40 protein-coding genes and 2 pseudogenes (1 of these 42 running past the window's edge) are annotated in these 46,384 nt (G+C 72.7%); 25 read left to right on the top strand and 17 right to left on the bottom strand.

From position 1 onward, the window contains the following. Together AB0N63_RS28915 and AB0N63_RS28910 are read left to right on the top strand one after the other, a co-directional pair. A pseudogene (locus tag AB0N63_RS28915) lies at positions 1-225 on the top strand (carbohydrate ABC transporter permease); the annotation flags it as partial. 29 nt (positions 226-254) lie between these two features. Beyond that, the gene (locus AB0N63_RS28910) at positions 255-1,613 is read left to right on the top strand and encodes a GH1 family beta-glucosidase (RefSeq protein WP_365533294.1); all 1,359 of its coding nucleotides are present in this window, start codon (positions 255-257) and stop codon (positions 1,611-1,613) included. Positions 1,614-1,737: 124 nt separating this feature from the next. On the opposite strand, the gene AB0N63_RS28905 is transcribed toward AB0N63_RS28910, so the two are convergent. Continuing rightward, positions 1,738-2,562 (bottom strand): SAM-dependent methyltransferase, encoded by an 825-nt coding sequence (locus AB0N63_RS28905; RefSeq protein WP_365533293.1) that lies wholly within the window; start codon positions 2,560-2,562, stop codon positions 1,738-1,740. Between the two features lie 264 nt (positions 2,563-2,826). Between AB0N63_RS28905 and AB0N63_RS28900 the strand changes: the two genes are divergently transcribed. Continuing rightward, positions 2,827-3,369 (top strand): hypothetical protein, encoded by a 543-nt coding sequence (locus tag AB0N63_RS28900; RefSeq protein ID WP_365533291.1) that lies wholly within the window; start codon positions 2,827-2,829, stop codon positions 3,367-3,369. Positions 3,370-3,484: 115 nt separating this feature from the next. On the opposite strand, the gene AB0N63_RS28895 is transcribed toward AB0N63_RS28900, so the two are convergent. Further along, positions 3,485-4,384, bottom strand: a complete 900-nt coding sequence (locus tag AB0N63_RS28895; protein ID WP_365533289.1) for a CDP-alcohol phosphatidyltransferase family protein — start codon at positions 4,382-4,384, stop codon at positions 3,485-3,487. 108 nt (positions 4,385-4,492) lie between these two features. Between AB0N63_RS28895 and AB0N63_RS28890 the strand changes: the two genes are divergently transcribed. From AB0N63_RS28890 to AB0N63_RS28870, 5 genes and pseudogenes are all read left to right on the top strand, one after another. After that, the gene (locus AB0N63_RS28890) at positions 4,493-5,476 is read left to right on the top strand and encodes a zinc-binding alcohol dehydrogenase (RefSeq protein WP_365533287.1); all 984 of its coding nucleotides are present in this window, start codon (positions 4,493-4,495) and stop codon (positions 5,474-5,476) included. 138 nt (positions 5,477-5,614) lie between these two features. After that, complete coding sequence (locus AB0N63_RS28885; protein ID WP_019985263.1) at positions 5,615-6,013, top strand: 6-carboxytetrahydropterin synthase; 399 nt, start codon at positions 5,615-5,617, stop codon at positions 6,011-6,013. A gap of 83 nt (positions 6,014-6,096) precedes the next feature. Continuing rightward, positions 6,097-7,239 carry a glycosyltransferase family 4 protein gene (locus tag AB0N63_RS28880; RefSeq protein WP_365533302.1) on the top strand — a complete coding sequence of 381 codons (1,143 nt, stop codon included), beginning with the start codon at positions 6,097-6,099 and terminating at the stop codon, positions 7,237-7,239. After that, positions 7,236-8,189 carry a methyltransferase domain-containing protein gene (locus tag AB0N63_RS28875; protein ID WP_365533285.1) on the top strand — a complete coding sequence of 318 codons (954 nt, stop codon included), beginning with the start codon at positions 7,236-7,238 and terminating at the stop codon, positions 8,187-8,189. The genes AB0N63_RS28880 and AB0N63_RS28875 overlap by 4 nt, the downstream gene beginning before the upstream one ends. Next, positions 8,186-9,220: pseudogene (locus AB0N63_RS28870) on the top strand (lysylphosphatidylglycerol synthase domain-containing protein); the annotation flags it as partial. The gene AB0N63_RS28875 and the pseudogene AB0N63_RS28870, both read left to right, overlap by 4 nt. Positions 9,221-9,396: 176 nt before the next feature. Here AB0N63_RS28870 and AB0N63_RS28865 read toward each other — a convergent pair. After that, positions 9,397-10,170, bottom strand: coding sequence for a creatininase family protein (locus tag AB0N63_RS28865; RefSeq protein WP_365533283.1), 774 nt, complete (start codon positions 10,168-10,170; stop codon positions 9,397-9,399). Between the two features lie 38 nt (positions 10,171-10,208). On the opposite strand from AB0N63_RS28865, the gene ribA reads away from it, so the two are divergent. Further along, positions 10,209-10,868, top strand: coding sequence for a GTP cyclohydrolase II (gene ribA / locus AB0N63_RS28860; RefSeq protein WP_365533281.1), 660 nt, complete (start codon positions 10,209-10,211; stop codon positions 10,866-10,868). Here ribA and AB0N63_RS28855 read toward each other — a convergent pair. Together AB0N63_RS28855 and AB0N63_RS28850 are read right to left on the bottom strand one after the other, a co-directional pair. Next, a complete protein-coding gene (locus tag AB0N63_RS28855; RefSeq protein WP_365533279.1) occupies positions 10,856-12,451 on the bottom strand; it encodes an MFS transporter in 1,596 nt (531 codons plus the stop codon). The genes ribA and AB0N63_RS28855 overlap by 13 nt on opposite strands. Further along, positions 12,448-13,047: a TetR/AcrR family transcriptional regulator gene (locus AB0N63_RS28850; protein WP_365533277.1), complete on the bottom strand. Its 600-nt coding sequence runs from the start codon at positions 13,045-13,047 to the stop codon at positions 12,448-12,450. The genes AB0N63_RS28855 and AB0N63_RS28850 overlap by 4 nt, the downstream gene beginning before the upstream one ends. A 122-nt stretch (positions 13,048-13,169) precedes the next feature. Here AB0N63_RS28850 and AB0N63_RS28845 point away from each other — a divergent pair, with 122 nt between their 5' ends. After that, positions 13,170-13,631, top strand: a complete 462-nt coding sequence (locus tag AB0N63_RS28845) for a PPOX class F420-dependent oxidoreductase (protein ID WP_365533275.1) — start codon at positions 13,170-13,172, stop codon at positions 13,629-13,631. 142 nt (positions 13,632-13,773) lie between these two features. Here the strand turns inward: AB0N63_RS28845 and AB0N63_RS28840 are convergent, their stop codons facing one another. After that, the gene (locus AB0N63_RS28840) at positions 13,774-14,658 is read right to left on the bottom strand and encodes an NAD(P)-dependent oxidoreductase (protein WP_365533300.1); all 885 of its coding nucleotides are present in this window, start codon (positions 14,656-14,658) and stop codon (positions 13,774-13,776) included. Positions 14,659-14,788: 130 nt separating this feature from the next. Between AB0N63_RS28840 and AB0N63_RS28835 the strand changes: the two genes are divergently transcribed. Continuing rightward, positions 14,789-15,424 carry a TetR/AcrR family transcriptional regulator gene (locus tag AB0N63_RS28835; RefSeq protein ID WP_365533273.1) on the top strand — a complete coding sequence of 212 codons (636 nt, stop codon included), beginning with the start codon at positions 14,789-14,791 and terminating at the stop codon, positions 15,422-15,424. 118 nt (positions 15,425-15,542) lie between these two features. Here the strand turns inward: AB0N63_RS28835 and gnd are convergent, their stop codons facing one another. From gnd to tkt, 6 genes are read right to left on the bottom strand one after another with little or no spacing between them, the layout of a single operon-like run. Continuing rightward, positions 15,543-16,427: a phosphogluconate dehydrogenase (NAD(+)-dependent, decarboxylating) gene (gene gnd / locus AB0N63_RS28830; protein ID WP_365533271.1), complete on the bottom strand. Its 885-nt coding sequence runs from the start codon at positions 16,425-16,427 to the stop codon at positions 15,543-15,545. 6 nt (positions 16,428-16,433) lie between these two features. Next, a complete protein-coding gene (gene pgi / locus AB0N63_RS28825) occupies positions 16,434-18,074 on the bottom strand; it encodes a glucose-6-phosphate isomerase (protein ID WP_365533270.1) in 1,641 nt (546 codons plus the stop codon). A 1-nt stretch (position 18,075) separates the two neighbouring features. Further along, positions 18,076-19,002 (bottom strand): glucose-6-phosphate dehydrogenase assembly protein OpcA, encoded by a 927-nt coding sequence (opcA, locus tag AB0N63_RS28820; protein WP_365533269.1) that lies wholly within the window; start codon positions 19,000-19,002, stop codon positions 18,076-18,078. Beyond that, positions 18,999-20,768, bottom strand: coding sequence for a glucose-6-phosphate dehydrogenase (zwf, locus tag AB0N63_RS28815; protein ID WP_365533266.1), 1,770 nt, complete (start codon positions 20,766-20,768; stop codon positions 18,999-19,001). Before zwf ends, opcA begins: the two co-directional genes overlap by 4 nt. Further along, complete coding sequence (gene tal / locus AB0N63_RS28810) at positions 20,765-21,934, bottom strand: transaldolase (RefSeq protein WP_365533264.1); 1,170 nt, start codon at positions 21,932-21,934, stop codon at positions 20,765-20,767. Before tal ends, zwf begins: the two co-directional genes overlap by 4 nt. Before the next feature lie 19 nt (positions 21,935-21,953). Further along, entirely contained in the window at positions 21,954-24,029 is a 2,076-nt protein-coding gene (gene tkt, locus AB0N63_RS28805; RefSeq protein WP_365533263.1) for a transketolase, read from the bottom strand. Between the two features lie 164 nt (positions 24,030-24,193). Here tkt and AB0N63_RS28800 point away from each other — a divergent pair, with 164 nt between their 5' ends. Continuing rightward, positions 24,194-25,219 (top strand): AraC family transcriptional regulator, encoded by a 1,026-nt coding sequence (locus AB0N63_RS28800; RefSeq protein ID WP_365533261.1) that lies wholly within the window; start codon positions 24,194-24,196, stop codon positions 25,217-25,219. 71 nt (positions 25,220-25,290) lie between these two features. Here the strand turns inward: AB0N63_RS28800 and AB0N63_RS28795 are convergent, their stop codons facing one another. Continuing rightward, positions 25,291-26,133 carry a hypothetical protein gene (locus AB0N63_RS28795; protein WP_365533259.1) on the bottom strand — a complete coding sequence of 281 codons (843 nt, stop codon included), beginning with the start codon at positions 26,131-26,133 and terminating at the stop codon, positions 25,291-25,293. 220 nt (positions 26,134-26,353) lie between these two features. Between AB0N63_RS28795 and AB0N63_RS28790 the strand changes: the two genes are divergently transcribed. The 3 genes from AB0N63_RS28790 (at position 26,354) to AB0N63_RS28780 (ending at position 29,397) form a co-directional block, all read left to right on the top strand. Continuing rightward, complete coding sequence (locus AB0N63_RS28790) at positions 26,354-27,691, top strand: 6-phospho-beta-glucosidase (RefSeq protein WP_365533257.1); 1,338 nt, start codon at positions 26,354-26,356, stop codon at positions 27,689-27,691. 169 nt (positions 27,692-27,860) lie between these two features. After that, the gene (locus tag AB0N63_RS28785) at positions 27,861-28,712 is read left to right on the top strand and encodes a metallophosphoesterase (RefSeq protein ID WP_365533255.1); all 852 of its coding nucleotides are present in this window, start codon (positions 27,861-27,863) and stop codon (positions 28,710-28,712) included. A 4-nt stretch (positions 28,713-28,716) separates the two neighbouring features. Then, positions 28,717-29,397 carry a 4'-phosphopantetheinyl transferase superfamily protein gene (locus tag AB0N63_RS28780; RefSeq protein WP_365533253.1) on the top strand — a complete coding sequence of 227 codons (681 nt, stop codon included), beginning with the start codon at positions 28,717-28,719 and terminating at the stop codon, positions 29,395-29,397. 167 nt (positions 29,398-29,564) lie between these two features. Here AB0N63_RS28780 and AB0N63_RS28775 read toward each other — a convergent pair whose 3' ends face one another. Both AB0N63_RS28775 and AB0N63_RS28770 read right to left on the bottom strand, forming a co-directional pair. Further along, the gene (locus AB0N63_RS28775; RefSeq protein WP_365533251.1) at positions 29,565-29,795 is read right to left on the bottom strand and encodes a hypothetical protein; all 231 of its coding nucleotides are present in this window, start codon (positions 29,793-29,795) and stop codon (positions 29,565-29,567) included. Positions 29,796-29,952: 157 nt separating this feature from the next. Then, positions 29,953-30,609, bottom strand: a complete 657-nt coding sequence (locus AB0N63_RS28770; protein ID WP_365533249.1) for a helix-turn-helix transcriptional regulator — start codon at positions 30,607-30,609, stop codon at positions 29,953-29,955. Between the two features lie 225 nt (positions 30,610-30,834). Here AB0N63_RS28770 and AB0N63_RS28765 point away from each other — a divergent pair, with 225 nt between their 5' ends. The 9 genes from AB0N63_RS28765 (at position 30,835) to AB0N63_RS28725 (ending at position 43,775) form a co-directional block, all read left to right on the top strand. After that, the gene (locus tag AB0N63_RS28765; protein ID WP_365533247.1) at positions 30,835-31,506 is read left to right on the top strand and encodes a hypothetical protein; all 672 of its coding nucleotides are present in this window, start codon (positions 30,835-30,837) and stop codon (positions 31,504-31,506) included. Between the two features lie 293 nt (positions 31,507-31,799). Further along, positions 31,800-32,798, top strand: coding sequence for a LacI family DNA-binding transcriptional regulator (locus AB0N63_RS28760; RefSeq protein ID WP_365533244.1), 999 nt, complete (start codon positions 31,800-31,802; stop codon positions 32,796-32,798). Positions 32,799-33,458: 660 nt separating this feature from the next. Beyond that, a complete protein-coding gene (locus AB0N63_RS28755) occupies positions 33,459-34,808 on the top strand; it encodes an extracellular solute-binding protein (RefSeq protein ID WP_365533241.1) in 1,350 nt (449 codons plus the stop codon). 6 nt (positions 34,809-34,814) lie between these two features. Beyond that, entirely contained in the window at positions 34,815-35,777 is a 963-nt protein-coding gene (locus AB0N63_RS28750; RefSeq protein WP_365533238.1) for a sugar ABC transporter permease, read from the top strand. Beyond that, a complete protein-coding gene (locus AB0N63_RS28745) occupies positions 35,774-36,655 on the top strand; it encodes a carbohydrate ABC transporter permease (protein ID WP_365533237.1) in 882 nt (293 codons plus the stop codon). The genes AB0N63_RS28750 and AB0N63_RS28745 overlap by 4 nt, the downstream gene beginning before the upstream one ends. Positions 36,656-36,692: 37 nt before the next feature. Beyond that, positions 36,693-38,300 carry a glycoside hydrolase family 13 protein gene (locus AB0N63_RS28740; RefSeq protein ID WP_365533235.1) on the top strand — a complete coding sequence of 536 codons (1,608 nt, stop codon included), beginning with the start codon at positions 36,693-36,695 and terminating at the stop codon, positions 38,298-38,300. A gap of 69 nt (positions 38,301-38,369) precedes the next feature. Beyond that, entirely contained in the window at positions 38,370-40,553 is a 2,184-nt protein-coding gene (locus AB0N63_RS28735) for a discoidin domain-containing protein (protein ID WP_365533233.1), read from the top strand. A gap of 248 nt (positions 40,554-40,801) precedes the next feature. Beyond that, on the top strand, positions 40,802-42,868 hold the full coding sequence (locus tag AB0N63_RS28730) for a phosphocholine-specific phospholipase C (protein ID WP_365533232.1): 2,067 nt from the start codon (positions 40,802-40,804) through the stop codon (positions 42,866-42,868). Positions 42,869-42,944: 76 nt separating this feature from the next. After that, complete coding sequence (locus AB0N63_RS28725; RefSeq protein WP_365533230.1) at positions 42,945-43,775, top strand: phospholipid scramblase-related protein; 831 nt, start codon at positions 42,945-42,947, stop codon at positions 43,773-43,775. Positions 43,776-43,837: 62 nt separating this feature from the next. Here AB0N63_RS28725 and AB0N63_RS28720 read toward each other — a convergent pair whose 3' ends face one another. Continuing rightward, the gene (locus AB0N63_RS28720; protein ID WP_365533229.1) at positions 43,838-44,830 is read right to left on the bottom strand and encodes a hypothetical protein; all 993 of its coding nucleotides are present in this window, start codon (positions 44,828-44,830) and stop codon (positions 43,838-43,840) included. Further along, positions 44,827-45,624 (bottom strand): phosphatase PAP2 family protein, encoded by a 798-nt coding sequence (locus AB0N63_RS28715; protein ID WP_365533226.1) that lies wholly within the window; start codon positions 45,622-45,624, stop codon positions 44,827-44,829. Before AB0N63_RS28715 ends, AB0N63_RS28720 begins: the two co-directional genes overlap by 4 nt. Before the next feature lie 238 nt (positions 45,625-45,862). Here AB0N63_RS28715 and AB0N63_RS28710 point away from each other — a divergent pair, with 238 nt between their 5' ends. Next, positions 45,863-46,384, top strand: the 5' portion of a protein-coding gene (locus tag AB0N63_RS28710; RefSeq protein WP_365533224.1) for a TetR/AcrR family transcriptional regulator. It continues 93 nt past the right edge of the window; only the first 522 of its 615 coding nucleotides appear in the window; the start codon lies at positions 45,863-45,865; the stop codon falls past the right edge of the window.

The raw sequence follows: 46,384 nt of genomic DNA, 5'->3' as shown, positions 1-46,384 counted from the left end.
TACGCGTTCATGACCGCGTGGGGCGAGGTGCTGTTCGCCTCCGTGATGACCAACGACACCACCCGCACCCTCGCCGTCGGTCTCCAGGGCTACTCGACGCTCAACGACGTGTACTGGAACCAGATCATGGCCGCCTCCCTCGTCGTCAGCGTCCCGGTGGTCGCCGGCTTCCTCCTCCTCCAGCGCTACCTCGTCGCCGGACTCACCGCGGGCGCCGTCAAGTGACCGAGCGCCCCGATCCCGAAGGGACTTCCGTGACCATCGACCTCGCCGCGCTCCCGCACGACTTCCTGTGGGGAACGGCCACTTCGGCGTACCAGATCGAGGGGGCCGCCACCGAGGACGGCCGTGGGCCGTCCATCTGGGACACCTTCTCCCACACCCCGGGGAACATCGACAACGACGACCACGGCGACATCGCCTGCGACCACTACCACCGCTGGCGCGGGGACATCGCCCTGATGCGGCAACTGGGGCTGAACGCCTACCGGCTGTCCATCGCCTGGCCCCGGGTGGTGCCGGACGGCGACGGCCCCGTCAACGCCAAGGGTCTCGCCTTCTACGACCGGCTGATCGACGGCCTGCTCGAAGCCGGCATCACCCCGTCCGTCACCCTCTACCACTGGGACCTCCCGCAGGCGCTCCAGGACCGGGGCGGCTGGCCCGAGCGGGACACCGCCGAGCACTTCGCCGACTACGCCTCGGTCGTCGCCGACCGCCTGGGCGACCGGGTCACCCACTGGACCACCCTCAACGAGCCGTCCTGCTCGGCCTGGATCGGCCACCTGGAGGGCCGGATGGCCCCCGGACTGACCGATCTCACCGCCGCCGTCCGCGCCTCCTACCACCTGCTCCTCGGCCACGGCCTGGCCACCCGGGCGATCCGCGCGGCGGCCCCGAACGCCAGGATCGGCATCGTCAACAACCTCTCCACCGTCTTCCCCGCCACCGACCGCCCGGAGGACGTCGCCGCGGCCCACCGCCACGACGGCCACGTCAACCGCTGGTGGCTGGACCCGGTCCACGGCCGCGGCTTCCCCGCCGACATGCGCGAGGTCTACGGCGTCGAACTCCCCGAGCAGCACGGCGACACGGAGACCATCGCCACCCCGCTGGACTGGCTGGGCCTGAACTACTACTTCCCGGCCCACATCGCCGACGACCCCACCGGTCCCGCCCCGCACGTGCGTTCCGTACGCCGCCCCGACGTGCCGCGCACCGGCATGGACTGGGAGATCGACCCGAGCGGCGTCGAGACCCTGCTGCTGCGCCTCACCGACGAGTACCGCGCCCGCAGGCTCTACGTCACCGAGAACGGCTCGGCCTTCCCGGACGTGGTCCGCCCCGACGGCACGATCGACGACTCCGAGCGCCAGGACTACCTGGTCCGGCACCTCGCCGCCTGCGCCTCCGCCACCCGTCAGGGCGCACCGCTCGCGGGCTACTTCGCCTGGTCGCTGCTGGACAACTTCGAGTGGGCGTACGGCTACGACAAGCGCTTCGGCCTCGTCCACGTCGACTACGCCACCCAGAAGCGCACCGTCAAGGGCAGCGGACACCGGTACGCGGGGATCGTGCGCGCCCACCGGGACGGGGAGCGGAAGGCGGCGTAGCGCCGCCGTCATGGATTCCGGTGGGCGCGAGCGCGGGAGGCCCGCGCCCACCGGTCAGTCGTCCGCCCGTCGTGCTCCCGGTCAGTCGTCCGCCGTTCCGCGGTCCCGGCGGCGGGAGGAGCCGTCAGCCGTCCTTGCGGGCCACCCCGCCGTAGATGCCGATGGGCGGGGCGTCGTCCCGCGCGGGCTCGTCGGGGCGCCAGTCGGTGACCTTGACCAGACCCGGGTCGAGCAGGGTGAAGTCGCCGAAGAACTCGAGGACCTGGTCGTGCGAGCGGAGGTTCAGGCTGGCGGTGGCCTGGTCGTAGACGGCCGCCGCGTCCTCGCGCCGGTCGGCGTGGACATCGCCCGTGGCATGCGAGAGGACGAGGTAGGAACCCGTGGGCAGCGCCTCGCGGAGGGTGGCGACGACGCCCGCCGGGTCGTCCGCCCCGGCGAGGAAGTGCACGACGGCCACCAGCAGCAGTGCCACCGGCCGGTCGAAGTCGATGACCCGCAGCACCTCCGGGTGTTCGAGGATCGCGCGCGGGTCGCGCAGATCGGCCAGGACGACGGAGGTGCCGCCGGCGCCGTCCAGCAGGGCCATCGAGTGGGTGCTGACGATCGGGTCGTTGTCGACGTAGGCGATACGGGTGTCGGGAGCGATGCCCTGCGCGATCTGGTGCACATTGGGCTGGGTGGGCAGGCCCGTGCCGACGTCCAGGATCTGCCGGACGCCGCCCTCGGCGACGACGTGCCGGACGGCGCGGTGCATGAACCGGCGGTTGGCGAGGACTCCGTCGCGCACCTCGGGGGCCGCCTTCATGAACCGTTCGGCGGCCTGCTGGTCGATCTCGTAGTTGTCCTTGCCGCCGAGGAAGTAGTCGTACATCCGGGCCGGGTGCGGCTTGCTGGTGTCGATCTCGTACCGGGGAGCGGCACCGCTGTCGCCGCTGCTGAGGGAGGTCATGGATACCTGGCTCCGTCCTGGACTCGCACCCCGGTGACTGCCGTCCCGGTGATCACCTGTCAGAACCTCATCCTGGCACGGCTCGGGCAGGGGCGGCACGGGAATCCGGGGTGGTGCGGGGAAGGGACCGCCGCCGGTGCGTCCAGGCACGTGTGTCACTCGATCGGGTGGGGTTCGGCGTGGCGGGCACGGGCGGCGGGAGCGGCTCGTTCGACGGGGTGACGGGATCGTCCCGGCATCGTCCGGTTTCGAGGGAGACACGACATGGGGCTGTACGTCCACCACAACGAGGACGGCACGACCACCGGCCGGAACGAGGACACGGGCTTCACCGTGACCCTCGCCGACGAGGAGGAGGTCAAGCGGCAGTTGTACGAGGACGCGGGCTGGGAGTACACGCCACCGCCTCCTCCCGCACCGCGCGGCGTGCACCGGTTCTGCCTGATGGACGAGTGGTCCGGGACCGGCGGCATCGACGACGAGCGGTACGCGCGGCTGAGGGCGCGGCCGCCGGAGGGGTGCGTCCCGGCCGACTGGGGCGGCTTCGCCCTGGAGTGCGAGCGCCCGGGAAAGTCGCTGCTGGACGCCGTCGCCGGGACCGTCGCCGAGATCCGCCGCGAGCACGGGGTGGTGATGAACAGCCTCGGCGTCGAGAAACCGCAGGAATGGCTCGGCGCCGACGACAAGGACGGGCATGCGGCGCGCATCGTGGCCCACCTGCTGCTGACGACGGCCCACCGCGCCTCGCTGCTGGGGTACGGCCGCAAGGACCTGGTCCGGCTGCTGGACGCCACGGGGGTGCGGTAGCGGGGGCGGGGTTGGGGGCGGACCCGGCAGGGGTGCTGCGTTCCGGCGCGTTCTGCCGGTGGGGGCGGCTCGGCCCCCGCACCGGGGCGGCCCTCGCATCGGGCGTGGCGTGGCCTCACACCGTCGGCGAGGACTCCAGCAGCTCCTCGACGAGGGTGCGGTGCCGGACGGTCGTCGCTGCGGCGGAGGTGTGCGCCGAAGCCGCTGTCCCCGCGAGGGTGTGTCGCGCGGTCTCCCCGGCAGGGGTGTGCAGCGGGGGTGCGGCCTCGGCGCCGGCCGGTCGCCGCAGGGCCGCCCGCTGTCGCAGCCACAGCACGTCCCGTCCGAAGGACCACACCAGCAGGGCCAGCGCCAGCAGGACGACGCCCAGATCGGCCGGGTACGGAAGGAGGTGGGCGCCCGCCAGCAGCAGGAGGACGCCTTGCAGGGCGGCCACGGTCTTGCGGGCGGTGCTCGGCGGCAGCGGCGCGGTCAGCCAGGGCATGACGCGGGCCGCGACGACGAAGGCGTAACGCATGCCGCCGATCAGGAGCACCCAGGGGCCGAGGTCCATGGACACGTACACGCTGAGCACCAGGATCAGGAACGCGTCGACCTCCATGTCGAAGCGTGCGCCCAGCGGCGTGGACGTGCCGGTCCGGCGCGCCACCTTGCCGTCCACGCCGTCCAGGAGCAGCGCCACAGCCGTCAGACCGACCAGCAGCGACACCGGAGGTGAGCTTTCGAACGAATCGGCGACCAGCGCCGTCACCCCGCCGACGAGGGTGGCCCGCCCCAGCGTCACCCGGTTGGCCGGGCCGAAGGAGGCGAGCCGGGAGCGGAACACCGCCCTGGAGAGCACCGCCCAGGTGCCGACCGCGAAGACCAGGCCGGTCACCCAGCCCGCAGGTCCCATGCCGATCGCCGTGCCGAGCAGGGCCAGCAGCAGGATCTGCACCCCCGCTCCCACCGCGGTCTCCTGTTGGACGGGCATGTGACGACAGGGCCTCGCCTCGTACGTGTTGTTCAGGGCCACCGCACACCCTCCGACGGAGTGACAGAGTCGATCAACGCCGCGTACTGTGCGCGGCCTGTGCACACCTCGGTACGTGGACCACCTGCCGATCGTTCAGGAGGACGTTCGATGAACAGTTCCGCCCGTGCCTTCTGGCTCGGTTCGCCCGGCCGGGGCGAGATACGCGACGAGAGCCTTCCGGAGCCCGGCGCCGGCGAGGTCGTCGTGCGCACGCTGTACTCCGGGGTCAGCCGGGGCACCGAGACCCTGGTGTTCCGCGGCGGGGTGCCCGTCAGCCAGCACGGGGCGATGCGGGCGCCGTTCCAGGAGGGCGACTTCCCGGGGCCGGTGAAGTACGGCTACCTCAACGTGGGCGTGGTGGAGGCGGGGCCGCCGGAGCTGGCCGGGCGCACGGTCTTCTGCCTCTACCCGCACCAGACCCGCTACGTCGTGCCGGCGAGCGCCGTGACCGTGGTGCCCGAGCGGGTCCCCGCGGGGCGGGCCGTCCTGGCGGGCACCGTGGAGACCGCGGTGAACGCGCTGTGGGACGCCGCGCCACTGGTCGGCGACCGGATCGCCGTGGTGGGCGGCGGGATGGTCGGCTGCTCGGTGGCCGCCCTGCTGGCCCGGTTCCCCGGGGTGCGGGTCCAGCTGGTGGACGCCGATCCCGCGCGTGCCACCGTCGCCGAGGCGCTGGGCGTCGGCTTCGCCACGCCCGGGGACGCCCTGGACGGCTGCGACCTCGTCGTGCACGCCAGCGCCACCGAACAGGGTCTCGCCCGCTCGCTCGAACTGCTGACCGCCGAGGGCACCGTCCTGGAACTGAGCTGGTACGGCGACCGCACCGTCTCGCTCCCGCTCGGCGAGGCCTTCCACTCCCGCCGTCTGGTCATCCGCAGCAGCCAGGTCGGCACCGTCTCCCCGGCCCGCCGTGGCAACCGCGGCTACGCCGACCGGCTCGCCCTCGCCCTGGACCTGCTCGCCGATCCGGCGCTGGACGCGCTGATCACGGGTGAGTGCGCGTTCGAGGAACTGCCGGAGGTCATGCCCCGGCTGGCGTCCGGTGAGATATCGGCCCTGTGCCACCGGGTGCGGTACGGCACGGACGCATGAGCTGAGAAACACGCGCCGCTGACCTGACAAAAAGGGTGCGGGCGGGCTGAACAAGGGGAAGCGTGGAGCCGTACTACACGGCATCCCCCGGCAGGTACGGGCGGGGGACCAGACGCGCCGCACCTGGAGGGTCGTCCGTTGTTCAGCATCACCGTCCGCGATCACATCATGATCGCCCACAGCTTCCGCGGCGAGGTGTTCGGGCCCGCGCAGCGGCTGCACGGAGCCACGTTCCTCGTGGACGCCACCTTCCGGCGCGAGCAGCTGGACGACGACAACATCGTCGTCGACATAGGCCTGGCCACCCAGGAGCTGGGCGCGGTGGTCAGCGAGCTGAACTACCGCAACCTAGACAACGAGCCCGACTTCGCCGGGATCAACACCTCCACCGAGTTCCTCGCCAAGGTGATCGCCGACCGGCTCGCCGAGCGGATCCACAAGGGCGCGCTGGGCGAAGGCGCCAAGGGCCTGGCCGGCCTCACCGTCACCCTGCACGAGTCGCATGTCGCCTGGGCGAGTTACGAGCGTGCGCTGTGACCGACACGACCACCCACCACGCCCCGGCCCCCGCAGCCCCGTCCCCGACGGCCCCGGCCCTCGCGGCCCCGTCCCTCGGCTACGTGCCCGCGCAGCGCGCGGGCCTGGAGAACGTCGGGATCATCCCCATGTCCCTGCGCACCGCGCACTTCGTCGTGCCGGGCGGCGTCGACGACCCGGCCACCCCGAGCGGCGGCAACGCCTACGACCGCCGCGTCAGCCTCGACCTGCCCGGCTTCGGCTGGCACGTCCGGCCGCACCCCGTGCCGGGCGACTGGCCCCGGCCCGGCGACCGGGCCCGCGCGGAACTCGCCCGGACGCTGCGGGAGCTGCCGGACGGCGCCGTCGTCCTCCTCGACGGGCTCGTCGCCTGCGGCGTTCCCGAGATCGTCGTACCGGAGAGCGAACGGCTGCGCCTTGCGGTCCTCGTGCACCTCCCGCTCGGCGACGAGACGGGGCTCGACGCGGCCGTCGCCGCCGACCTGGACGCCAGGGAACGCCAGGTGCTGCGAGCCGTGCCCGCCGTCGTCGCCACCAGCGACTGGGCGGTCCGCCGGCTCGTCGCCCACCACGGCCTCGCCCCCGAACGGGTGCACCTCGCCACCCCGGGCGCCGACATCGCGCCGCTCGCCCCCGGCACCGACGGCGTCTCACGCCTGCTGTGCGTCGCCGCGGTCACCCCGCGCAAGGGCCAGCACCGGCTGGTGGAGGCCCTGGCCACGGTCACCGACCTGCCCTGGGAGTGTGTGTGCGTCGGCGCCCTGACCCAGGACCCGGCCTATGTCGCCCGGCTGCGCGACCTGATCGCCGGGCACGGCCTCCAGGACCGCTTCCACCTGGCCGGACCGCGCACCGGCGCCGAGCTCGACGCCTCCTACGCCGCCGCCGACCTGATGGTCCTCGCCTCCTACGCGGAGACCTACGGCATGGCGGTCACCGAGGCGCTGGCGCGCGGCGTGCCCGTGCTGGCCACGGATGTCGGGGGCGTGCCCGAGGCGGTCGGCCGCGCACCCGACGGCGGGGTCCCCGGCATCCTCGTCCCGCCGGAGGACCCCGCCGCCCTCGCCGCCGAACTGCGCGGCTGGTTCGGCGAGGCCGACGTACGCCGCCGGCTCAAGGCGGCAGCCCGTGGCCGGCGCGCCGCCCTCGGCGGGTGGGCCGCCACCGCCCGCAGCCTGGCCGGCGTCCTGGCCCTCCTCCCGCGCGAACCCCGGAGGGCGGCATGAGGGACACGACGGCCGCGGCCCGGACCGGCGGACCCGACGCGGTGATCGCGGGCGCGGGTCCCGTGGGGAGTCCCGGCGAGCGGGCCACCGTACGGCTCCGGGCGGAGGAAGCGGCTGAGCCGCCCCGGTACGCGCCCGAGTGGCTGCGGTTGCGGGAACCCGCCGACGCGGTGGCCCGGGCCACGGACCTGCTCGCTCCGCTACGCGCCCGCCTCGCCGAACAAACGCCCGCGCAGGGCGGGTTCGTCGTGCACGACCTGGGCTGCGGCACCGGTTCGATGGGCCGCTGGCTCGCCCCCCGGCTGGCCGGCGCACAGCACTGGGTCCTGCACGACCGCGACCCCTATCTGCTGCACTTCGCCGCCGCGGGCGCCGCGCGCGCCGCGGCGGACGGCAGCCGGATCACTGTGGAGACCCGGCGCGGCGACCTGGCCCGGCTGACCCCCGACGCCCTGGCCGGGGCCGGCCTGGTGACGGCGTCCGCCCTGCTCGACGTGCTCACCCGCGACGAGGTCGCCGCCCTCGCCGCCGCCTGCGCCGGAGCCGGCTGCCCCGCCCTGCTCACCCTGTCCGTGGCCGGCCGGGTCGCACTCACCCCGGCCGACCCGCTGGACGCCGACCTCGCCGAAGCCTTCAACGCCCACCAGCGCCGCACCGGACTGCTCGGCCCGGACGCGGTGGCGGCCACCCGCGAGGCGTTCGCCGTGCACGGCGCGGACATCGCCGTGCACCCGAGCCCCTGGCGGCTCGGACCCGGCGAACGCGGCCTGGCCGCCCAGTGGCTGCGCGGGTGGGTCGGCGCGGCCGTCGAACAGCACCCCGAACTGGGGCAGCGAGCCGGCCGTTACCTCGCCGAGCGTCTGGAGGCCTGTGCGGCGGGGCAGCTGGAGGTCGTCGTGCACCATGACGACCTGCTGGCCCTGCCCGCGCGGACGGGCGGTGCCGCATGAGGATCCAGACGGTGGACCCGTCGGCGGCCGGCACGGACGCCGTCCCGGCTGCCCCCGCCCCCTCGCTCCGTGCCGCCCGGACCGGCCCCTCCCCGGCTCCCCGGGCGGCAACCGCTTCCGGCCGGGCCACCCGCGTCCGTCCCCTCCTCGCCCGTGCCGTCGGCATCGACACACGTGTGCTGCGGGCACACCTCGGCACCGTCACGGGTGTGCTGATCCTGGCCGTGCTGCTGTGGCGGTTGGGCAGCGGGGTCTTCCTGGACGGACTGCGCCGTATCGACGCGCCCGCGCTTCTCGGCACGGTCGCCGTCGGCGTCGTCACCACCGTGTTCAGCGCCTGGCGCTGGCAGTTGGTCGCCCGTGGGCTGCGCGTCCGGTTGCCGCTCGGCGCGGCCGTCGCCGACTACTACCGCGCGCTGTTCCTGAACGCGGCGCTGCCCGGCGGCGTCCTCGGCGACGTGCACCGCGCGGTGCGGCACGGACGCGGCGCCGGGGACGTGGGACGCGGTGTGCGGACCGTCGTCCTGGAGCGCATGGCCGGTCAACTCGCTCTCGCCGTCACGGCGGTGGCGGTCCTGCCGACCCTGCCGTCCCCGGTCCGCTCGCAGGCCCGCCATCTCGCCCCGCTCATCGGCCTGGCCCTGGTGGGCGCGCTGGCCGTCGCCCTCGCCCTGCGGATGAACCGGCCGCCCTCCAGCGGCCGCCGGGACAGCGGCCTGCACCGGCTGCTCGGCGAGGCGCGCGAGGGGCTGCTGTCCCGCCGTACCGGGCCGGGTGTCGCCTTCTCCTCCGTGGTCGTGCTCGCCGGGCACCTCGTGACGTTCGTGATCGCCGCCCGGGTGGCCGGGTGCGCCGCTTCCGTCGCCGTGCTGCTGCCGCTCGCCGTGCTCGCACTGGTGGCGATGGGACTGCCGCTGAACGTGGGCGGGTTCGGTCCCCGGGAGGGCGTCACGGCGTGGGCGTTCGGCGCCGCGGGCCTCGGCGCGGGCACCGGGCTGGCGGTGGCCGTGGTGTACGGGGCGCTGAGCTTCGCGGCGAGCCTGCCGGGGGCGCTCGTCCTGGTCGCCCACCGGCGCACCGGGCCGCCGGCCGGACGCCGGACCGCCACGGCGGCCCCCGAGTCCGGGCCGCGGGTCACGCCGACGGAGCCGGCGCCCGGCCCCCGGGCCGCTCCGACGGCCCCGGAGCCGGCGCCCGGCCCCTTTGCTCACTCCGGCGGCTCGCCCGGGGCCAGCAGTGAGAAATACGGTTCGAAGGAATCGGCGAGGCTCGCCAGCAGTTTCCTGCCCTTTTCCCCGTCGCCCAGGGAAGGACGGCCGATGACACCCGATTCGGTATAGGCGGACATTCCGACGGTGAGGAGATGACGCCGGTCGTCCGCGACGAAGTCCGCCTTTTCGTAGCCTTCTTTGACCATTTCGGGGTGTGCGTGCAGAAGAATCGACGTCTCGATCTCCCCGGCGTGCATGTCGGTGAGCAGAGAGGTGCGCACCCCGGCCCGTTCCCGGGCCGTCTCCCAGTCCTCCGCGGCCGGGAAGAGCGCGATGTGCTCGCCGCGCGCCGAGGACTCCTGGACGACGTTGCCCAACACGTAGTTGCCGCCGTGCCCGTTGACCACCACCAGGGCGTCCACGCCGGAGCGGCGCAGCGAGTCGGCGATGTCCCGCACCACCGCGTGCAGGGTCGTGGCGGAGATGCTGACCGTCCCCGGCCAGGCCGCGTGCTCGTGCGAACAGGAGATCGTCACCGGCGGGAGCAGGTGCACCGGGTACGCGGCGGCGATCTCCCGGGCGACGGCACAGGCGACCAGCGTGTCCGTCGCCAACGGCAGGTAGGCGCCGTGCTGTTCGAAGCTTCCCACCGGCAGGACGGCGACCTGCCGCGCCCGGCCGGCTCCCCGGTTCCGTACGTCCTCCGTGGTGTCCGCCGGCACCAGGCCCCGCGCACCGGATGCCGTCGGCCGCGTTCCTGAACCACTCATCATTTCCCGGCCTTTCGTCTCTGCTTAGGAACCAGATCATGACAGAAAACCTCGGCGTACTCGGCAAGAAGTCTCCACGGCGCACGGGTGTGGAACGCGTCGTCAATGCCCCACTGCCCACGGTCCACGGGAAATTCCAGGCGATCGGCTACCTCGATCACGACCGTGGCGACGAACAAGTCGCGCTGGTGCACGGCGACATCGGCGCCGAACGGGTTCTGGTCCGGCTGCACTCCGAATGCCTGACGGGTGACGCCTTCGGGTCGCAGCACTGCGAGTGCGGCGACCAGCTCACCGCAGCGCTGCGGGCCGTGGTCGCCGAAGGCAGCGGCGTCGTCGTCTACTTGCGGGGTCACGAGGGCCGGGGGATCGGACTGCTCGCCAAGCTGCGGGCGATGGCATTGCAGGCGGAGGGCCTGGACACGGTCGAGGCCAACCTCGCCCTCGGCCTGCCCATCGACGCCCGCGACTACGGCGTCGCCGCCGGGATGCTGCACGACCTCGGCGTGCGCTCGGTACGTCTGATGTCCAACAACCCGCGCAAACGGGAGGCGTTGGTCCGGCACGGCATCGAGGTGGCCGAGCAGGTGCCGCTGCTGATACCGCCGTGCGAGAGCAACATCACCTATCTGCGCACCAAGCGGGAGCGCCTGGACCACCATCTGCCGCACCTGGACGCGGTGGCTCACCTCTCCTGAGCCGGCGCCGGGCCGGCGGCCGGGACCGCCTCGCCGTCGGCCCCGGACCCCGGTTCGCCGCGCCGCCGTCCGGGCGAGGCCGGGCCGCCGCGGTGCCCCGGCAGCGTCCAGGCCGCCGCCGCGCCCGCGCAGGCCACGGCCGCGAGCGCCGCCAGGGCCGGTCCGGCGCCGCCCGCTGTGCGCAGTGCGGTCGCCGCGGCCACGCCCAGGGCGGGCCCGACGTTCATCGCGGTCTGCTGGAGGCCGCCCGCGACTCCGGCGGAGGCGACGGCCGCCTCGCGGACGACGACCTGCGTCGCGGCCACCATCACCGTGCCGAACCCGGCGCCCAGCAGTGCGAAGCCGGTGCAGAGCGCGGGGGCGGCCGTCGCCCGGACGAGCACCAGCACCCCCAGCGCGAGCAGGAGCATCGCCGTCACCGTCGCGCGGCGTGCCCCGCAGCGGCGCAGCACCACAGGGCACCCGGCCGCCGCGAGGACCATCAGGAGCGCCAACGGCAGGCTCCGCAGGGAACTTTGGAAGGGGTCGAGGCCGAGCGTGTCCTGGAGCACGTAGGTGGCGACGAACAGCGTGCCGGACAGGGCCGCCGACGCGGCCACCAGCACGACGAGCGCCGAGCCGACGGCCGCCGAGCCGATGACGTCCGGCGGCAGCAGCGCAGCGGCGGTGCGGCGCTCGTGCCGGACGAACGCGCCCCCGGCGATCACGGCCGTCACCGCGACGACGGCCGTACCCGGCCCCGCGCCACCGGGCTCCGCCACGGCGACCAGCGCCCGCACCGCACACCCGAGCGCCACCGCCAGCAGCAGCGCCCCCGGCAGATCGAGCCCGGCGACCGACAGCCGCGCCCCCGCGCCGCGCTCGACTCGTCCGGCCCGCCCGCCGCGCCCCGTCCCCCCGGCCCGCACCGAGCGTCCGGCCCGTCCGGCCCCACCGTCCCCTCCGGTCCGCTCGGTCTGAGCAGCCGGAGCCGCCCGAGTGGCGTACTCGCCCCGCTCGTCCTCGTGAGGCGCCAGGGCCAGCAGTCCGAACAGCAGCGCAGGACCCACGTTCAGGAAGAACGCCGCTCGCCAGCCCGGTCCCGCCGCCAGCGCACCACCCGCCAGCGGCCCGGCCGCGGCCGCCACCGCGATGGCGCCCGTCCGGACCGCCAGCGGCATCGCGAGCCGGTCCGGAGGGAAGGCGGCGCGCAGCATCCCCAGCGTGGCCGGCTGCGCCAGCGCGCCGAACACGCCCTGGGCGACGCGCAGTCCGATCACCCAGCCGATCGAAGGCGCGAGCCCGATGCCCGCCGACGCCGCCCCGAAGCCCAGCATCCCCACGGCGAACAGCCGCCGGTGCCCGAGGGGCCGCCGCCCGCTCAGCAGGCCGTGCGGGAGGTCGCCGAGCCGTCCGGCGAACACCAGCAGACTCGCCACCGCGATCAGGTAGCCGGTGCTGGTCCACTGCACCTGTGCGTACGACGCGTCCAACTCTTTCTGCAGCCGGGGCTGGGCCACGGTGAGCACCGTGCCGTCCAGGGCCACGATCACCGCCCCGGCCACACTGCTCGCGAGCGTCACGCCCCGTCGGCGACGGTTCACCGGCCGCCCTCCGGTCCGAGATGCGCGTCCAGGGCCGTTCGAAGAAGGCAGGCCAAGTCGTCGTCCTTCGTGGCCAGTTGCAGGCTTCCCCAACGCCAGAGCTGGGCGATGCCGTGCAGGTTGGCCCACAGGGCGCCGGCGGCCACGCGCGCGTCGGCGTCGAGGCGAACCCGGCCGACCAGGTCCACGAGGATGCCGAAGAGCGGCAGGCTGGTGTCCCGCAGTCCCAAGTGTCCGCTCTCGAGCAGGTCATGGCGGAACATCAGCTCGTACATGCCGCGCTCACGCGTGGCGAACTCCAGGTAGGCGCGTCCCAGCGCGGTCACCTGGGCGCGCGGGTCCGCCTCGCCGTCACCGAGGGCGCCCCGGGCCTCCTCGACCCGCGCGGCCAGCTCGGCGAAGCCGCGCCGCGCGATGGCGGACAGCAACTCCACGTGGGTGGGGAAGTGGCGGCGCGGCGCTCCGTGCGAGACACCCGCCCGGCGGGCGATCTCCCGCAGGGTCAGCGCCTGGACGCCCTCGGCGGCCACCAGCTCCGCGCCGACGTCGACCAATCGGTCCCGCAGCGCCCTCGAACCCTCGTCCGACTCAGTCATGGACACTGTCTACCAGCACGGAGTAGACACTGTCTACTCCGTGCTGGGATGCATGCGCTGACGCCACGGAAGCGGGCCGACAGCGGGGAATGCCGACCACGACCCCGCGGGTTGACCCGGATATGACTCAGGACACATCGCACGACTCCGCTCAGGAAACCCTGCTCGCCCTGCTCCCGGAGGTGCGCGGCGGGGTGCTGGTGACCCTCAAGCGCGACGGCCGCCCCCAGTTGTCGAACGTCAGCCACGCCTACGACCCGGACGAGCGCGTCGTGCGCGTCTCGATCACCGACGACCGCGCCAAGACCCGCAACCTGCGCCGGGACCCACGGGCCTCCTACCACGTCACCAGCCAGGACCGCTGGGCCTACACCGTCGTCGAGGGGACGGCCGAACTGTCCCCCGTGGCGGCGGACCCGCACGACGAGACCGTCGAGGAGCTGATCCGGCTCTACCGCGACCTCCTCGGGGAGCACCCCGACTGGGACGAGTACCGTGCCGCGATGGTCCGCGACCGGCGCCTCGTCCTGCGGCTCGGGGTGGAACGGGCGTACGGCATCCCCAAGGACGCCGACAAGGGCTGAACCGGCCGCCCGCGCCGGCGCCCCCGCCGCCTCGTGCACGTCCGCCCGCACCCGCCTCGCCCCGCCGGCCTCGAAGGCCCGCCCCGCCCGACCGGCTCCGAAACCCCGACCGCCGAGGGGCCGGTCACCAGCCGCCGGCCGGTCAGCCCTGTGGAGCGGCTTCGGTGCGCGCCTCCAGAGCCCTCAGCACCGCGACCATGTCCTCGCCGCCGTGCCCGAGCGTGACCGTCTCCGTGAAGAGGGCGTGACACGCGTCGAGCAGCGGCGAGGCGATGCCCGAGGCGCGGGCGGCCTCGGCGATCAGCCGGTTGTTCTTGAGCACGTCGCCGGCCGCCGCCTGCACGGAGAAGTCCCCGGTCAGCAGCTTCGGCGCCTTCATCAGCGACACCGGGCTGGCCATCGGGCCCGCCCCCAGGACGTCCAGGAACAGCCGCCGGTCGAGCCCCTGCCGCCCGGCGAAGTGGAAGGCCTCGGTGAGCCCGGTCACCAGTGTGATCAGGAACAGGTTGACCGACAGCTTCATCAGCAGCGCGGCCGGCGCGGGACCGCACACGAAGGTCTCGCCGCACAGGGGGGCGAGCAGCCGCCGTACCGTCGCCACCGCCCGCTCCTCCCCGGCCAGCATCGCCACCAGCCTGCCCTCCTCGGCGGGGACGCGCGACCCGGAGACGGGCGCCTCGACGTAGCTGCCGCCCGCCGCCCGCACATCGCTCTCCAGGCCTTGCGAGTACGCGGGCGAGGTGGTGCCCATGTGGACGACCAGCCGCCCCGCTACCCGGGTCGCGAAGTTGGCCGTGCCCCGGGCCAGGACCGCGTCCGTCGCGGCCTCGTCGGCCAGCATCAGGAACACCGCGTCCGAACGGCCGAACACCTCGCCGGGCTCCGCCGCGACCTCGGCGCCGGCGGCACGGAGCGCATCCGCGCGGGCTGCCGTGCGGTTCCAGACGAGCAGCTGGGCGCCGGAGCGGACCAGCCTGAGCGCCATGGGGCGGCCCATGACGCCGAGACCGAGGAAACCGACCTTCACGGGGACCCCCTGGGGGCGGGACGAGGTTATGACAGTGGTCATAGTAGCGAGCGTTATGACGATGGTCATAGGCTGAGGGGTCGTAGGAGATCCGAGGGGCGTGCACGACGCACAGGAGGCGAGGCCGAGGATGACTGAGGCCCGGGGGAGCGAGCGGGGGCCACGGGAGCGGATGGTCTTCAGCGCGGCGCAGCTGATCCGGCGCGACGGGGTCGGCGCGACCGGGATGCGGGACGTCGCCGCCCACGCGGGCGCACCGCGCGGCTCGCTCCAGCACTACTTCCCCGGCGGCAAGGAGCAACTGGTCAACGAGGCGGTGGCCTGGGCCGGGCGCTACGCAGCCCGGCGCGTCGCCCGTTTCGTCGCGGCCCTGCCCGAGCCGACGCCGAGCGGTCTGTTCGCCGCGATGGTGCGGCAGTGGACGGACGAGTACGACACGGCGGGCGCCGTGGGCGGCTGCCCGGTGGCCGCGGCGACGGTCGACCTCGCGTCGTGCGGTCCGTCCACCCGCGAGGCGGCCGCCGCCGCGTTCGCCGCCTGGCGGACGCCGGTGGCCGGGGCGCTCACGGGCATGGGGGTGCCGGCCGAGCGGGCCGAGCCGCTGGCCACGCTGATGATCAGCAGCCTGGAGGGCGCGATCCTGATGGCCCGGGCCGAAGGCGGCGTACGGCCGCTCGCGACCGTCGCCCGCGAACTGGCCCCGCTCCTGGACACGGCCGTACCACCCGACGGCGCTCACCGGCCCGACGGCGCCCCGCACCCGTGAAGGCACGCGTCAGACCCGGGCGGCGGCAGCACGCCCCCACAAGTGAGCAGGGCCCCGGCGCACCCGCCGGAACCCTGCTCACCGGTCCGATCGGCCGCTCCGCCGCGGCCGAGAAGCGTCAGCCCTTCTTCACCGCCTCCACGGCGTGCCCGCCGAACTGGTTGCGCAGCGCGGCGATCATCTTCATCTGCGGCGAGTCCTCCTGGCGGGAGGCGAACCGGGCGAAGAGCGAGGCCGTGATCGTCGGCAGCGGCACGGCGTTGTCGATGGCCGCCTCGACGGTCCACCGGCCCTCGCCGGAGTCCTCCGCGTAACCGCGCAGCTTGTCCAGGTGCTGGTCCTCGTCGAGCGCGTGGACCGCGAGGTCGAGCAGCCAGGAGCGGATGACGGTGCCCTCCTGCCAGGAGCGGAACACCTCGCGGACGTTGTCCACGGAGTCCACCTTCTCCAGCAGCTCCCAGCCCTCGGCGTAGGCCTGCATCATCGCGTACTCGATGCCGTTGTGGACCATCTTCGCGAAGTGGCCGGCGCCCACCTTGCCCGCGTGGACGAACCCGTACGGCCCCTCCGGCTTGAGCGCGTCGAAGATCGGCTGCAGATGGTCGACGCACTCCTTCTCGCCGCCGACCATCAGGGCGTAGCCGTTCTTCAGGCCCCACACACCGCCGGAGACGCCCGCGTCCACGAAACCGATGCCGCGCGCGTGCAACTGCTTGGCGTGCTTCTCGTCGTCCGTCCAGCGGGAGTTGCCGCCGTCCACGACCAGGTCGCCCGGCTTGAGCAGGGTGGCGAGCTGGTCGATGACGTGCTGGGTGGGGCCGCCGGCCGGGACCATCACCCACACCGTGCGCGGCGCCTGGAGCGCGTCGACCAGGTCGACCATGCTCTCCACGTCCGACACTTCGGGGTTCTGGTCGTAACCGACGACCGTGTGGCCGGCGTTGCGGAGGCGCTCCCGCATGTTGCCGCCCATCTTGCCGAGACCGATGAGTCCGAGCTGCATGTCAGTTCACTTCCTGAGGGTGCGGTAGGCGGCCACGAGGGCGGCGGTGGACGGGTCGAGACCGGGCACGTCGGCCCCTTCGGTGAGGGCGGGTTCGACGCGCTTGGCCAGCACCTTGCCGAGTTCGACGCCCCACTGGTCGAAGGAGTCGATGTTCCACACCGCGCCCTGTACGAACACCTTGTGCTCGTACAGCGCGACCAGCTGGCCGAGGACCGAAGGGGTCAGCTCGGTCGCCAGGATCGTGGTGGTGGGGTGGTCGCCGTGGAAGGTGCGGTGCGGGACCTGCTCCTCCGGCACGCCCTCGGCGCGTACCTCCTCGGCGCTCTTGCCGAAGGCCAGCGCCTGCGTCTGCGCGAAGAAGTTGGCCATCAACAGGTCATGCTGCGCCTTGAGTTCGTCGCTCAGTTCGCCTACCGGGTTGGCGAAGCCGATGAAGTCGGCCGGGATCAGCTTGGTGCCCTGGTGGATCAACTGGTAGTAGGCGTGCTGCCCGTTGGTGCCCGGGGTGCCCCACACCACGGGGCCGGTCTGCCACTCGACCGGTTCGCCGTCGCGCTGCACCGACTTGCCGTTGGACTCCATGTCCAGCTGCTGGAGGTAGGCGGTGAACTTCGACAGGTAGTGCGAGTACGGCAGCACCGCGTGCGTCTGCGCGTCGAAGAAGTTGCCGTACCAGATGCCCAGCAGGCCCAGCAGCAGCGGGGCGTTGGCCTCGGCGGGGGCGTTCCTGAAGTGGTCGTCGACGATGCGGAACCCGTCGAGCATCTCGCGGAACCGGTCCGGGCCGATGGCGATCATCAGGGACAGGCCGATGGCGGAGTCGAAGGAGTAGCGGCCGCCGACCCAGTCCCAGAACTCGAACATGTTGGCCACGTCGATGCCGAAGTCGGCGACCTTCTCCGCGTTCGTGGACAGCGCCACGAAGTGCTTGGCCACCGCCTCCGGGCCGGCCTTCAGCTCGCCGAGCAGCCAGTTGCGCGCCGAGGTCGCGTTGGTGATCGTCTCGATCGTGGTGAACGTCTTGGACGCGACGATGAACAGCGTCTCCTCGGCGTCCAGGTCGCGGGTGGCCTCGTGCAGGTCGGCGCCGTCTACGTTGGACACGAACCGGACCGTCAGCCCGCGGTCGGTGAAGGCGCGCAGTGCCTCGTACGCCATCGCCGGGCCGAGGTCGGAGCCGCCGATGCCGATGTTGACGACGTTCCTGATCCGCCGGCCGGTGTGCCCGGTCCACTCGCCCGAGCGCACCCGCCCGGCGAAGTCGGCCATCTTGTCGAGCACTTCGTGCACCTTGGGCACGACGTTCTCGCCGTCGACCTCGATCACCGCGTCGCGCGGGGCGCGCAGCGCGGTGTGCAGCACGGCCCGTCCCTCCGTGACGTTGATCTTCTCGCCGCGGAACATCGCGTCGCGCAGGCCGAACACGTCGGTGGCGGCGGCCAGATCCCGGAGCAGGGCCAGCGTCTCGTCGGTGATCAGGTGCTTGGAGTAGTCGATGCGCAGATCGCCGACGCGCACCGTGTAGCGCTCCGCGCGCGAGGGGTCCTCGGCGAACAGGTCCCGCAGGTGCGGCTGCCACTGGTCGTGGTGGTCCGCCAGCGCGGTCCACTCGGGCCGCCGGGTGAGCTTGGGGGTGTCGGACATGTCAGACGGTCTCCTTGATGCCGTCGCCGCGCAGGGCGATGGCGTACATCTCGTCGGCGTCGAGTCGGCGCAGTTCCTCGGCGATCAGCTCCGAGGTGGGACGTACCTTGAGGGCCAGGGTGCGCGAGGGCTGGCCCGGCAGGGTCAGCGTGGCCAGCGGACCGGCGGGCCGGTCGATGACGATCTCGCCGTCCGCCGTGCCGAGCCGTACGGCCGTCACGAACGGGCCGGCGCTGCCCACCCGGTCCACCCGGACGTCGAGGCGGGCCTCCAGCCAGCGGGCCAGCAGCTCCGCGCTCGGGTTGTCCGGCTCGGCGTCCACGGCCGCCGACGTCACCTCCACCCGGGCCTGGTCGAGGGCGGCGGCGAGCATCGAGCGCCACAGGGTGAGCCGGGTCCAGGCGAGGTCGGTGTCGCCGGGCGCGTAGTGCCGGGCCCGCTGCTCCAGGACCTCGAGGGGGCGGTCGAAGGCGTACAGGTCGGTGATCCGGCGCTGCGCCAGCGCGCCGAGCGGGTCCTCGGCCACGTTCGCCGGGGCCTCCACCGGCCACCACACCACGACCGGCGCGTCCGGCAGCAGCAGCGGCAGGACCACCGAGTCGGCGTGGTCGGACACGTCGCCGTAGGTGCGCAGCACCACGGTCTCGCCGGTGCCGGCCTCGGAGCCCACCCGGATCTCCGCGTCCAGCCGGGAGTGGGTGCGGTCGCGCAGGGTGCGCGCATGCCGCTTGATCACGACCAGGGTGCGCGAGGGGTGCTCGCGCGAGGCGTCCTCGGCCGCCTTGATCGAGTCGTAGGCGTTCTCCTCGTCCGTGACGATGATCATCGTCAGGACCATGCCCACGGCGGGCGTGCCGATCGCGCGGCGGCCCTGCACCAACGCCTTGTTGATCTTGCTTGCCGTGGTGTCGGTCAGGTCGATCTTCATGGCCTGCGCCAGCTCCGTCCGTCTCGTGCGAGCATCTCGTCGGCTTCCCGCGGACCCCAGGTCCCCGAACGGTACTGGGCGGGCCTGCCGTGCTCCTCCCAGTACGCCTCGATCGGGTCGAGGATCTTCCAGGACTCTTCCACTTCCTGGTGCCGGGGGAACAGGTTGGCGTCGCCGAGCAGCACGTCCAGGATGAGCCGTTCGTACGCCTCCGGGCTGGACTCGGTGAAGGACTCGCCGTAGGCGAAGTCCATCGACACGTCCCGGATCTCCATCGACGTGCCCGGCACCTTCGAGCCGAACCGCACCGTCATGCCCTCGTCCGGCTGGACGCGGATCACGATCGCGTTCTCGCCCAGCTCCTCGGTGGCCGTCGAGTCGAAGGGGGAGTGCGGGGCCCGCTTGAAGACCACCGCGATCTCCGTGACCCGGCGACCCAGGCGCTTGCCGGTGCGCAGGTAGAACGGGATGCCGGCCCAGCGGCGGTTGTCGATCTCCAGCTTGACCGCCGCGTAGGTGTCGGTCTTCGACTTCGGGTCGATGCCCTCCTCCTGGAGGTAGCCGACGACCTTCTCACCGCCCTGCCAGCCCTCGGCGTACTGCGCGCGCACCGTGTGGGCGCCCAGGTCCTCGGGCAGCCGCACCGACTTGAGCACCTTCAGCTTCTCGGTGAGCAGCGCCTCCGCGTCGAAGGCGATGGGCTCCTCCATCGCGGTGAGCGCCATCAGCTGGAGCAGGTGGTTCTGGATGACGTCGCGGGCGGCGCCGATGCCGTCGTAGTAGCCGGCCCGGCCGCCGATGCCGATGTCCTCGGCCATCGTGATCTGGACGTGGTCGACGTAGGAGCGGTTCCAGATCGGCTCGTACATCTGGTTGGCGAAGCGCAGCGCCAGAATGTTCTGGACGGTCTCCTTGCCCAGGTAGTGGTCGATGCGGAAGACCTGCTCCGGGTCGAAGACCTCGTGCACGATCCGGTTCAGCTCACGCGCGCTCTCCAGATCATGGCCGAACGGCTTCTCGATGACCGCGCGCCGCCAGGAACCCTGCGGCGCCTCGGCCAGACCGTGCTTCTTCAGCTGCTCGACGACCTTGGGGAAGAACTTCGGCGGCACCGACAGATAGAAGGCGTAGTTGCCGGCCGTGCCCCGGGAGGAGTCCAGTTCCTCCACGGCGACGCGCAGCTGTTCGAACGCGTTGTCGTCGTCGAAGTCGCCGGGGACGAACCGCATCCCCTCGGCGAGCTGCTGCCAGACCTCCTCGCGGAACGGCGTGCGCGCGTGCTCCTTGACCGCGTCGTGCACGACCTGCGCGAAGTCCTGGTCCTCCCAGTCCCGGCGGGCGAAGCCCACCAGCGAGAAGCCCGGCGGCAGCAGACCCCGGTTCGCGAGGTCGTAGACGGCCGGCATCAGCTTCTTGCGGGACAGGTCGCCCGTCACGCCGAAGATGACCAGGCCCGACGGCCCCGCGATACGCGGCAGCCGCCGGTCCCGGGGGTCACGCAGCGGATTCACCCAGTCGGTGGCGGGCACGGCCTCCGTCCGCGCCCCCAAGGACGCGGAGCCGGACGGCGCGGAGCCGCCTCCGGCACCGGAGGCGGCGGCGTCGGACGCGGCCGCCGCGCTCCGGCGGCGCTCCTGTTCGACGGCCGGCTCCCCGGTCTGCATGGCCTTGGGACCCGGCCCCTCCGGAACCGCGGCGGCTCGCGCCGACGGGTCCTTCGCCGCGTCCGCTCCCGGCTTCGCCGGCTCGGCGGGCTTGTTGCTCATTCCGCGTCAACTCCCTTGCTGTTCAAGGACTTCGCGACCGCGTCCAGCAGGTCCTGCCAGGCCGTCTCGAACTTGGCGACGCCCTCGTCCTCCAGCTGCTGCACCACCTCGTCGTAGGAGATGCCCAGCCGCTCGACCGCCGCCAGGTCGGCGCGGGCCCGCTCGTAGCCGCCCGTCACCGTGTCACCGGTGACGACGCCGTGGTCGGCGGCGGCGTTCAGCGTGGCCTCCGGCATGGTGTTCACCGTGCCGGGCGCGACCAGCTCGTCCACGTACAGGGTGTCCTTGTACGCGGGATCCTTCACCCCGGTGGACGCCCACAGGGGACGCTGCGCGTTCGCCCCGGCGCCCGCGAGCGCGGCGAAGCGCTCACCGGCCGGCGTCGTGCCGTCTGCCGAGCCGAACACCTGCTCGTACGCCGCGTAGGCGAGGCGCGCGTTGGCCAGGGCCGCCCGGCCCTTGAGCGCCAGCGCCTCCTCGTCGCCCAGCAGGGTGAGCCGCTTGTCGATCTCGGAGTCGACCCGGGAGACGAAGAACGAAGCCACCGAGTGGATCCGCGACAGGTCCCGGCCCGCGGCGCGCGCCTTCTCCAGACCGGCGAGGTAGGCGTCCGTCACCTCGCGGTAGCGCTCCAGGGAGAAGATCAGTGTCACGTTCACACTGATACCCGCTCCGACGACCTCCGTGATCGCCGGCAGGCCCGCCCGGGTGGCCGGAATCTTGATCATCACGTTGGGCCGGTCCACCAGCCAGGCCAGCTGCCGCGCCTCGGCGACGGTGGCCGTCGTGGCGTGCGCGAGCCGCGGATCGACCTCGATGGAGACCCGGCCGTCCCGGCCGCCCGTCGCCTCGAACACCGGCCGCAGCACATCGGCGGCGGCCCGTACGTCGGCGGTGGTCATCATGCGCACCGCCTCCTCGACGGTGACGCCGCGCACCGCCAGATCGGCCAGCTGCTCCTCGTAGCCGTCGCCCGAGCCGATGGCGGCCTGGAAGATCGAGGGGTTGGTGGTCACGCCCACCACGTGCTTGTTCTCGACGAGACCGGCCAGGTTGCCCGAGTCGATCCGGCGCCGCGACAGGTCGTCCAGCCAGATCGACACGCCCTCGGCGGACAGGCGCTCGAGCGCTCCGGCGGTCGCGGTTGCTTCGGTCACAGTGATCATCTTCCTTGTTGCGATCGGATCATGCGCGCGCGGCGGCCAGCGATGCGCGGGCCGCGGCGGCGACGTTCTCGGGGGTGAAGCCGTACTCGGCGAACAGGGTGCCGGCGGCGGCGGAGGCGCCGAAGTGCTCCAGGGAGACGATGCGGCCCGCATCGCCCACATAGCGGTACCAGGTCAGCCCGATGCCGGCCTCCACCGCCACCCGCGCCCGCACCGACGGCGGCAGCACCCGCTCGCGGTACTCGCGCGGCTGCTCCTCGAACCACTCCACCGACGGCATCGACACCACCCGGGCGCCGATCCCCTCGGCCGCCAGCTCCTCCCGGGCGGCCACGGCGAGCTGCACCTCGGAGCCGGTGGCGATGATCACCACGTCCGGGGTGCCGGTGGGGGACTCCTTCAGCACATAGCCGCCCCTGGCCGCGTCCGGGTCCGGCGCGTACGTCGGCACGCCCTGGCGGGTCAGCGCGAGGCCGTGCGGGGCCGGGTCGGTGGAGTGCCGGCGCAGGATCTCCGCCCAGGCGATCGCGGTCTCGTTGGCGTCGGCGGGGCGCACCACGTTGAGACCCGGGATGGCGCGCAGCGTGGCCAGGTGCTCGACCGGCTGGTGGGTGGGGCCGTCCTCACCGAGGCCGATGGAGTCGTGCGTCCACACGTACGTCACCGGCAGCTGCATCAGCGCGGACAGCCTGACCGCGTTGCGCATGTAGTCCGAGAAGACCAGGAACGTGCCGCCGTAGACGCGCGTGTTGCCGTGCAGGGCGATGCCGTTCATCTCCGCGGCCATGGAGAACTCGCGGATGCCGAAGTGGATCGTGCGCCCGTAGGGGTCGGCGCCCGGCAGCGGGTTGCCCTTCGGCAGGAACGACGACGTCTTGTCGATGGTGGTGTTGTTGGACCCGGCCAGGTCGGCGGAGCCGCCCCACAGCTCGGGCAGGACCGCGCCGAGCGACTGGAGCACCTTGCCGGAGGCGGCGCGCGTGGCGACCGCCCTGCCCTCCTCGAACACCGGCAGCGCGTCCTGCCAGCCCTCCGGGAGCTGGCCGGCCACGATCCGGTCGAGCAGCTTCGCCCGCTCCGGCTGGGCGCCGCGCCACTTGTCCAGCCGCTTGTCCCAGGCGGCGTGCGCCTCGGCGCCCCGGTCCAGGGCCTGCCGGGTGCGGGCGAGGACGTCCTCCTCGACCTGGAAGGTCTGCTCCGGGTCGAAGCCGAGCAGCCGCTTGGTGGCGGCGATCTCGTCCTCGCCGAGCGCCGAGCCGTGCGCGGCCTCGGTGTCGCGCGCGTTGGGGGCCGGCCAGGCGATGATCGTGCGCAGGGCGATGATCGAGGGGCGGCCGGTCTCGGCCTTGGCCGCCGTCAGCGCCTCGTACAGCGCCGGTACGTCGATGTCGCCGTCCCCGGTCGGCTCGACGCGCTGGGTGTGCCAGCCGTAGGCCTCGTAGCGCTTCAGCACGTCCTCGGAGAAGGCGGTGGCGGTGTCGCCCTCGATGGAGATGTGGTTGTCGTCGTACAGGAAGACCAGGTTCCCGAGCTTCTGGTGCCCGGCCAGCGAGGACGCCTCGGCGGAGACGCCCTCCTCCAGGTCGCCGTCGGAGACGATCGCCCAGACGGTGTGGTCGAAGGGGGACTCGCCCTCGGGGGCGTCCGGGTCGAACAGGCCGCGCTCGTAGCGGGCGGCCATCGCCATGCCCACCGCCATCGCGGCGCCCTGGCCGAGCGGGCCGGTCGTCGTCTCCACGCCGGCCGTGTGCCCGTACTCCGGGTGGCCGGGCGTCTTGGAGCCGTAGGTGCGGAACGCCTTCAGGTCGTCCAGCTCCAGCTCGTAGCCGGCGAGGTAGAGCTGGGTGTAGAGGGTCAGCGAGGTGTGGCCGGGGGAGAGGACGAACCGGTCGCGGCCGATCCACTCCGGGTCGGCCGGGTCGTGCCGCATCACCTTCTGAAAGATCGTGTACGCGGCCGGGGCCAGGCTCATCGCCGTGCCCGGGTGGCCGTTGCCGACCTTCTGCACGGCGTCGGCCGCCAGCAGACGGGCGGTGTCCACGGCACGCCGGTCGAGGTCGGTCCACTCGAAGCGGTCGGTTGTGTGCTCGCTCATCTTCAAGAAGTCCTCGGAAGAAGCGGAAGTGGTGCCGGACGTGTTCGAACTTAAAAGTCAGACTTTTTTGCCGGAAGGTCTTCGTGTGTCAGCCTGTGGTGAAAATGGGACACCCCGCGACGAACGATCCGGACGTCGGGCGGCCAAGGCGGTACGAGAGGGACATGACGGACGCAATCACCCATGGCGGAGCAGGTGCCCGGGACGCCGGCGCCGAGCGGGACGCCGGCGAAGCCCCCGTCGGGGCGGACACCGAGGAGCGCGACCGCGACGGCGACGGCGACAGGGCGGGAGCCGACGACGTCGGGGGGACGAGGCCCGGCGACGGCGACGGGATCAGGACCTTCCGCTTCCCCGTCGACCTCAGTCTCGGCGGCGTGGGGCTCCAGATCGGCCCCATGGGCAGCGAGCGCACCTGGCACGCCGAGGCTCCTCTGCATCGCGTCCACCGGATCGACTTCCACGTGGTCATGCTCTTCGCCGACGGCCCCGTGCGGCACATGGTCGACTTCGCCGAGTACGAGGCCGCCGCCGGGGACGTGCTGTGGGTCCGCCCCGGACAGGTCCATCGGTTCTCCCGCACCGACGAGTACCGCGGAACCGTCCTGACCATGCAGCCCGGCTTCCTGCCCCGCGCCACCGTCGAGGCGACCGGCCTGTACCGCTACGACCTGCCGCCCCTGCTCCACCCCGACGAGGCCCGGCGCGAGGCCCTCAAGGCCGCCCTCGCCCAGCTGCGCCGCGAGTACGAGGACACCGACACCCTCCCGCTCAGCCTGCACACCGCCGTGCTGCGGCACTCGCTCACCGCGTTCCTGCTGCGCCTGGCCCACCTCGCCGCCAGCTCCGCCGAGGCCACCCGGCGGCAGGCCGACACCACCTTCACCCTGTTCCGCGACGCGGTCGAGAAGGGCTTCACCACCAACCACAGCGTCAGCGCCTACGCCGACGCCCTCGGCTACTCCCGCCGCACCCTGGTCCGCGCGGTCCGCGCCGCAACCGGCGAGACACCCAAGGGCTTCATCGACAAACGCGTGGTGCTGGAGGCCAAGCGGCTGCTGGCCCACACCGCACTGCCGATCGGCCGGGTCGGAGCGGCCGTCGGCTTCCCCGACGCGGCCAACTTCTCCAAGTTCTTCCACCTGCACACCGGCCAGAGCCCGGTCGCCTTCCGCGCCGAACTGCGCTGAACGCACGGCGGCCCCGCGCACGGTGCGCGGGGCCGCCGGAAGCCGACAGGCCGGAAGGGGAAACTGCCGTCCTACTGAAGGCGGTACGAGTACACGGTCGTCGTCACCTTGCACACGCTCGGCGGGACGACCTCGGCGCGCAGCACGCCGCGGGCCGCGTCGTAGTCCACGCCCTCCGCCTCGAACGTGCCCGAGCACACGCTGCGCCGGGGCAGCGCGAACAGGCTCGCCACATGCCCGGTGACCGGCCCGCCGTCCAGCTTGTGGTCCAGGTCCACCTGGAGCAGCGGCCGGTCCTCCGGGAACAGCGACCTCGAGCCGTCGTCCGACGCGCACAGCAGCCGCGTGTCGCTGACGAAGTCGCAGCCCTGGACGTCGCGCACGGGCTTGTCGAGGGTGATCTGAGGCGCCTGCGGGAGCGAGCCGCCGGCGGCGGGGGTCGCCGGGTTGAGCAGGGGAGCGGGGAAGACCTGGAGCCGGTCCTGGTCGCCCCACTCGCCCGACACCAGCCACTGGGCGTCGGGCGAGACGGCGGCGAAGGAGTTGTTCACCTTCTCGCCGGCGTCGAGCCGGTGCACGTACTCGTAGCGCTTGCCGGCCGGGGTGGTCACAGCGAACATCTTCGACGTCGCGTCGTCCGCGCCCTGGTAGGCGTCGAAGACGTGGTCGCGTGCGATGTCCGGGTCGCCGACGTGGTTCCAGCCCTTGATCCGCAGGTCCAGCGGAATCGAGGCGAGGCCCCGGTGCAGCAGTGAGCCGTCCGTGCGGCTGGCCAGGCCCTGACTGCCGCTCAGCGAGTCGACGTACGCCGTCCCGGTCTCCTGCCAGACCGGCACCGCCGCCACGGCGGAGGCGGCCGTGCCGAGAGCGACGGCCGCCGACAGGGCCGCGACGGCGAAGAGTTGACGTCTCATCCGTACCTGCCATGTCCATGAGGGGGGATGGGGCTCGCATCGAACCATGTGCCGGGTCGTCAGGTCACCGTCTTCGGCCCACGCGTCCGGATCACGCCCCTGCCACCCCCTACGCCCAAGGCGCCCCCGCCGCCCCGCACCCGGCGTCGCGGGCCGCGCCCCGGCCGGCGAGTAGGGTGCGGAGCGGGCCGGACGGGCGTCGTGGCGGGAAGGTACGAGGGTGAGGCTGACGATTCTGGGCGGCGGCGGGTTCCGCGTGCCGCTGGTGTACGGGGCACTGCTGACGGACCGTGCCGAGGGCCGGGTCACCGAGGTCGTCCTGCACGACGTCGACGCCGGGCGGCTGTCCGCCGTGACCCGGGTCCTGGCCGAACAGGCGGCCGGGGCGCCCGGCGCCCCCGCGGTACGGGCCACCACCGACCTCGACGAGGCCCTGCGCGGGGCGGACTTCGTGTTCTCCGCGATCCGCGTGGGCGGCCTCGCGGGACGAGCCGAGGACGAACGGGTCGCCCTCGCCGAAGGCGTGCTCGGCCAGGAGACCGTCGGTGCGGGCGGCATCGCCTACGGCCTGCGCACCGTTCCTGTCGCCGTCGACATCGCCCGGCGCGTGGCCCGCCTCGCACCCGACGCCTGGGTCATCAACTTCACCAACCCGGCGGGACTCGTCACCGAGGCCATGTCCCGCCACCTCGGCGACCGCGTCATCGGCATCTGCGACTCGCCGGTCGGCCTCGGCCGCCGGATCGCCCGGGTGCTCGGCGTACCGCCCGGCCAGGCGTGGATCGACTACGTCGGCCTCAACCACCTCGGCTGGGTGCGCGGGCTGCGCGTCGCCGGACGCGACCTGCTCCCGCGCCTGCTCGGCGATCCGGAGCTGCTCGGCTCCTTCGAGGAGGGCCGCCTCTTCGGCCCCGAGTGGCTGCGCTCCCTCGGCGCGATCCCCAACGAGTATCTGCACTACTACTACTACAACCGCGAGGCCGTCGAGGCCTACCAGCGGGCCGAGAAGACCCGCGGCGCCTTCCTGCGCGACCAGCAGGCCGCGTTCTACGAGGGGTTGAGCGACCCGGCGGCCCCGGCGCTCGCGGCCTGGAACCGCACCCGCGCCGAACGCGAGGCCACCTACATGGCCGAGAACCGCGAGGCGGCAGGGGCGGGGGAGCGCGAGGAGGAGGACCTCTCCGGCGGCTACGAGAAGGTGGCCCTCGCGCTGATGCGGGCCATCGCCCGCGACGAACGCGCCACGCTCATCCTCAACGTCCGCAACCGGGACACCCTCTCGGTGCTGGACGCGGACGCCGTCGTCGAGGTGCCCTGCCTGGTCGACGCCAACGGCGCGCACCCGGTCGCCGTCGATCCGCTGCCGGGCCACGCCACCGGTCTGGTCTGCGCGGTCAAGGCGGTCGAGCGCGAGGTGCTGACGGCGGCCGAGTCGGGCTCCCGGGCGTCGGCGGTCAAGGCGTTCGCCCTGCACCCGCTGATCGACTCGGTGAACGTGGCCCACCGCCTGCTCGACGGCTACACCCGGGCCCACCCGGAGCTGGCGTATCTCAAGTGACCGGGCGGGGGAGAGACGGCGGCGGCCTCCCTGCCACACCACGGACGGAAGGAATCCACGGAGGGCGGTGATTCGGCCACGGCCGGCACGGCGGACCTGGAACGCACTTGTCCGGATGTCGGCCGGTGTGTTGTTGTGGTGGCCGACAGGTGCGTGACGGGGGGCCGGAGTGACGGGGACAGCGGGCGGCGACGGACGGCTGCTTGCCATCAGCGACCTGCACATCGGCTACCGCGAGAACCGCGAACTGGTCGAGCGGATGGAGCCGGAGTCGGAGGACGACTGGCTGCTGGTCGCCGGGGACGTCGCCGAGACCGTGACCGACGTCCGCTGGGCCCTGAAGACGCTGGCGAGCCGCTTCCGCAAGGTGATCTGGGCGCCCGGCAACCACGAACTGTGGACCCATCCGAAGGACACCGTCACCCTGCGCGGCGTCGCCCGCTACGAACACCTGGTCGAGGTCTGCCGCGAACTCGGCGTGACGACGCCCGAGGACCCCTACCCTCGCTGGCAGGGCCCTGGCGGCCCGGTGGCCGTCGCCCCGCTGTTCCTGCTGTACGACTACTCGTTCCTGCCGGCCGGCTGCGCCACCAAGGACGAGGGACTGGCCTACGCGAACGGCACCGGGATCGTCTGCAACGACGAGTTCCTGCTCCACCCCGACCCGTACCCGAGCCGCGAGGCCTGGTGCCGGGCCCGGGTCGCCGAGACCGAGCGCCGGCTCGCCGAACTCCCCGCCGACCTGCCGACCGTGCTCGTCAACCACTACCCGCTGGACCGGCACCCCATGGAGGTGCTCTGGTACCCGGAGTTCGCCATGTGGTGCGGCACCCGGCTGACCGCCGACTGGCACCGCAGGTTCCGGGTGACCGCCATGGTCTACGGCCACCTCCACATCCCCCGGACCACCTGGCACGAGGGCGTCCGCTTCGAGGAGGTCTCCGTGGGCTACCCCCGCGAGTGGCGCAAGCGGCCGGGACCGCCGGGCAGACTGCGCCGCATTCTCCCGATGGAGGGCTGAACCGGTGATCGACGAACTGCTCCCGGACTCGGTGGTGGCCGTGGAGTCGTACGGTGGCGAAGAGGGCGTCCTGCCCCCGCTGTTCCCCGAGGAGGAGGCGGTCGTGGCACGCGCGGTCGACAAACGCCGCCGCGAGTTCACCACCGTACGCGCCTGCGCCCGGCGTGCCATGGAGAAGCTCGGCGTCCCCCCGCAGCCCATCCTGCCCGCGGAACGCGGCGCCCCGGTCTGGCCGCAGGGCCTGACCGGCAGCATGACCCACTGCGAGGGCTACTGCGCCGCGGCCCTGGTCCGCGCCACCGATCTGGCCTCCCTCGGCATCGACGCCGAACCGCACGGCCCGCTCCCGGACGGCGTGCTGACGGCGGTCGCCCTGCCCGCCGAGGCGCGCCGACTGCGCACGCTCGCCGACCAGGACGCCGCCGTCCACTGGGACCGGCTGCTGTTCAGCGCCAAGGAGTCCGTCTACAAGGCGTGGTTCCCGCTGACCGGCAAGTGGCTCGACTTCATGGAGGCGGACATCGAGATGTACGCCTACCCCGGGACGCCTCATCTCGGCGCTTTCCGGGCCGAGTTGCTCGTCCCCGGGCCCGAGGTCGGTGGCCGTCGCGTGAGCGCCTTCCACGGCCGCTGGACGGTCGCCAGGGGCCTGGTCGTCACGGCGGTGACGGTCCCGTACGCCTGAACGGCCGCGTGCCTGGAAGCCGCGTGCCTGAACAGCGGCGCGATGGAACGGCCGAGCACCCCGGCGTCCGCACCCCCGAGCACCCGCGCCGTGCCCGGTCCCGGCGCCCCGGGCGGCTGCGCCGGCGGCCGGGGCCGGGCGCCGGCGGCGGTGGGGCGCCGGCCCGGTCAGGGTTTCGGGCACCAGCTGCCGAGCAGATCGAAGAAGGCCCCCTCGTTGCCCGTCAGTCCGGCCCGGGCCAGCGCCTGGTCCGCCTCGGCGAGGACGGACGGCGGGACGAGCGGCGGCCGACCGGCCGCCGCCGGGGCGTCGAAGGCGGCCCGCACGGTGTGCAGCAGCCGCAGATAGGCCTGGACGGCGGTGCGTTCGTGGTCGGTCAGTACGGCGGCAGTCGGCATCGGTCGCTCTCCCCGGTCTCGGCGTCACACGGTCCCGCGCCCGGTTGCCCGGGGACGCGGTGCCACCAGCTTGCCGCCCCCCACTGACAACGCCCCGGACCGCGCTGCGGTGCGCCCGCCCGGCTCAGGGACGAGACGCCCGCGTCCCCGGCCGGTCTCAGGACTCGGGGCGCTTGACGCTCTCCAGGAGCATGTCCAGCCATTCGGCGACCTTGTCCCGGTGCTGGTCGGTGGGGAGTTGGGCGGCCCGCCAGGCGATGCCGCGCACGCCGTGGTTCTGGAGCAGCCGCTCCAGCGGGTCGTCCGCGGCGGCCGCCGCCTCCCGCTCGCGGTCCGCGAGGCGTTGCAGCAGCTCCTGCTCGGTGCGCTGGAGCGCGCCGGCCAGCGCCTCGGGGTCCTCGGCGGTGAGGAAGCCCGCGTGCACGCGGAAGAACCGCTGGATGGCGTCGCAGTGCTCCATGGTGGGGCGCCGGTCGCCGTTGATGAGGGCGCCCGCCTGCTGGCGCGACATGCCCGCGCCGTCGGCGATCTCCTGCTGGGTGTAGCGCCGCCGGTCGGGCTTGAGCCGGGTGCGGCGCAGCAGATCCAGCCGTTGCAGGAAGCGGGCCTGCACGTCCGGTTCGCCCGCCGGCCGGCCGCTCAGCAGTTTCCTGATCACGGGTTCGGGCACGCCGCAGGCCACCGACAGGCGGGCGGCGTCGAAGACCTCCGCCTGGGGGACGCCCAGCCGGTCGGCGAGCGCGGTGACACGTGCGACGACCGCCGACAGGACAGCCGACGCCACGGTACCCGGATCCTCGATGCCATCCGTCACCGACAGATCTCCTACGTCTCTCTACAGACTTCTCACAGGGCAGGGTGCCGTGAACTTCCCGGAGAGTAGCCCGTTGCTCGAACTCACATCCAGGTCTCGCCACAACTGTGGCCAATTTCAGCCGTCGACCGGCATGGAATGCCACGATAGTTGACACGGTCCCGTCCGAACAGCAGGATCAAGGCGCCGCGTGAAGGCCGCAGAGGCAAGAGGGGTGACCTCCCGATGGCATTTCAGGCAGGAGGGCAGCGGCCGGCGCCGCAGCCCGTTCCCGTCAGTCCCGAGGCGCAGGCCTACCTGCAGGACTACGCCATGCTTCTGGAGGCCGTCTCCTTCCCGTCCTTCGTCGTCGACCACCGCTGGGACGTCGTCCTGACCAACGGCGCCTTCACTTCGCTCTTCGGCGGCGCGGGCCCGCACCCGACGGCCATGCCCGGAGACAACTTCCTGCGGTTCGTGCTGTTCCACCCGGAGGCGGGCGCCGTCCTCGGGGACCACGAGGCGCGCTGGTGCCTGCCGATGCTGGCGCAGTTCGCGGCGACCGTGGAGCAGTGGGGGCACGATCCGGCCCTCCAGGCCATCCGCCGGGACATCGCCCAGGACCCCATCATGGAGGCCGCCTACCGGCACGGCGTGCCGCACTGGATCCGGGTGGCCGGTCCGTCGGCCGCCGAGTCGGACGGCGCGGTGCGGCCGCTGCTGCATCCCGATCCGCGCTGGGGCGCCACCGAGTGCCGGGTGGTCGAGGAGACCCCGGCCATGCTGCGGGAGTTCGGCTACACCCGGTTCACCCTGGTCCTGCGCGAACCGCCGCGTCCGGCCCCGGCCCGGCGCCGCCCGCGCCGCGTCCGCCGTCCGGCCGGCCACCTCAGCGTGGTGCCCACCTCCGAGTCCTGACGCACGGTACCGCCGGCGTTCAGGTCGCCGACGGCACCGGGCGCCGGACCGGCCCCGGCCGCCCTTGCCCGGACGGCACGTCCGTCCGGGCAAGGGCCGTCCGGGCGGACGCGGCCGGGCAAGGGCGGCCGGCTCAGGACCGGCGGGGCCGTGCCCGGCGCGTCTTCGCCGCCTTCCCCGCCTTCGACTCCGCCCCGGCACGTCACCACCACCCCCGAGTGCACGCCCCACGACGGTGAGCCGCCCCCTCCTTACGCAAGTAACTTGCGCATTCTTGCGATACTCTTGCGTGCATGACGCGACGACTTGCGGAAGTGGCGAAGAAGGTCGGGGTCAGCGAGGCCACGGTCAGCCGGGTGCTCAACGGCAAGCCCGGGGTGTCCGAAGCCACCCGGCAGGCGGTGCTGTCCGCGCTGGACGTGCTCGGCTACGAGCGGCCGACGCAGCTGCGCGGCGAGCGGGCGCGGCTGGTCGGCCTCGTCCTGCCCGAGTTGCAGAACCCCATCTTCCCCGCCTTCGCCGAGGTCATCGGGGGCGCGCTGGCCCAGCTGGGGCTGACCCCCGTGCTGTGCACCCAGACCAAGGGCGGCGTCTCCGAGGCGGACTACGTCGAGCTTCTGCTCCAGCAGCAGGTCTCCGGCGTCGTCTTCGCCGGCGGCCTCTACGCCCAGGCGGACGCGCCGCACGACCACTACCGTCAGCTGGCCGACCGCAACATCCCGGTCGTGCTGGTCAACGCGGGGATCGAAGACCTCGGCTTCCCCGGGGTGTCCTGCGACGACGCGGTCGCCGTGGAGCAGGCCTGGCGCCACCTCGCCTCGCTCGGGCACGAGCGGATCGGCCTCGTCCTCGGCCCCGGCGATCACGTGCCGTCCGCGCGGAAGCTGGCCGCGGCCCGCGCGCTCGGCGCCGAGCTGCCCGACGAGTTCGTCGTCCGCGCCATCTTCTCCATCGAGGGCGGCCACGCCGCGGCGACCAAGCTCATCGACCGCGGTGTCACCGGCTTCATCTGCGCCAGCGACCCGCTCGCCCTCGGCGTCGTACGCGCCGCCCGGCGCCGGGGCCTCGACGTCCCGAGGCGGATCTCCGTCGTGGGCTACGACGACTCCGCGCTGATGAACTGCACGGAACCCCCGCTGACCACCGTCCGCCAGCCCATCGAGTCCATGGGCAAGGCCGCAGTGGAGCTGCTGAACGCGCAGATCGGGGGCAGTGCCGTACCGGCGGACGAGCTGCTGTTCGAACCGGAACTGGTGGTGCGCGGCTCCACCGCGCAGGCCCCCCGGGACTGACCGACGCGACCCACCGGGCCGGGTCGTATCCGCGACCCGGCCCGGCACCCGGCCCACCCGTCCGACGCCTGGTCTGCCGGAATCCGGCACTCGGCCCGTCCTTGGGTCCGCGCCCGGCTCCCGCGGGTCCGCGCGCCCGCCCGGCCCCATGCTCCGGGGCAGCCCGCCGGGCGCGCATCCGGGTCCGCCCGGACCTTCGTGCCCCGGCCCCACGGGCCCGCGTGCCCGCCCTGCCCCGGCCTCCGGCGCGGCGCCCCGGGTCCGCGTCCCCCTGGCCCGACCAGGGGCTTCGCGCCCGGACCCCGGGCCCGGGCGACGACCCGTCCAGGCCTCAGGCTCCCGCCGGGCCCGTGCGCCCGTCCGTCCGCGCTGCTGCGCCTGACTCCACAGGCCCGGCGACGGCACGCCCAGGACTCAGGGCGCAGCCCGCCGGACTGCCCGCACCCGCCCAGTCCACCCACCAGCTCCGTGACGCGCCGTCGCAGGCCTGCAATCGCTTTCCGCGTCCTCGCCCACGCCCGTCACGCCTTCGGCAAAACCCCGTCCCGAAGATCCTGCCTGCTGTCAATTAATTTCATTTTCTGCGCGAGATCTTGCGCGCAGCTCTCACCGGTGCTTGAGTGTGCCGCGCCCACCGCTCCTGCCCAGAGGGGTCCACCGATGAGAAATACCGGGTTCCGCCCTGCCGTCGCCGCCCTCGGCGTCTGCGCCCTCGCTCTCGCCCTGACGTCGTGCGGTTCGGACGACGACGACGCCGCGAGCGGCAAGACCCGTATCACGGTCAACTGCGAGCCGCCCAAGAGCGCCAAGGTCGACCGGAAGTTCTTCGACGAGGACACCGCGTCCTTCGAGAAGCAGAACCCGGACATCGACGTCACGCTGCACGACGCGTTCCCCTGCGAGGACCCCAAGACCTTCGACGCCAAGCTGGCCGGCGGCCAGATGGAGGACGTGTTCTACACGTACTTCACCGACGTCAAGCACGTCGTGGACACCGGCCAGGCCGCCGATCTGACGCCCTACGTCAAGGAGTTGAAGAGCTACAGCACCATCCAGCAGCAGCTGCGCGACATCTACACCGTCGACGGCAAGGTCTACGGCATCCCGCGCACCGGCTACTCGATGGGCCTGATCTACAACAAGAAGCTCTTCCAGAAGGCCGGCCTCGACCCCGAGAAGCCGCCGACGACGTGGGACGAGGTCCGTGCCGACGCCAGGAAGATCGCCGCGCTCGGGGGCGGCACCATCGGCTACGCCGACTACAGCGCCCAGAACCAGGGCGGCTGGCACTTCACCGCCGAGATGTACTCGCAGGGCGGCGACATCGTCAGCGCCGACGGCAAGAAGGCCGCCGTCGACACCCCCGAGGGCCACGCCGTCCTCCAGAACCTGCACGACATGCGCTGGACCGACGACTCCATGGGCAGCAAGCAGCTCCTCGTCATCAACGACGTCCAGCTGCTCATGGGCTCGGGCAAGCTCGGCATGTACCTGGCCGCCCCGGACAACATCCCGATCCTGGTCAAGGAGAAGGGCGGCAACTACAAGGACCTCGCCCTCGCCCCCATGCCCGGCGGCAAGGGCACCCTCGTCGGCGGCGACGGCTACATGTTCAACAAGAAGGACACCCCCGCCCAGATCCGGGCCGGACTGAAGTACCTCGACCACATGTTCCTCACCCCCGGCAAGGGCTTCCTCGGCGACTACGCCCGCGCCAAGAAGAACGACGCGCCCGTCGGCCTGCCCGAGCCGCGCCTGTTCACCGGCGCCGCCGACGCCACCGACCAGCAGGTCAAGAAGGCCAACGCCAACGTCCCGGTGGAGAACTACCAGTCCTTCCTGGACGGCAACCAGAAGCTCCAGCTGAAGGTCGAGCCGCCCAACGCCCAGCAGATCTACTCCGTCCTCGACGGCGTCGTCTCCGCGGTCCTCACCAAGAAGGACGCCGACATCGACCAGTTGCTCGAGGACGCCTCCGGCAAGATCGACGGCATCCTGGCCCGGAGCTGACCGACCATGACGAAAACGGCCGAGCGGCGGCCCGCCCAGGCGAAGGCCGTCCACCCGGTTCAGGCGCCGTCCCCGGCAGGGGACCGGAGGCGGCGCCGCCTCGCCGAGCAGGCCCGCGCCTACGCCTTCCTCCTCGGCGGACTGATCTGCTTCGCGCTGTTCTCCTGGTACCCGGCGATCCGCGCCGTCGTGATCGCCTTCCAGAAGTACACGCCGGGCAACCCGCCCGAGTGGGTCGGCACCGCCAACTTCACCCACGTCCTGCACGACCCCGAGTTCGGCGCCGCCTGGCGCAACACCCTCACCTTCACGGTGCTCGCCCTGCTGATCGGCTTCGCCGTCCCGTTCGTCCTGGCCCTCGTCCTGAACGAACTGCGGCACGCCAAGGCCTTCTTCCGGGTCGTGGTCTACCTGCCGGTGATGATCCCGCCGGTGGTCAGCGCCCTGCTGTGGAAGTGGTTCTACGACCCGGGCGCCGGCCTCGCCAACGAGGCGCTGCGCGCCCTGCACCTGCCCACCTCGAACTGGACCAACGGCACCGACACGGCGCTGGTCTCCCTGGTCCTGGTGGCGACCTGGGCCAACCTCGGCGGCACCGTCCTGATCTACCTGGCCGCACTCCAGTCCATTCCCGGCGAGCTGTACGAGGCCGCGGAACTGGACGGCGCGAACCTCCTCCAGCGCGTCCGCCACGTCACGATCCCACAGACCCGGTTCGTCATCCTGATGCTGATGCTGCTTCAGATCATCGCCACCATGCAGGTGTTCACGGAGCCCTTCGTGATCACCGGCGGCGGCCCGGAGAGCGCCACGGTCACCGTCCTCTACCTCATCTACAAGTACGCCTTCCTCTACAACGACTTCGGCGGCGCCTGCGCGCTGAGCGTGATGCTCCTCGTGCTGCTCGGCGTCTTCTCCGCGGTCTACCTCAGGCTGACCCGGTCCGGCTCCGGCGAGGAGTACGCATGAGCAGCGCGACCCGCACCCTCGTCTCCCCGGCCACCCTGGCCCGCCCGCGCGGCAAGGTCCTCTACTGGACCGTCTTCGGCGCGGTCGTGCTCCTGTTCACGCTGGCCTTCCTCTTCCCCGTCTACTGGATGGTGACCGGCGCGGCCAAGTCGCCGGACGAGGTGGCCCAGACCCCGCCCACCCTGGTCCCCGAGCACTGGCACACAGGCGCCTTCACCGACGCCTGGGACCTGATGCAGCTGCCGCGGCACCTGTGGAACACCGTCGTCCAGGCCGCCGGCGCATGGGCCTTCCAGCTGGTGTTCTGCACGGCCGCCGCCTACGCTCTGTCCAAGCTGAGACCGGCCTTCGGCAAGGTGATCCTCGGCGGCATCCTGGCCACCCTGATGGTCCCGGCGCAGGCCCTGGTCGTGCCGAAGTACCTGACCGTGGCCGACCTGCCGATCCTGCACACCAGCCTGCTCAACGACCCCCTCGCGATCTGGCTGCCGGCCGTCGCCAACGCCTTCAACCTCTATCTGCTCAAGCGGTTCTTCGACCAGATACCGCGCGACGTGCTGGAGGCCGCCGAGATCGACGGCGCGGGCAAGCTGCGCATCCTGTGGTCGATCGTGCTGCCGATCTCCCGGCCGGTGCTCGGCGTCGTGTCGATCTTCGCGCTGGTCGCGGTCTGGCAGGACTTCCTGTGGCCGCTGATGGTCTTCTCCGACACCGACAAGCAGCCCATCAGCGTCGCCCTGGTGCAGCTGTCGCAGAACATCCAGCTGACCGTGCTCATCGCCGCCATGGTGATCGCCAGCATCCCGATGGTCGCCCTCTTCCTCGTCTTCCAGCGGCACATCATCGCCGGGATCAGCGCGGGCAGCACGAAGGGCTGACACCGCCCCTTCGCACCGACACAGAAAGGCAGGCACAGTGGGACAGCCCACCCATGCCCGAAACGGCCGCGACGACGCCGACTGGTGGCGCGACGCCGTCCTCTACCAGGTCTACGTCCGCAGCTTCGCCGACGGCGACGGCGACGGCACCGGCGACCTCGCGGGCGTCCGCTCCCGGCTGCCGTACCTCGCGGAACTCGGCGTGAACGCGCTCTGGTTCAGCCCCTGGTACCTCTCCCCGATGAAGGACGGCGGCTACGACGTCGCCGACTACCGCGCCATCGACCCGGCCTTCGGCACCCTCGCCGAGGCGGAGAAGCTGATCGCCGAGGCCCGCGAACTCGGCATCCGCACCATCGTCGACATCGTGCCCAACCACGTCTCCGACCAGCACCCCTGGTTCCGCGCGGCCCGCGCGGCCGCCCCCGGCGCACCCGAGCGGGAGCTGTTCCACTTCCGGCCCGGCCGCGGCGAGCACGGCGAACTGCCGCCCAACAACTGGACGTCCGAGTTCGGCGGGCCGGCCTGGACCCGGCTCCCGGACGGCGACTGGTACCTGCACCTGTTCGCCCCCGAGCAGCCCGACGTCAACTGGTCGCACCCGGCGGTCCGCCAGGAGCACGAGGACATCCTGCGGTTCTGGTTCGAACGCGGCGTGGCGGGCGTCCGCATCGACTCGGCCGCCCTGCTGGTCAAGGACCCCGGCCTGCCCGACTTCACCGAGGGTCAAGGCCCGCACCCCTACGTCGACCGGGACGACCTGCACGACGTCTACCGCTCCTGGCGGCGCCTCGCCGACGAGTACGGCGGTGTCTTCGTCGGCGAGGTCTGGCTGCCCGACAGCGAACGCTTCGCCCGCTATCTGCGCCCCGACGAACTGCACAGCGCCTTCAACTTCGCCTTCATGTCCTGCCCCTGGGACGCGGACCGGCTGCGCACCTCCATCGACGAGACCCTGGCCGAGCACGCCCCCGTCGGCGCCCCCGCCACCTGGGTGCTGTGCAACCACGACATCACCCGCACCGTCACCCGCTACGGCCGCGCCGACACCGGGTTCGACTTCGCCGCCAAGGCCTTCGGCACCCCCACCGACCTGGTCCTGGGCACCCGCCGGGCGCGCGCGGCCGCCCTGCTCTCCCTCGCCCTGCCCGGCGCGGTCTACGTCTACCAGGGAGAGGAACTCGGGCTGCCCGAGGCCGACATCCCCGTCGACCGCATCCAGGACCCGATGCACTTCCGCTCCGGCGGCACCGACCCCGGCCGCGACGGCTGCCGGGTCCCGCTGCCCTGGACCGCCGACGCGCCCCACGCGGGCTTCGGCTCCCGCGGCGAACCATGGCTTCCCCAGCCCGCCGACTGGGCCTCGTACGCCGTGGACCGCCAGGCGGACGACCCGGACTCCATGCTCAGCCTCTACCGGCGGGCGATCCGGCTGCGCCCGGTGTTCGGCGACGCCCCCCTGGCCTGGCTGCCCGCCCCCGACGGCGTCCTCGCCTTCACCCGCGCCGAGGGAACGGTCTGCGTGGTCAACCTCGCCGACGAACCCTGCGCACTGCCGGACCACTCCCGGCTCCTGCTGGCCAGCGGCCCGCTGGACGCGGACGGTCGGCTCCCCAAGGACACGGCGGTCTGGCTGCGCGCCTGACCCGCGGCCCGACCGCCGTACCACCCCGCACAGCGCTATCCCCGCAACCCCACTCGAAGGGATCAGCACATGCACGGCACCCGCACGTCCCAAGCCGCCCGGCGTCTGCCGGCCGTGGGCGCCGCCGTCGCCCTCGCCGCCGGCATGCTCGTCACCCTCGGCGCCCCCGCCGCCCGTGCGGCGGCGGGCGCCGCCCTCCCCTTCACCTCGGTCGAGGCCGAGTCCGCCACCACCAACGGCACCCGGATCGGGCCCGACTACACCCAGGGCACCCTCGCCTCGGAGGCCTCCGGCCGCCAGGCCGTGCGCCTGTCCGCCGGGCAGCGCGTGGAGTTCACCGCGCCCCGCGCCGCCAACGCGGTGAACCTGTCCTACAACGTCCCCGACGGCCAGTCCGGCACGCTGAACGTCTACGTCAACGGCGTGAGACTCGACAAGACCATCGCCGTCACCTCCAAGTACTCCTACGTCGACACCGGCTGGATCGCCGGCGCCAAGACCCACCACTTCTACGACAACGCCCGCCTGTTGCTCGGCCGCAACGTCCAGGCCGGCGACAAGATCGCCGTCGAGGCGGCGAACGTCCAGGTCACCGTGGACGTCGCCGACTTCGAGCAGGTCGCCGCCGCGGCCGCGCAGCCCGCCGGATCGGTCTCCGTCACGTCCAAGGGCGCCGACCCCAGCGGCCAGGGCGACTCCACCCAGGCGTTCCGCGACGCCATCAACGCCGCCCAGGGCGGGGTGGTGTGGATCCCGCCGGGCGACTACCGGCTGACGTCCGCGCTCGGCGGCGTGCAGAACGTCACCCTCCAGGGCGCGGGCAGCTGGTACTCCGTCGTGCACAGTTCCAGCTTCGTCAACCAGGGCAGCTCGGCCGGCAACGTCCACCTCAAGGACTTCGCGGTCATCGGCGAGGTCACCGAACGCAACGACTCCAGCCCCGACAACTTCGTCAACGGCTCCCTCGGCCCGAACTCCTCCGTCTCCGGCATGTGGATCCAGCACCTCAAGTGCGGGCTGTGGCTGACCGGGACCAACGACAACCTGGTCGTCGAGAACAACCGCATCCTCGACACCACCGCCGACGGCCTCAACCTCAACGGCAACGCCAAGGGCGTCAAGGTCCGCGGGAACTTCCTGCGCAACCAGGGCGACGACGCGTTCGCCATGTGGTCCCTCAACGCCCCCGACTCCAACAGCAGTTTCGAGAACAACACGATCAGCCAGCCCAACCTCGCCAACGGCATCGCGATCTACGGCGGCACCGACATCACCGTCCGGAACAACCTGGTCTCCGACACCAACGCCCTCGGCAGCGGCATCGCGATCTCCAACCAGAAGTTCATGGACCCGTTCAACCCGCTGGCCGGCACCATCACCGTCGACGGCAACACCCTCGTGCGGACCGGCGCGATCAACCCCAACTGGGGCCATCCGATGGGCGCGCTGCGCGTCGACTCCTACGACAGCGCCATCAACGCCACCGTGAACATCACCAACACGACGATCACGGACAGCCCCTACAGCGCCTTCGAGTTCGTCTCCGGCGGCGGCACCGGCAACCCGGTCCGCAACGTCACCGTGAACGGCGCGGCCGTGCGGAACACCGGCACGGTCGTCGTCCAGGCCGAGACCCAGGGAGCGGCGACCTTCCGCGACGTCACCGCCACCGGCGTGGGCGTGGCCGGGATCTACAACTGCCCCTACCCGGCGAACTCCGGGAGCTTCACGCTCACCGACGGCGGCGGCAACTCCGGCTGGAACACCACCTGGTCGGACTGCTCCAGCTGGCCGCAGCCAGGCCAGGGCAACCCGCAGCCCGACCCGAACCGCAACCTCGCCAAGGGCCGCCCGGCCACCGCCACCGGCTCGCAGGACGTCTACACGCCAGGAAAGGCGGTCGACGGCGACCCGAACAGTTACTGGGAATCCGCCAACAACGCCTTCCCTCAGTCCCTCACCGTCGACCTGGGGTCCAGCCAGACCGTGCGCCGGCTGGTGCTGAAGCTGCCGCCGTCCTCGGCCTGGGGCGCCCGCACCCAGACCGTCGCCGTGCTCGGCAGCGGCGACGGATCGACGTACACGACGGTGGCCGGGGCGCAGGGCTACCGCTTCGACCCGGCGAGCGGCAACACCGTCACCGTGAGCCTGCCCAGCGGCACCAGCCTGCGCTATCTGCGCCTGACGGTCACCGGCAACACGGGCTGGCCGGCGGCCCAGTTCAGCGAGGTGGAGGCCTACGCCACCCCGTGACCCGGACGGGCCGGGTCCCGCCGCACCCCGGCCCGCGCGCGCCTTCGTCCGGGCGCCGCCCCTCCCTGCTGTGGAGGGGCGGCGCCCGGACGTGCGCATGGCCGGAACGTGTCTCCGCACGTACCGCTCGGCTTCACACGGGCGACACCGCACCCTTCCCCCGCGTTCGGTGCTCTTGGAACACTCGCTGCGCACAGCACACAGTCCGTACCGGCCGTCCGTGCGTCAGGATGAGAGGTCCTTCCCCCATGCCGTCACCCACGCCCGAAGTCAACCGGCGCCGCTTCCTGCAGATCGCGGGCGCGACCACCGCGTTCACCGCGCTCTCCGGCAGCATCCAGCGGGCCGCCGCGCTGCCCGCCAACCGTCGCACGGGGTCGATCCAGGACGTCGAGCACATCGTCGTCCTGATGCAGGAGAACCGCTCCTTCGACCACTACTTCGGCACCCTCAAGGGCGTACGCGGCTTCGGCGACCCGCGCCCGGTCACCCTGCCGAGCGGCAAGAGCGTCTGGTACCAGACGAACGCCGCCGGCAAGGAGATACCGCCCTTCCACCCCGACGCCGACGACCTGGGCCTCGCCTTCATCCAGGACCTGCCGCACGGCTGGAACGACGGCCACGCCGCCTTCGACGGCGGCCGCTACGACAAGTGGGTGCCGTCCAAGGGCAGTACGACGATGGCGTACCTGACCCGCGACGACATCCCCTTCCACTACGCGCTCGCCGACACCTTCACCGTCTGCGACGCCTACCACTGCTCGTTCATCGGCTCCACCGACCCCAACCGCTACTACATGTGGTCCGGTTACGTCGGCAACGACGGCCAGGGCGGCGGCCCCGTCCTCGGCAACGACGAGGCCGGCTACGGCTGGACGACCTACCCCGAGAGGCTGGAGAAGGCGGGCGTCTCCTGGAAGATCTACCAGGACGTCGGCGACGGCCTCGACGCCGCCGGCGGCTGGGGCTGGATCAACGACGCCTACCGCGGCAACTACGGCGACAACTCCCTGCTGTACTTCAACCAGTACCGCAACGCCCAGCCGGGCGACCCGCTCTACGACAAGGCCCGCACCGGCACCGACGCCCGCACGGGCGAGGGTTACTTCGACCGGCTGAAGGCCGACGTACAGGGCGGCAAGCTGCCCCAGGTCTCCTGGATCGTCGCCCCCGAGGCCTTCACCGAGCACCCCAACTGGCCCGCCAACTACGGTGCCTGGTACGTCTCCCAGGTCCTCGACGCACTCACCTCCGACCCCGGGGTGTGGGCGAGGACCGCCCTGTTCATCACCTACGACGAGAACGACGGCTTCTTCGACCACCTGGTGCCGCCCTTCGCGCCGGCCTCCGCCGACCGGGGCCTGTCCACGGTCGACGTCACCCAGGACGTCTTCAAGGGCGACACCGGCCACGTCGCCGGACCGTACGGGCTCGGCCAGCGGGTGCCGATGCTCGTCGTCTCGCCCTGGAGCAAGGGCGGATACGTCTGTTCCGAGACGTTCGACCACACCTCGATCATCCGCTTCATCGAGCGCCGCTTCGGCGTGCGCGAGCCCAACATCTCGCCCTGGCGGCGCGCGGTGTGCGGCGACCTGACCGCCGCCTTCGACTTCTCCAGCGCCGACACCGGGCCGGCCGCCCTCCCGGACACCACCGGCTACCGGCCGCCGGACAGGAACCGCCACCCCGACTACGTGCCGGTCCCGCCCGCCCAGGGCGCCCTGCCGAAGCAGGAGCGCGGACAGCGCCCCACCCGCCCCCTCAAGTACGCGCCCGTGGTCGACGGTTCGGCGAACACGGCGACCGGGAAGTTCCAGCTGACCTTCTCCTCGGGGGCCGGTGCGGGCGCCGCGTTCCTCGTCACCTCCGGCAACCGCACCGACGGCCCCTGGACCTACACCACCGAGGCCGGCAAGAGCGTGTCCGACGCCTGGAACTCGGTCTACTCCGGCGGCTCCCACGACCTGACCGTGCACGGCCCCAACGGCTTCCTGCGCGCCTTCCGCAACCCCGGCAGGACCGCCGGCCCGGAGGCGGTCGCCCGGTACGCCGGCGACGACATCGAGCTGACCCTCACCAACCAGGGCGGCACCACGGTGACGTTGAAGGTGGCCAGCGGCTACGGGGGGCGGACCACCTCCGTCAAGGTCACGCCCGGCGCCACGGTGCGCCGCCGCTTCTCCCTGGCGGCGAGCGGACGCTGGTACGACCTGACCGTCACCTCCGACGCGGACGCGGGCTTCCTGCGGCGGTTCGCCGGACATGTCGAGAACGGCCGTCCCGGCGTGAGCGATCCGGCCATCGCCACCCGCTGACACCCGGTCCCCGGGGCGCACTGGCGGGAGCGATGACAGCGGTTGCCTTGCGGCCGGCTCGCGGTAGTGTGCCCCGGTGACCACGCATTCGAACACACCTGCAGGCTGGTACCCCGATCCGCACGGTGCGGCCCAGACGCTGCGTTACTGGGACGGCGCCCAGTGGACCGAGCACACCCACGCCGGCCAGCAGGCCCCCGCGGGCCCGCAGGCCACGCCGCAGACGCCGGCCCAGGCCGCCCCCGACGCGCGGGTGCGGCGCCAGGTGCAGGAGCAGGCCGGCGTCGCCGGTGCGGGCGCGGGCGGCGGTTCGCTGTTCAGCGAGCCGGTGCTCGTGGTGAACCAGAAGGCCAAGCTGATCGAGCTGACCAACGAGTACAAGGTCTTCGACCAGAACGGCAACCAGATCGGCGCGGTGACCGAGGTCGGCCAGAGCGCGCTGAAGAAGATCCTGCGGTTCGTCTCCAGCCTCGACCAGTTCATGACGCACAAGCTGGAGATCCGGGACGGCTACGGCCGGCCGGTGCTGGTGCTCACCCGGCCCGCGAAGATCTTCAAGTCCCGGGTGGTCGTGTCCCGTCCGGACGGCTCGCAGGTCGGCGAGATCGTCCAGCAGAACGTCTTCGGCAAGATCAACTTCGCGATGAACGCGGGCGGCCAGCAGGTCGGCGCGATCAAGGCCGAGAACTGGCGCGCCTGGAACTTCGCGATCGTCGACCACGCCGGCAACGAGGTCGCCCGCATCACGAAGACCTGGGAGGGCCTGGCCAAGACCATGTTCACCACCGCGGACAACTACGTCCTGCAGATCCACTACCAGCTGCCCGACCCGCTGCTGAGCCTGGTGGTGGCGACGGCGCTCACCGTCGACACCGCCCTCAAGCAGGACTCACGCGGCCTCGGCTGACGGGCCGGTCGCCCCGGTGTCACCGGTCGGTCACAGCGCCGGTGACACCGGTGACCCCCCGGTCACAGCGGTGTGAGATGCCCCGGTCCGGACCGCCGCGACCGGGGCAGCAGTGCGGGCTCCGGCGACGCCGACTCCGGCTCCAGGGCCAGGACGGCGGCCACGGGGTGCGCCTCAGGACCGTCGTAGTGCGCGGACGCCGGCCCGTCGGGGTCCGCGAGATCCACCGCCTTGGCGGGCGGGGTCGCCCGCGAGAGTTCCACCACGCCCCACGAGGCGAGGGCCGCCCCGGCCAGCGCGCACAGCACGCCCCGCACGCCCCCGTGCAGCCCCTGGCCGAGCAGCGTCAGACCGATCACCGCGGCCGCCACCGGGTTGGCCAGCGTCACCACGGCGAGCGGCGCGCCGAGCCCGCCCCGGTAGGCGGTCTGCGACAGCAGCAGCCCGCCCACCGCGAGCGCCGCGACGAGCAGTGCCACGACGACGACCCGCGCGCTGAGGAGCGGCCCGGTGTGGTCCGTGGCGGCCACCGTGACCGTCTGGGTGAGCGCGGAGGCGACACCCGAGGCCAGCCCGGACGCGGTCGCGTGCCGCAGCCCCGGCCGCGCCCCGGGCCGCGAGAGCGCCCCGATCAGGACGGCCGTCGCACCGGCCACCGCCAGCGCCTCGGCCGGACTCAGCACCTGGTGCGGCGCGGGTCCGGAGGCCGCGAGCAGCAGCGCGCCGAGCCCGAGCAGGGTGAGCACCGTTCCCCGCCACTCGGCCGCGACGACCCGCCGCCCGGCCAGGCGCGCCCCCATCGGCACGGCCGCCACCAGCGTCAGCGCGCCGAGCGGCTGGACCACGGTGAGCGGGCCGTACTTGAGTGCCACCACGTGCAGCAGGGCCGCGGCGCCGTTCAGCGCGACGGCGCACCACCAGGCGCCCGAGCGCAGCAGCCGCAGGGCGCCGGCGTCCGCCGCGCGCGAGGCCAGGCGCTCCTGGGCGACGGCCGCGGCGGCGTAGGCGACGGCGGACACCAGCGACAGGAGCACGGCGAGCAGGGCGGCGCTCATCGGGCCGCCCCCACCAGCACGTTGTCCGCGGCCGGCACCGGCTGGGCCGGGATCCGGCCGGCCGCGGCCGGGGCGCGCCGCGGCCGCGGGACGAGCGCCAGCGTGAGGCCGAGCAGCGCGGTCGCCACCAGGGCGTCGAGCCAGTAGTGGTTCGCGGTGCCCACGATCACCAGCAGCGTGAACAGCGGGTGCAGCAGCCACAGCCAGCGCCACCGCGACCGGGTGGCGGCGATCAGGGCGATCGCCACCATCAGCGCCCACCCGAAGTGCAGCGAGGGCATCGCCGCGAACTGGTTCGAGAGGTGGTCGGTCCTGGGCGGCCCGTACACGGAGGGGCCGTAGACCCGGGCGGTGTCGATCAGGCCGGTCGCGCCGAGCATCCGGGGCGGGGCGAGCGGGAACGTGAGATGGAGCACCAGGGCCGCCGCGGTCAGGGCGGCGAGCGTCCGGCGGGTCCACACGTAGTGCCCGGGGCGGCGCAGATAGAGCCAGACCAGCAGGCCCGCGGTGGCGGGGAAGTGCACGGTCGCGTAGTAGGTGTTGGCGATGTGCACGAGGGTGTCGCCGTGCAGCAGCAGGGACTGCACCGAGCCCTCGCCGGGCAGATGCGCCCAGCGTTCCAGGTCCCAGACGCGGTCCGCGTCGTGGAAGGCCTCGCCGGTGTGGTCGGCGGCCAGTTGCCGGCCGAGTTTGTAGACCAGGAACAGGCCCGCGACGAGCAGCAGCTCGCGTATGAGCGCGGGACGCGCGGGCCTGCCGGGCTCCGCTGCGGCGGCCTCGGTTCGGGATGTCATGCCCCGGCCCCTTCGCTGGCGGTGTACGTGGGTCCGGCGCCTGCCGGCCCGGTCGGGCGGCACGCTCGGACGAGTTCGATACGGTAGCGTACCGATACGACAGTGTACCGATACGGAAGTGTACCGATACGCCGCAGTACCGGTACACTGGCGTATCGATCGATGTACGTCACACCGGCGCGCCACACGTGAGGCGACCGGCCCGCACCACGATCACGAGCGAGCGAGGAGAAGAGCGATGGCATCGCAGGCCGCGGACGGACCGGACACGGTTGTCGCCTCGCGCCGCTCCAAGATCACGCCCGAGCGTGAGCGGGAGTTCTTCGATGCCGTGCTGGAACAGATCCGCGAGTGCGGGTACGACGCCGTCACCATGGAGGGCGTCGCCGCCACCACCCGGTGCAGCAAGTCCACGCTCTACCGGCAGTGGAAGAACAAGACGCAGTTCGTGGTGGCCGCGCTGCGGGCCAACCGGCGGGCCCGGTTCGCCGGGATCGACACCGGCTCGCTCGCCGAGGACCTTCGCCAGGCCGCGCGGGCCGCGGGGGAGTGGTCGGGCAAGGACACCCGGCTGCTCCAGGCGCTCGGGCACGCGATCACGCAGGACCCGGAGCTGAAGCGGGCGCTGCGCGAGACGCTGGTGGAGCCGGAGGTGGCCGCGCTGCGGGAGATCCTGCGGCGCGGCGTCGAGCGCGGGGAGGTCCGCGCCGACAACCCGGCGCTGGAGTACGTCCCGGCGCAGATGTTCGGCGTGCTGCGC

Source organism: Streptomyces sp. NPDC093260 (assembly GCF_040683715.1).
Classification (GTDB): domain Bacteria; phylum Actinomycetota; class Actinomycetes; order Streptomycetales; family Streptomycetaceae; genus Streptomyces; species Streptomyces sennicomposti.
The sequence above is the reverse complement of the archived record's forward strand: the minus strand, read 5'-3'. Positions and strand labels throughout refer to the sequence as shown.

Coding starts and splice junctions, on each gene's coding strand:
- AB0N63_RS28905 (WP_365533293.1), bottom strand. CDS start 2,562: ATGACCTCCCTCAGCAGCGGCGACAGCGGTGCCGCTCCCCGGTACGAG.
- AB0N63_RS28900 (WP_365533291.1), top strand. CDS start 2,827: ATGGGGCTGTACGTCCACCACAACGAGGACGGCACGACCACCGGCCGG.
- AB0N63_RS28890 (WP_365533287.1), top strand. CDS start 4,493: ATGAACAGTTCCGCCCGTGCCTTCTGGCTCGGTTCGCCCGGCCGGGGC.
- AB0N63_RS28875 (WP_365533285.1), top strand. CDS start 7,236: ATGAGGGACACGACGGCCGCGGCCCGGACCGGCGGACCCGACGCGGTG.
- AB0N63_RS28865 (WP_365533283.1), bottom strand. CDS start 10,170: ATGAGTGGTTCAGGAACGCGGCCGACGGCATCCGGTGCGCGGGGCCTG.
- ribA (WP_365533281.1), top strand. CDS start 10,209: ATGACAGAAAACCTCGGCGTACTCGGCAAGAAGTCTCCACGGCGCACG.
- AB0N63_RS28850 (WP_365533277.1), bottom strand. CDS start 13,047: ATGACTGAGTCGGACGAGGGTTCGAGGGCGCTGCGGGACCGATTGGTC.
- AB0N63_RS28845 (WP_365533275.1), top strand. CDS start 13,170: ATGACTCAGGACACATCGCACGACTCCGCTCAGGAAACCCTGCTCGCC.
- AB0N63_RS28835 (WP_365533273.1), top strand. CDS start 14,789: ATGACTGAGGCCCGGGGGAGCGAGCGGGGGCCACGGGAGCGGATGGTC.
- gnd (WP_365533271.1), bottom strand. CDS start 16,427: ATGCAGCTCGGACTCATCGGTCTCGGCAAGATGGGCGGCAACATGCGG.
- pgi (WP_365533270.1), bottom strand. CDS start 18,074: ATGTCCGACACCCCCAAGCTCACCCGGCGGCCCGAGTGGACCGCGCTG.
- opcA (WP_365533269.1), bottom strand. CDS start 19,002: ATGAAGATCGACCTGACCGACACCACGGCAAGCAAGATCAACAAGGCG.
- zwf (WP_365533266.1), bottom strand. CDS start 20,768: ATGAGCAACAAGCCCGCCGAGCCGGCGAAGCCGGGAGCGGACGCGGCG.
- tal (WP_365533264.1), bottom strand. CDS start 21,934: ATGATCACTGTGACCGAAGCAACCGCGACCGCCGGAGCGCTCGAGCGC.
- tkt (WP_365533263.1), bottom strand. CDS start 24,029: ATGAGCGAGCACACAACCGACCGCTTCGAGTGGACCGACCTCGACCGG.
- AB0N63_RS28800 (WP_365533261.1), top strand. CDS start 24,194: ATGACGGACGCAATCACCCATGGCGGAGCAGGTGCCCGGGACGCCGGC.
- AB0N63_RS28795 (WP_365533259.1), bottom strand. CDS start 26,133: ATGAGACGTCAACTCTTCGCCGTCGCGGCCCTGTCGGCGGCCGTCGCT.
- AB0N63_RS28775 (WP_365533251.1), bottom strand. CDS start 29,795: ATGCCGACTGCCGCCGTACTGACCGACCACGAACGCACCGCCGTCCAG.
- AB0N63_RS28765 (WP_365533247.1), top strand. CDS start 30,835: ATGGCATTTCAGGCAGGAGGGCAGCGGCCGGCGCCGCAGCCCGTTCCC.
- AB0N63_RS28760 (WP_365533244.1), top strand. CDS start 31,800: ATGACGCGACGACTTGCGGAAGTGGCGAAGAAGGTCGGGGTCAGCGAG.
- AB0N63_RS28755 (WP_365533241.1), top strand. CDS start 33,459: ATGAGAAATACCGGGTTCCGCCCTGCCGTCGCCGCCCTCGGCGTCTGC.
- AB0N63_RS28750 (WP_365533238.1), top strand. CDS start 34,815: ATGACGAAAACGGCCGAGCGGCGGCCCGCCCAGGCGAAGGCCGTCCAC.
- AB0N63_RS28745 (WP_365533237.1), top strand. CDS start 35,774: ATGAGCAGCGCGACCCGCACCCTCGTCTCCCCGGCCACCCTGGCCCGC.
- AB0N63_RS28735 (WP_365533233.1), top strand. CDS start 38,370: ATGCACGGCACCCGCACGTCCCAAGCCGCCCGGCGTCTGCCGGCCGTG.
- AB0N63_RS28730 (WP_365533232.1), top strand. CDS start 40,802: ATGCCGTCACCCACGCCCGAAGTCAACCGGCGCCGCTTCCTGCAGATC.
- AB0N63_RS28720 (WP_365533229.1), bottom strand. CDS start 44,830: ATGAGCGCCGCCCTGCTCGCCGTGCTCCTGTCGCTGGTGTCCGCCGTC.
- AB0N63_RS28715 (WP_365533226.1), bottom strand. CDS start 45,624: ATGACATCCCGAACCGAGGCCGCCGCAGCGGAGCCCGGCAGGCCCGCG.